The 57,671-nt window shown below is 40.5% G+C and carries 46 protein-coding genes and 1 riboswitch (1 of these 47 running past the window's edge); of the genes, 22 read left to right on the top strand and 24 right to left on the bottom strand.

The annotated features are described in order from the left end of the window. Positions 1-664: the 5' portion of an O-acetylhomoserine aminocarboxypropyltransferase/cysteine synthase family protein gene (locus tag A33Q_RS07755; RefSeq protein WP_009036235.1), read on the bottom strand. 641 nt of this gene lie to the left of the window's left edge; the window shows 664 of its 1,305 coding nt (coding positions 1-664); it begins with the start codon at positions 662-664; its stop codon lies beyond the left edge, outside the window. Between the two features lie 184 nt (positions 665-848). Then, positions 849-958, bottom strand: a riboswitch (SAM riboswitch). A 744-nt stretch (positions 959-1,702) separates the two neighbouring features. On the opposite strand from A33Q_RS07755, the gene A33Q_RS07750 reads away from it, so the two are divergent. From A33Q_RS07750 to A33Q_RS07730, 5 genes are all read left to right on the top strand, one after another. Then, on the top strand, positions 1,703-2,956 hold the full coding sequence (locus A33Q_RS07750; protein WP_016254905.1) for an ATP-binding protein: 1,254 nt from the start codon (positions 1,703-1,705) through the stop codon (positions 2,954-2,956). A 208-nt stretch (positions 2,957-3,164) separates the two neighbouring features. Beyond that, on the top strand, positions 3,165-4,457 hold the full coding sequence (locus A33Q_RS07745; RefSeq protein WP_009036233.1) for an OmpA family protein: 1,293 nt from the start codon (positions 3,165-3,167) through the stop codon (positions 4,455-4,457). Positions 4,458-4,779: 322 nt separating this feature from the next. Further along, complete coding sequence (locus A33Q_RS07740; protein ID WP_009036232.1) at positions 4,780-5,919, top strand: DegT/DnrJ/EryC1/StrS family aminotransferase; 1,140 nt, start codon at positions 4,780-4,782, stop codon at positions 5,917-5,919. A gap of 62 nt (positions 5,920-5,981) precedes the next feature. Continuing rightward, complete coding sequence (locus tag A33Q_RS07735) at positions 5,982-6,566, top strand: acetyltransferase (RefSeq protein ID WP_009036231.1); 585 nt, start codon at positions 5,982-5,984, stop codon at positions 6,564-6,566. A 176-nt stretch (positions 6,567-6,742) separates the two neighbouring features. After that, positions 6,743-8,653: a polysaccharide biosynthesis protein gene (locus tag A33Q_RS07730; RefSeq protein ID WP_009036230.1), complete on the top strand. Its 1,911-nt coding sequence runs from the start codon at positions 6,743-6,745 to the stop codon at positions 8,651-8,653. A 1-nt stretch (position 8,654) separates the two neighbouring features. Here A33Q_RS07730 and A33Q_RS07725 read toward each other — a convergent pair whose 3' ends face one another. From A33Q_RS07725 to A33Q_RS07705, 5 genes are read right to left on the bottom strand one after another with little or no spacing between them, the layout of a single operon-like run. Continuing rightward, the gene (locus A33Q_RS07725; protein ID WP_009036229.1) at positions 8,655-8,975 is read right to left on the bottom strand and encodes a YbjQ family protein; all 321 of its coding nucleotides are present in this window, start codon (positions 8,973-8,975) and stop codon (positions 8,655-8,657) included. Between the two features lie 5 nt (positions 8,976-8,980). After that, a complete protein-coding gene (locus tag A33Q_RS07720) occupies positions 8,981-10,177 on the bottom strand; it encodes a C40 family peptidase (RefSeq protein ID WP_016254904.1) in 1,197 nt (398 codons plus the stop codon). A 60-nt stretch (positions 10,178-10,237) separates the two neighbouring features. Then, the gene (locus A33Q_RS07715) at positions 10,238-11,539 is read right to left on the bottom strand and encodes an amidohydrolase family protein (protein ID WP_009036227.1); all 1,302 of its coding nucleotides are present in this window, start codon (positions 11,537-11,539) and stop codon (positions 10,238-10,240) included. Positions 11,540-11,561: 22 nt separating this feature from the next. Beyond that, entirely contained in the window at positions 11,562-12,944 is a 1,383-nt protein-coding gene (locus A33Q_RS07710) for an amidohydrolase family protein (protein WP_009036226.1), read from the bottom strand. 10 nt (positions 12,945-12,954) lie between these two features. Next, on the bottom strand, positions 12,955-14,646 hold the full coding sequence (locus A33Q_RS07705) for an amidohydrolase family protein (protein ID WP_009036225.1): 1,692 nt from the start codon (positions 14,644-14,646) through the stop codon (positions 12,955-12,957). 247 nt (positions 14,647-14,893) lie between these two features. Here A33Q_RS07705 and A33Q_RS07700 point away from each other — a divergent pair, with 247 nt between their 5' ends. Genes A33Q_RS07700 through A33Q_RS07680 form a run of 5 tightly spaced genes read left to right on the top strand, consistent with a single transcriptional unit; the run spans position 14,894 to position 20,764 of the window. Then, positions 14,894-15,256, top strand: a complete 363-nt coding sequence (locus A33Q_RS07700; RefSeq protein WP_009036224.1) for a response regulator transcription factor — start codon at positions 14,894-14,896, stop codon at positions 15,254-15,256. A 35-nt stretch (positions 15,257-15,291) separates the two neighbouring features. After that, positions 15,292-16,851, top strand: a complete 1,560-nt coding sequence (locus tag A33Q_RS07695) for a hypothetical protein (protein WP_009036223.1) — start codon at positions 15,292-15,294, stop codon at positions 16,849-16,851. Further along, the gene (locus A33Q_RS07690) at positions 16,844-18,307 is read left to right on the top strand and encodes a glycosyltransferase family 2 protein (protein ID WP_009036222.1); all 1,464 of its coding nucleotides are present in this window, start codon (positions 16,844-16,846) and stop codon (positions 18,305-18,307) included. Before A33Q_RS07695 ends, A33Q_RS07690 begins: the two co-directional genes overlap by 8 nt. Positions 18,308-18,311: 4 nt before the next feature. Then, on the top strand, positions 18,312-19,550 hold the full coding sequence (locus tag A33Q_RS07685) for a YaiO family outer membrane beta-barrel protein (RefSeq protein ID WP_016254902.1): 1,239 nt from the start codon (positions 18,312-18,314) through the stop codon (positions 19,548-19,550). Further along, positions 19,550-20,764, top strand: coding sequence for a hypothetical protein (locus A33Q_RS07680; RefSeq protein WP_009036220.1), 1,215 nt, complete (start codon positions 19,550-19,552; stop codon positions 20,762-20,764). Before A33Q_RS07685 ends, A33Q_RS07680 begins: the two co-directional genes overlap by 1 nt. A gap of 157 nt (positions 20,765-20,921) precedes the next feature. On the opposite strand, the gene A33Q_RS07675 is transcribed toward A33Q_RS07680, so the two are convergent. After that, positions 20,922-22,946 carry an LTA synthase family protein gene (locus A33Q_RS07675; protein ID WP_009036219.1) on the bottom strand — a complete coding sequence of 675 codons (2,025 nt, stop codon included), beginning with the start codon at positions 22,944-22,946 and terminating at the stop codon, positions 20,922-20,924. Between the two features lie 90 nt (positions 22,947-23,036). Between A33Q_RS07675 and A33Q_RS07670 the strand changes: the two genes are divergently transcribed. The 6 genes from A33Q_RS07670 to A33Q_RS07645 are packed head-to-tail and all read left to right on the top strand — an operon-like array spanning position 23,037 to position 26,030. Then, entirely contained in the window at positions 23,037-23,582 is a 546-nt protein-coding gene (locus tag A33Q_RS07670) for a class I SAM-dependent methyltransferase (protein WP_009036218.1), read from the top strand. A 30-nt stretch (positions 23,583-23,612) separates the two neighbouring features. Then, positions 23,613-23,888 carry a DUF3253 domain-containing protein gene (locus A33Q_RS07665; RefSeq protein WP_009036217.1) on the top strand — a complete coding sequence of 92 codons (276 nt, stop codon included), beginning with the start codon at positions 23,613-23,615 and terminating at the stop codon, positions 23,886-23,888. A 32-nt stretch (positions 23,889-23,920) separates the two neighbouring features. Continuing rightward, the gene (gene msrA / locus A33Q_RS07660; RefSeq protein WP_016254901.1) at positions 23,921-24,574 is read left to right on the top strand and encodes a peptide-methionine (S)-S-oxide reductase MsrA; all 654 of its coding nucleotides are present in this window, start codon (positions 23,921-23,923) and stop codon (positions 24,572-24,574) included. Positions 24,575-24,632: 58 nt separating this feature from the next. Then, positions 24,633-25,145 carry a DUF4920 domain-containing protein gene (locus A33Q_RS07655; protein WP_009036215.1) on the top strand — a complete coding sequence of 171 codons (513 nt, stop codon included), beginning with the start codon at positions 24,633-24,635 and terminating at the stop codon, positions 25,143-25,145. A gap of 44 nt (positions 25,146-25,189) precedes the next feature. After that, positions 25,190-25,429, top strand: a complete 240-nt coding sequence (locus A33Q_RS07650) for a hypothetical protein (RefSeq protein ID WP_009036214.1) — start codon at positions 25,190-25,192, stop codon at positions 25,427-25,429. A 40-nt stretch (positions 25,430-25,469) separates the two neighbouring features. After that, positions 25,470-26,030 carry a sugar O-acetyltransferase gene (locus A33Q_RS07645; RefSeq protein WP_009036213.1) on the top strand — a complete coding sequence of 187 codons (561 nt, stop codon included), beginning with the start codon at positions 25,470-25,472 and terminating at the stop codon, positions 26,028-26,030. A 145-nt stretch (positions 26,031-26,175) separates the two neighbouring features. On the opposite strand, the gene A33Q_RS07640 is transcribed toward A33Q_RS07645, so the two are convergent. After that, positions 26,176-27,876, bottom strand: a complete 1,701-nt coding sequence (locus tag A33Q_RS07640; RefSeq protein WP_009036212.1) for a potassium channel family protein — start codon at positions 27,874-27,876, stop codon at positions 26,176-26,178. Between the two features lie 163 nt (positions 27,877-28,039). On the opposite strand from A33Q_RS07640, the gene ffh reads away from it, so the two are divergent. Then, entirely contained in the window at positions 28,040-29,377 is a 1,338-nt protein-coding gene (gene ffh / locus A33Q_RS07635) for a signal recognition particle protein (protein WP_009036211.1), read from the top strand. Positions 29,378-29,419: 42 nt separating this feature from the next. Here ffh and dprA read toward each other — a convergent pair whose 3' ends face one another. The 3 genes from dprA to A33Q_RS07620 form a co-directional block, all read right to left on the bottom strand. Further along, positions 29,420-30,550 (bottom strand): DNA-processing protein DprA, encoded by a 1,131-nt coding sequence (gene dprA, locus A33Q_RS07630; RefSeq protein WP_009036350.1) that lies wholly within the window; start codon positions 30,548-30,550, stop codon positions 29,420-29,422. Further along, the gene (locus A33Q_RS07625) at positions 30,531-30,884 is read right to left on the bottom strand and encodes a MerR family transcriptional regulator (RefSeq protein WP_009036351.1); all 354 of its coding nucleotides are present in this window, start codon (positions 30,882-30,884) and stop codon (positions 30,531-30,533) included. Before A33Q_RS07625 ends, dprA begins: the two co-directional genes overlap by 20 nt. 277 nt (positions 30,885-31,161) lie before the next feature. Next, a complete protein-coding gene (locus A33Q_RS07620; RefSeq protein WP_009036352.1) occupies positions 31,162-31,494 on the bottom strand; it encodes an L-rhamnose mutarotase in 333 nt (110 codons plus the stop codon). A gap of 112 nt (positions 31,495-31,606) precedes the next feature. Here A33Q_RS07620 and A33Q_RS07615 point away from each other — a divergent pair, with 112 nt between their 5' ends. Both A33Q_RS07615 and A33Q_RS07610 read left to right on the top strand, forming a co-directional pair. Beyond that, complete coding sequence (locus A33Q_RS07615) at positions 31,607-34,750, top strand: PKD domain-containing protein (RefSeq protein WP_009036353.1); 3,144 nt, start codon at positions 31,607-31,609, stop codon at positions 34,748-34,750. Between the two features lie 131 nt (positions 34,751-34,881). Beyond that, positions 34,882-38,034: a TonB-dependent receptor gene (locus A33Q_RS07610; RefSeq protein ID WP_016254899.1), complete on the top strand. Its 3,153-nt coding sequence runs from the start codon at positions 34,882-34,884 to the stop codon at positions 38,032-38,034. Between the two features lie 335 nt (positions 38,035-38,369). On the opposite strand, the gene A33Q_RS07605 is transcribed toward A33Q_RS07610, so the two are convergent. Then, positions 38,370-39,302 (bottom strand): UDP-glucuronic acid decarboxylase family protein, encoded by a 933-nt coding sequence (locus tag A33Q_RS07605; protein WP_009036355.1) that lies wholly within the window; start codon positions 39,300-39,302, stop codon positions 38,370-38,372. A gap of 166 nt (positions 39,303-39,468) precedes the next feature. Here A33Q_RS07605 and galE point away from each other — a divergent pair, with 166 nt between their 5' ends. Next, the gene (galE, locus tag A33Q_RS07600; RefSeq protein ID WP_009036356.1) at positions 39,469-40,488 is read left to right on the top strand and encodes a UDP-glucose 4-epimerase GalE; all 1,020 of its coding nucleotides are present in this window, start codon (positions 39,469-39,471) and stop codon (positions 40,486-40,488) included. Here the strand turns inward: galE and A33Q_RS07595 are convergent. The 8 genes from A33Q_RS07595 to A33Q_RS07565 all read right to left on the bottom strand — a co-directional run bounded on the left by A33Q_RS07595 (position 40,442) and on the right by A33Q_RS07565 (position 47,978). Further along, entirely contained in the window at positions 40,442-42,109 is a 1,668-nt protein-coding gene (locus A33Q_RS07595; protein ID WP_016254898.1) for a glycoside hydrolase family 99-like domain-containing protein, read from the bottom strand. The two genes, galE and A33Q_RS07595, sit on opposite strands and share 47 nt — an antisense overlap. A gap of 377 nt (positions 42,110-42,486) precedes the next feature. After that, complete coding sequence (locus A33Q_RS07590; RefSeq protein WP_009036358.1) at positions 42,487-43,455, bottom strand: transketolase family protein; 969 nt, start codon at positions 43,453-43,455, stop codon at positions 42,487-42,489. Between the two features lies 1 nt (position 43,456). Next, complete coding sequence (locus tag A33Q_RS07585; RefSeq protein WP_009036359.1) at positions 43,457-44,308, bottom strand: transketolase; 852 nt, start codon at positions 44,306-44,308, stop codon at positions 43,457-43,459. Positions 44,309-44,318: 10 nt separating this feature from the next. Next, complete coding sequence (gene bcp, locus A33Q_RS07580) at positions 44,319-44,768, bottom strand: thioredoxin-dependent thiol peroxidase (RefSeq protein WP_009036360.1); 450 nt, start codon at positions 44,766-44,768, stop codon at positions 44,319-44,321. A gap of 24 nt (positions 44,769-44,792) precedes the next feature. After that, a complete protein-coding gene (locus A33Q_RS07575; RefSeq protein ID WP_262489358.1) occupies positions 44,793-46,307 on the bottom strand; it encodes a peptidoglycan DD-metalloendopeptidase family protein in 1,515 nt (504 codons plus the stop codon). Next, a complete protein-coding gene (locus A33Q_RS22475) occupies positions 46,228-46,653 on the bottom strand; it encodes a M23 family metallopeptidase (protein ID WP_016254895.1) in 426 nt (141 codons plus the stop codon). The genes A33Q_RS07575 and A33Q_RS22475 overlap by 80 nt, the downstream gene beginning before the upstream one ends. Beyond that, entirely contained in the window at positions 46,640-47,251 is a 612-nt protein-coding gene (locus A33Q_RS07570; RefSeq protein WP_009036362.1) for a fumarylacetoacetate hydrolase family protein, read from the bottom strand. The genes A33Q_RS22475 and A33Q_RS07570 overlap by 14 nt, the downstream gene beginning before the upstream one ends. A gap of 88 nt (positions 47,252-47,339) precedes the next feature. Next, on the bottom strand, positions 47,340-47,978 hold the full coding sequence (locus A33Q_RS07565; RefSeq protein WP_016254894.1) for a PH domain-containing protein: 639 nt from the start codon (positions 47,976-47,978) through the stop codon (positions 47,340-47,342). Here A33Q_RS07565 and A33Q_RS21805 point away from each other — a divergent pair. Then, positions 47,959-49,296, top strand: a complete 1,338-nt coding sequence (locus A33Q_RS21805; RefSeq protein WP_009036364.1) for a 3-oxoacid CoA-transferase — start codon at positions 47,959-47,961, stop codon at positions 49,294-49,296. The two genes, A33Q_RS07565 and A33Q_RS21805, sit on opposite strands and share 20 nt — an antisense overlap. Before the next feature lie 375 nt (positions 49,297-49,671). Then, positions 49,672-50,880 carry a 3-oxoadipyl-CoA thiolase gene (gene pcaF / locus A33Q_RS07555; protein WP_009036365.1) on the top strand — a complete coding sequence of 403 codons (1,209 nt, stop codon included), beginning with the start codon at positions 49,672-49,674 and terminating at the stop codon, positions 50,878-50,880. A 180-nt stretch (positions 50,881-51,060) separates the two neighbouring features. Here pcaF and serA read toward each other — a convergent pair whose 3' ends face one another. The 4 genes from serA to A33Q_RS07535 form a co-directional block, all read right to left on the bottom strand. Beyond that, entirely contained in the window at positions 51,061-52,953 is a 1,893-nt protein-coding gene (gene serA, locus A33Q_RS07550; RefSeq protein WP_009036366.1) for a phosphoglycerate dehydrogenase, read from the bottom strand. 303 nt (positions 52,954-53,256) lie between these two features. Further along, positions 53,257-54,456, bottom strand: coding sequence for an esterase (locus A33Q_RS07545; protein ID WP_009036367.1), 1,200 nt, complete (start codon positions 54,454-54,456; stop codon positions 53,257-53,259). 155 nt (positions 54,457-54,611) lie between these two features. Then, positions 54,612-55,592: a glycoside hydrolase family 43 protein gene (locus A33Q_RS07540; RefSeq protein ID WP_009036368.1), complete on the bottom strand. Its 981-nt coding sequence runs from the start codon at positions 55,590-55,592 to the stop codon at positions 54,612-54,614. 137 nt (positions 55,593-55,729) lie between these two features. Continuing rightward, the coding region (locus A33Q_RS07535; protein ID WP_040490238.1) for an FG-GAP-like repeat-containing protein at positions 55,730-57,671 on the bottom strand (1,942 nt) is incomplete at its 5' end.

The following is a 57,671-nucleotide window of genomic DNA, read 5'->3' as shown; positions in this document are numbered from 1 at the left end:
CAATGATTCCTCCAATGGAAGTTCCATGTCCGCCAATCCATTTGGTGGCAGAGGAAGTGACAATATTGGCTCCATGCTTGATGGGCTGAAAGAGGTATCCCCCGGCACCAAAAGTATTGTCTACGATTAAAGGAATGTCATATTTTTTGGCTAAGGCAGCTATTGCTTCAAAGTCAGGAATGTTGAATTCAGGATTTCCTATAGTCTCTAGATAGATGGCTTTGGTTTTGTCATCGATGAGTTTTTCAAATTCCGCAGGTTCGTTGCCTTTGGCAAACCTGGCTTCTATACCTATTCTTTTGAAAGCTACTTTGAACTGATTGTAGGTACCACCATACAGGAATGAGGTGGAAACGAAATTTTCTCCAGTTTGAAGAATGTTATTCAAAGCCAAAAACTGTGCGGCCTGTCCTGAAGCCGTAGCTACAGCTGCAACCCCACCTTCCAGTGCGGCTAATCTCTGCTCAAATACATCCGTGGTAGGATTCATGATTCTGGTGTAGATATTCCCGAATTCTTTGAGTGCAAAAAGGTTGGCTCCGTGTTCGGCGGAATTGAACACATAAGAGGTGGTCTGGTAAATCGGTACAGCCCTGGAGTTGGTAGCAGGATCTGGTGCCTGTCCGGCATGAAGCTGAAGTGTTTCGAATCTGTAATTAGACATGATGATTTTTGTTTTAGGTTTAATGGAAATATAAATATGGGCCAAGCCCAAAAAGGGTTCAAAGAAATCCTCTGATCGTCTAGAAATGCATGCAACAACAAAAACAGCCCATAACATAGATTGGCTTTGAATGTGGATTGCGAAGTGTGTGAAGGTTCCTTTTTTGTAAATTCATTGGTTTAAGAATTTATATGTCCGGGAGACAATATTATCTACCGGCAGGAATTGGCACCTTGGATTTTCCAGGTTGCCAGAGGGTCAATGAGCCTGTCTCTCGCCTCTTCTGTATAAATCCCAGCACAAAAAGTGAAAGGATGTCACAAAGAAATAAGTTGGGCTTGGTATATGCAAGAATTAAGAGGGATATTTTACGACAGGAGAAAAAATAAAAGGCTAAGGTCCGGCGTGAAAACTATTTTTTCTTGTCAGTTTCAATTCCTCATCCATTATTCTGAACGGAACATCAGGGAAAATTCTTGCAGAAGAGCTTAATGGGACTGTTTTTGCCAATATTTCTTCCGGTAAAATTGAGATTGTGAACTAAAATAAGGATAAGGGAGGAAATGGACATTTGGGTACGCTTCGGCGCACTCAAAGGTCAACCCTAAAGGTGGATAATGTGAAGCCCTGTAAGGGTGTTTGATATTATAGCCTAGGGTTTTAACTGGATTTGTTAAAGGTTAAATAGTTACCCGGATTTTGGTCTGCAAGATAGAGGAAGACTTCAACTTGTCATGGTCTGAACCAATTCATCAAACTCCTTTCTTGCTTTTCCGTGCCTCCGGGGTAAAAATTGGCCCCATTTAAAGATTACTTATCCTCTGACCACCCTTCCAAAGCGAAGCTTTATCCGGTTGAATAGGTGAAGATTTTTGTGGGGATTCCGAATCCATCTGCCCTTGCTCCAAAATTATAGATTTTGGAGAATTGAAACATATAATTTGCACAACAATAACTCTATAATTTGCACAATAAAAACTCTATAATTTGCACAAAAATATTTTTAAAGTACTTTTGTCCATCATCAAATTAAATTTTATGGACTACATTAGAAGATTAATTGAGGATGACTTAATGAAAAAAATGTCTGCTTCTGGTGCGGTGCTTTTAAAAGGTCCTAAATCATGCGGAAAGACAGAAACGGCTTCACAATATGCAAAAAGCGTATTGAGAATGGATAGAGACCCACAAGTTTCTGTAGTCATGAAAACCAATCCTCGATTACTGTTGGAAGGTGAAACTCCAAGATTGATTGATGAATGGCAAGAGCAACCAGAAATATGGAATTATGTAAGACATGAAGTTGATGAACTGAAGTCAAAAGGCTTGTTTATACTTACAGGATCTTCTAATCCGCCTGAAAATGTAAGACTCCATAGCGGTGCGGGTCGCTTCACAGTCTTACAAATGGATACCATGACTTGGCAAGAATTAGGATATTCAAGTGGAATTGTAAAATTATCAGATTTACTGCAAGGCACAAGTAACGATTATTACGAACCTGCTATTTCCTTAGATTATATCATTGAAAGAATATGTATAGGCGGTTGGCCTACATTGATCAATGAGGATTACAGAAATGCATTGAGCCTGAATCGAGGCTATATCGATTTGCTTTGCGAAGTAGATATGAGTCAGGTATCTGGAGTGAAGCGGAATCCCCATAAAGTGAGAAGTTTATTAAGTTCTTTATCCAGAAATATTGCGACCATAGTCGATAATAAAACTTTAGAGAAAGATGTAAAAATCAATGAATACAATGAGTTGTCCAGAAACACCATATCAGATTACTTAAATGCGCTATCCAAATTAATGATTTTATTCGAACAGCCTGCTTTTAATGTTCATATTCGGTCAGCTGCATCTTTACGTAAGTCTCCTAAAAGACATTTATGTGATCCTTCATTAGCTGTTGCAGTTTTGGGTTTGGATAAGGAAGCATTGATAAAAGATTTGAAATACACAGGCTTCCTGTTTGAATCCTTGGCTATTCATGAATTAAATGTCTATGCAAAAGCAAATGACGCTACTATTTTTCATTATAACGATTCATACGGTAATGAGGTGGATGCCATTGTGCAGAAACGCAATGGAGATTATGCAGCATTTGAAATTAAATTGGGAGTAGGTTTTATTGACGAAGCTGCAGAGAATCTCAAAAAGTTTGCAGCCAATATTGATACAGAAAAAATGGAAATACCGAAATCATTAAACATTATTACTGGAACAGGCATGTCTTACCGTCGACCGGACGCGATCAATGTAATTTCCTTAGCTTCTTTGGGAGTATAACCAATTCATCAAACTCCTTTCTTGCTTTTCCGTGACTCCGTGGTAAAAATTGGCCCCATTTAAAGATTACTTATCCTCTGACCACCCTTCCAAAGCGAAGCTTTATCCGGTTGAATAGGTGAGGGTTTTTGTGGGGATTCCGAATCCATTTTGTAGGAGCCGATTTTGTGTGTAGATTTGTTTGTCGGTCACTCAAAATCAAATCGTAATGAAAAAAAGTCTTTTGGCATTAATGCTAATGTTGTTGGTGTGTCTTGTTGTTCAGGCCCAAGACGAATATAACAAGTGGTCTATTGAGATCAATGGAGGTTTCAATAAGCCTATGGCTCCTCTTAGCCCCGGTTATTTAAGCCCTACCTTAAATCTAGGGCATGTTGGACTGGGAGCACGGTACATGTTCAATGAAAAGTTTGGCCTGATGGGAGATGCAGGTTTCGGGAGGTTCAGAGAAGCAAGAGGGAACTCCCCAGAGTTTGTAACTGACTATGCAAGGTTTAATGCACAAGGTGTAGTCAACTTTGGAAGGCTTTTTAATTTCGAATCATTTACCCAAAGCCTTGGATTGCTTTTTCATGCCGGACCTGGAATAGGATGGTTTACCAATGATGACAGACCAACACTGGATTTTGACCGGGATTATTTATATCATATCAGTTCTGGTTTTACCGGACAGGTAAAGCTGAGTGATAGATTTGCCTTGCTGGGAGATATCAGCGTTCATTTTAACGGAAGACAACGTTACACCTTTGATGGGAGAAGTTTTATAATACCTCCTTTGGCAGAGCTTGATGATGTAAGACTTGCCCATACTACGGGAACCTGGTGGACGGGTACACTTGGGTTAGCCTATTATATCGGTAAAGCAGACACCCATGCAGACTGGTACATCCCAGGTGAGAAATATGCTACTAAAGAAGAGCTGGCTACCCAGATGGGGGAAATCAGAAATATGCTGAAAGATTCTGATGGAGATGGTGTTCCGGATTATCTGGATCAAGAACCCAATACACCTGCAGGAGCAAGGGTAGATGCCTTGGGAAGGACCCTAGACTCTGATGGAGATGGGATTCCGGATCATTTGGATAAATGTCCTTTTGCCCCCGGACCAGCATCCAATGATGGATGTCCTTTGGAGGAAGTCGAAGAAATTGATTATTTCCGAAAAGCAATCAATGAAGGATATCTTAACGTGTATTTTGCTTTTGATTCTTCCAAGCCTTTGAATTACTCCAGTTCAGCTGCGAATTTTGTTGCTAATTTCCTGAAAAGAAATCCAGGAGTGAACATCCATGTCAAAGGTTATGCGGACGAAATCGGGCCTGAAGACTATAACATGAAGCTTTCTGAAAGGAGGGCAAAGGCCGTAGTTGATTTACTTGTCGCAGCAGGGATAACACAAAATAGAATCAGTCATCAAGGTTATGGAGAGGATACTTCAGTAGATAAGTCTTCCGCCGAGGCTAGACAATTGGCAAGACGGGTTAGTTTTGAAGTGGACTGAATAACAAAAAACTAAAATAAACTTTGTGAAAAGCCCGGAATTCCGGGCTTTTCTATTTTGGAATCTCCCGTAGGTGACAAAATCAGCGGAGTTAAGTTTTTGGTTGAATTTTTTGATTAAATGTAAGACTATTTATTTAATTGTCATGGTTCTGGTATAACTCTTTGGTTATCAGTGATGAAATTGAATTTAAATTTTGTTTGAACACCATTTAGAGATGTTTTAAATACATAAAATTGAATTTGAAAAAAATATTATATTGATAATTATTGATATTAATTTTCTTTCTGTAGATTACAAGCAGTTTAATCACTAGACTCCCATGAATACCCCAATTTTATTATCATCTCCTATTTTTGATGGGAAAGAGCAAACAAATATTCAAAAAGCTCTTGAAAAGGGTTTTATTGCTACCAATGGATCTTTTATTTCAAAGTTTGAACAAAAGTTTTCTCAAAGATTAAAGACACATCAAATCACGGCGGTAAATTCAGGTACTTCAGCATTACACTTGGCATTGATTCATTTGGGTGTTGGCTTAGGGGATGAAGTGATTTGCCAATCTTTCACATTTTGTGCCTCAGCCAATCCAATTACCTACTTGGGTGCGGTACCTGTTTTTGTGGACTCTGAAAAAGATACCTGGAATATCAGTCCTGAGATTTTGGAGGATACTATACTAAGTAGAATTTCCAAAGGCAAGAAGCCCAAAGCAATTATTACCGTGGATTTGTTTGGCATGCCGGCCAAGCATCATGAAATTTTAGAGATTTCGAAAAAATACAAAATTCCAGTCATTGAAGATGCTGCTGAAGCAGTAGGCTCTTTGTATCACGGCCAACCATGTGGTATTTTTGGAGAATTGGGTGTCTTTTCATTCAATGGTAACAAAATCATTACTACGGGAGGCGGAGGGGCTGTAGTTTCCGCAAATGTGGAGGCTATCAATAATGCCAGGTATTTATCTATGCAAGCCCGGGAAAATACCCATTATTATGAACATTTTAAAGTTGGTTACAATTACAGAATGAACAATATCTCGGCTGGAATAGGCTTGGCACAGTTTGAAAATCTGGATAAAAAAGTCAAGAAAAGAAGGGCAGTGTTTGACAACTATAAAGAGATGTTGAAAAATTTTGAAGGGATCTCTTTATTGGAGGAACCTTCAGGTGTTTATTGCAACAGGTGGCTCACAACAATCTTAATTGATCCCAAAGTAACAGGTTTCAGCAATGAGGATCTTAGGTTGGCATTTCAAAAACATAACATTGAAAGCAGATTTCTTTGGAAGCCATTGCACATGCAGCCAGTATTTTTAGATTATCCTTACTATGGAGGAAATACGTCATCCTCCTTATTTTATAAAGGAATTTGTTTGCCATCTTCGGAGAACTTATCAATTGAGGATTTGGAAAGAATAGTAACGATAATCTCCAAACAATTTAAGTATGTTTTCAAATAAAGGATGTTCATCCATTTATTGAGCTGGATCTTGAATGAGAATTTATTGAAGTAAAAAATCCCATGAATATATTTGGTGCTTCAGGCCACGCCAAAGCTGTAATTGATATTTTGCCCGACATCAAGGCAGTCAAAGCTATTTATGATGATTTCCCAAAAACGAATGAACTCATGGGCATTCCTGTCATGAGTTCAGAGGAAATGAACTGGAATAAGCCCAGAGCCGGTATCATAGCTGTCGGCAATAATAAGCAAAGAATGGATTTGGCTGCAAGATTAAAAAGCCAATTAGAATTTGTCAATATTTTTCATAAGACTGCTATTATTTCAAATTTTGTAGAAGTCTCCCATGGGATTGTGGTCATGGAAGGAGCCATAATAAAAGTTCATACTTTCTTAGGTGCACATGTGATTGTAAACACAGCAGCAACTGTAGACCATGACTGTTGGATAGGCGATTACGTGCACCTTGCTCCCAGGGTCACATTGTGTGGAAATGTTCATATAGGTAAAGGAAGTTTGATTGGTGCAGGCTCTGTGGTACTACCGGGGATTAAAATAGGAGAATGGGCGATCGTAGGTGCGGGATCTACAGTTCATAAAGATGTACCAAGTGGTTCAAAATGGATAGGAAAAAAGTTGGTTTAATTTTATAAGTAATTCAAATCAAAAATTACTTTTATTCTCCATAAAATCCATTTTTCTAGCCAAATGCTTAAATAAAAGGGGCAAAGTGTAGCATTTGACAGAATAGTTTTTAATTTTGTTTTCTGATAAAAAGTGTTTGATTACAATAAAAGCAATACTATAGAAAAATTTTTACTATGGATTTTTTGAAAAAACTAAAAATTCTTCCTCGGTGGATTATAGCCACTTTGGACTCCATAATTTTATATCAAGCAGCTTTCTTTGGTTATCTTGTCAGGTTTAACTTTGAACTTGAGGCAGTAGAGGAAAATTCAGCATTTACCGGGAGTATGGTTTTTATGCTCGGAGGTGTATTGGTCATGCTAAATACGAAGAGTTATGAAGGAATAGTCAGGCATACCGGGTTCAGAGATGGCTCCATTATTTTTAAAACAATAATTTTAAACTTTCTTCTTTTCACGATAATAAACCTGTTTAGTGAAAGTTTCTTGAGCAATAGGTTTCTGCTTCCAACATCCGTTTTGATCATTGCATCCTTATCTTCCTTGTTTTTACTGATTTTTTACAGACTATTGGTCAAAGAGCTTTTTGTATATGTTAAGAATAGTGTGGCCGCTAAAGATGTAAAAATGGGGATCATTTTCGGGGCAGGAGAAGCCGGTATTATCGCTCAGGATGTCATAAAAAGAGACAGTAAATCCTATTTTGATACCATTGCATTTTTTGATGATGATCCGAAAAAAGAAGGCAAAATAATAGATGGGAAGAAAATATACAAAGGTCTGAAAGAGCTTGAAAATTTTGTTCAGCATCACGGGGTTACTGAAATGATTATTGCTGTTAGAGATATTTCAGTTCAAAGAAAAAGAGAGATCATCGATGAATGCCTTCGATTGAAAGTTCATGTTAGTATTATTCCTCCAATCAATCAATGGATTAATGGTGGCTTACAGGCAGGAGCGATCAGGGAAGTGAAAATTGAAGATTTGCTGAGTAGGGATCAAATATCTCTGGATAACCCCAAGATAGAGGAGGATATCAAGGATAAAGTTGTTTTGGTGACCGGAGCCGCTGGCTCGATAGGGAGCGAGCTTTGCAGGCAGATTGTCCATTACGGGCCAAAACTTCTTGTGATGCTTGATCAGGCAGAATCTCCATTGTATGATATTGAGCAAGAGCTTAAAGAACAGAGTACGCTCACGCCCCGAAAGATTATTCTTGCCGATATCAGAAACAGGAGGAAAATGAAAGCGGTATTCAGGGATGTAAAGCCTCAGGTGGTGTTTCATGCTGCAGCTTACAAGCATGTGCCGATGATGGAGAATTACCCTGAAGAATCCATCAAAACAAATATTCTTGGAACAAAAATACTTGCAGACCTATCCGTACTTACCAATGTGGAAAGGTTTGTTTTTGTCAGCACAGATAAAGCTGTCAATCCCACAAATGTGATGGGTGCTACAAAAAGAGCTGCAGAAATGTATGTTCAGGCCTTAAATAACTTCTTGAATACACATCACCGTAAGTTCCATACAAAGTTTATAACAACAAGATTTGGAAATGTTTTGGGATCCAATGGGTCTGTTATTCCTCTATTTAAGAAACAAATTTTGAAAGGAGGTCCGATTACAGTAACACACCCTGAAATCACTAGATACTTTATGACCATTCCTGAAGCGTGTCAACTGGTCCTGGAAGCCGGCGTGATGGGTAATGGAGGTGAAATCTACGTCTTCGATATGGGTCAGCCTGTGAAGATTGTGGATCTGGCTAGAAAAATGATCCAACTCAGTGGAAAAAAAGTAGATGAGGATATCAAAATTGTGTACTCCGGATTGAGAGAAGGGGAGAAATTGTATGAGGAATTGCTGAATGATTCAGAAACTGTCAAAATCACTCACCATCCCAAAATAAAAATAGCACAAGTTTGTTCATCCAATTATTACAAATTGGATGGGCAGATAGAACTTTTTAATGAGCTTATTGAGAAAAATTCCGAAAATGAATTTGTTGCTCACTTAAAGACTTTAGTACCTGAATTTATCAGTAACGCCTCTAGGTTTGAGGTGTTGGACAGGTTAAATTGATTTATATCTTCTCCACTTTCACTGCTGTTCCGGCGGCGGTAACCATCAACATGCCATCCCTGATGGTCTCATAATCCAGGTCAATACCCACCACAGCATTGGCGCCGAAAGCTCTGGCCTGTACCTCCATCTCTGCCATTGCTGTTGCCTTTGCCTCTCTCAAAACCCTTTCATAAGCTCCTGCGCGTCCTCCTACAATATCTGTGATGCTGGCAAAAAAATCTTTGAATACATTGGCTCCAATGATGGTTTCTCCGGAAACAATTCCTAAATAACCCGTGATCCTGTAACCTTCAAGTTGTGGTGTTGTGCTGACAATCATTTGATTTAATTTTTAATGGTTGGGAAATTTAATGCTTTTTCTACAGAACTGATGTTTGGATTATCTTTTCCTATGATTCTTTTTGTTCTCAAATATCTGTTCAATTCGTACTCGTCATAATTTGGGCTGTTTTTATCAAAACTGCTGATCCTTACCATTCCCCTTGCATGAATAAAGGAATTGTCTCCAATCCACATCCCAACGTGGACAATCCTTTCTTTTTTGTCAGCGGTAGCTTTTTCTCCAAAGAATAAAAGGTCTCCTACCTCCAGTTGGGACCAATTCATGGAATCGTCCACCAACTCACCTTCATGAATCTGCTGGGAAGCATCCCGAGGAATAACTTGCCCATGTAGAAAAAAGATAGTTTTGGTGAATCCACTACAATCCATCCCTTTGATAGATGTCCCTCCCCAGAGATAAGGACTTCCCATCATGGATTTGGCAGTTTGAATCAGTTTTTCCGGTTGAAGTTCCCTGGTATTTTTCCAGGTATGGAAATCCATAACCTCGGCTTTTTCTACCAAGCCTTGCCTGCCATCAGGAAGTGAAACCTTAAGGAATGCCCCATTTTCCTCCAATACTTCCAAAATATTCCCCGCAACCAGGTCACTTATCCAAGTTTGTTTGGAAGGATCTTCAAAGACAAAACCATGAAGTCCAGTGAAAACAATTTTATCTGCTGCTTGCCATTTTTCCAACTCATCTTTTTCCATGAGATGTATTCCCGCAGCATCAACCCAGGAAATATAACCGTCTGGGGTTTGAATCAGATACCAGGATCCATCTTGCTTGAGCACTTTTATAGGTGTGCCCATCAAGGCCTGTGTAGCAAGTTCGGCGGAGTGCTTTGGTGCGCTCCTGATATTGGCCACTGAAATGGTCACCAAAGCCTGCTCCTTCCCTTCAAGATCTTTACGAGGCAATAGTTGTATGTTGGATACTATATTCTGGTGGTTTTTGGCCAGCGCCTCCCTTAATTTTTCCAAGGCATCCGGTTGATCTGTTTCACCGACCAGCTTGTTATCTTCCAATTGGACATTCCAGAGGGCTACTCTTTGATCCGGAGCATAGCTTTCTTTGATATCTGCTAAGAGTTGCTCCAATTCCTTGTTGTTCTCTTCAGTCCCGCAGGCGAAAAAGACTATCCCAATGAGTATGAGGTAAGGAATAAATGATTTTGATGTTTGAAATGCAGGCATAAGTATGTGTATAAAAAGAAAAACCTCAGCCATTCGGCTGAGGTCAAACTTAAGAGAGTTTTAATTTTTTTCCAAGCCCGGAGACCTTTCCAGAAATTCCTGATAGAGTTTGATATGTCTATTGCTCATCGGAACTCTATACCCGTCTATGAACACATGCCTGATCTGTGTCTTGGTTTCGAAAGGATCTCCAGTAGAGACTAATAGGGTAGCGTCTTTGCCCACTTCGATGGAACCCATTCTGTCAGCTACACCAAAGACCTCTGCAGCATTGATGGTCACTGCTTTCAAGGCTTCTTCCTTACCCAGTCCATAAGCTGCTGCAAAGCCTGCATTGAAAGGCAGGTTTCTGGTATTTTCAGCATCATTGCTTCTGATTACGACTTTTACCCCTGCTTTGGCCATTTTGCCCGGATTGGTATAGGCTGCGTCAAATCTGTCTGACTGACGTGTAGGAATGGACAACATAGGGCCCACAATTACCGGTAGTCCTGCTTCAGCGATTTTATCTGCTACTCTCCAACCCTCAGCTACGCCTGTCAAGATTGCATTCACTTCTTTTTCTTTAATCCACTTGAGTGATGCTTCAATATCTGCAGCGGCATTGACCTCAACAAGGAGCGGTAATTCTCCTGAAATCACTTTGGACAATTGCTCCATTTCCGGATAGAACTGCAGTTCCGCTCCTGATGACTGAAGTTTGTGGTAAGTAATTGCCCTTTCCCAGATTTCGTTTAGGGTTTTCTGGGCGGTTTCAGCCTCTTTCTTGATGTCCTCATCGCTTCTTCTGTCCCAGGTACTTCTTCTGGCAGAAGAAGGGAAGTTCAATACTACTCCTTTGAACCCTGCATACATTTGGTCTGGAGTGTACCCGTTAAGGTTGATCAGTGCAGCAGTGCCGGGAAAAAGTCCTCCTGAAGGTACAGCCAGGGTTGTGGTTACTCCGGAAACACGTGTTACAGGAATGGCTACTGAATTTGGGTTGACCGCAACCAAGGCCTGCATATTGGGTGTAACCTGACCGATTTCTGCGAAATCCTGAGTTTCTGCCAGTGAATTTACTTCAACCAAGCCCAGGCGGCTTCCTCCGTCAAACATTCCCGGGTAGATGTAATGCCCACTGCAATCAATGACCTCTGCATCACCAGCAGGGATATTGTTGCCTACAGCTTTGATTTTTCCCTGTTCTATCAATACACTTCCATTTTCTATGGTTCCATTGGTCACTGTCACAATGGTTGCTCCTTGCAGCAGGAAGTTACCGTTTCTGGGTTTGATAAATTCCCCATCAAATTGAGCCTGCGCAAAAAGCGGGAACAGGAGTAGGGCCAGGGTATAATAGATGTTTTGTATCTTCTTCATTTTATTCCTTCTTTTTCAATGATTAATGAGAATGGTCAAAAAGGTTTCTTCCAAAATTGGTAAAGAAGAAATCCACACCGTGCATACATTTGTGGTCATGTTCTTTAAGGAAAATTGGTTCCACAGTCTCGGATGCACTTACTCTTAAACGCATGTCATCAGGATCACTGTTGATGTCAAAGTATTTGACTCCATCCACAAAGGTCATTTGAGGCACTGCATAGACAGAAAGCGGGTGTTCATTGAAGAGTACAAGGTCTGCTTGTTTTCCTTCTTCAATAGAACCTACTTTATCAGCAATGCCCAATTGTTTGGCCGGATTGATTGTGATCAGGGCCAGTGTCTGCTCGTCATTCAATTCGCCATAGCGCTGTGCTTTACCCGCTTCATGATAAAGGTGACGGATCAATTCTCCCGAATCAGAATTGATGGAAGTGATTACTCCGTTTTCTGTCAGGATGGCTGCATTGTAGGCCGTAGAATAGTAGACCTCAAACTTGTACGCCCACCAATCTGCGAAAACAGAGGCACCCATGGTGTACTCAGCCAATTCGGGAGCAACCTTGAAGCCTTCATTGACATGGGAGAAAACAATATTGGTTATACCGAAATCCCTACAGGTATTGATCAGGGCATAAATTTCATCAGCTCTGTAGGAATGGCAGTGAATGATCACTTTCCCATCGAGGATATCTGCCAGGGTCTGTAGCCTGGTGTCATACTTTGGAGGAACCGGTGTAGCTCCTTTTACCTTTTTGGCCTCATTGTAAGCCTCCCAGGTTTTTTTGTATTGAATGGCTTCATTGAAACCGTTTCTGATAACAGCTTCTACTCCCATTCTGGTCCTTGGCTGATTTCCGTTACCTCGCCCATGAACCCTTGTAGGGTTTTCTCCCAGGGCAAATTTGATGGTCCGGGGAGCATCCTTCATAAATAAATCCTCAGGGTTCCCGGAACCGTAACGGTGCTTCAGCGTGATGTTTTCACCTCCTATTGCATTGGCTGAGCCGTGCATGGCATGGGAGACAGTCACGCCTCCTGCCAGGGCTCTGTAAAGGCCTACATCATAGGGGTTGACTACATCGGCCATTTTGACCTCTGAGGTAATCGGAGAGGTGGCTTCGTTTACAGCGTCCAAAGCTACATGCGAATGTGCATCGATGATTCCTGGCATCAGGTATTGACCGGAGGCATCAATGGTTTCAACATTTGAAGCACTGAGGTTGCTTCCTATTCTTCTAATGACTCCGTTTTCCACCAATACATCAGTGTTTTCAAGGGTGCCGTTAGTGACTGTAAGTACCGTTGCGTTTTTGATCAAAACCGAACCTTTTTGTGTCTGTGCCTGAGAAAGGAAACAAATCATTGAAAAAAGCCCAGCTAGTATATAATGTGTCTTGTTCATAACCTATGTCTTATTTATTGAATTGATTAGGCACCTTGGAAGCATTGAGCGGAAAGCTTCCAAAGTCTGCAAGATTCATGTTACCGGAGAATTCTTCTCCAACAATATCTCCACTTACATTTACATCTATGTTCATACCGCCTGCTGACACACTAAAAGAGAAAGACAGATAGTTGCCGGAGACATTGATATCTTTCATTTCAGAGCTTGCCTTTCCTCCGCCTGCCGGATTATCATAAGTGATGCTTCCGGTGTAGCGGTCTCCTTCTTTTTTGATTTCCATCTTACCTCCAGAGCTTCCTGCCGGGGTGTCCGAGGTGTATTCCCAGATTCCTTGCACGGCTACGCTTGCTTCTCCATTTCCTCCATTTTTCTTTTTGCTGGTATCATAATTGAAAATGTAACCATCTGCTACTACATGCTTAATTTGGGCATCTTCAGAAAAGATTGGCGCTGTCATGATGACCATGTTGGCCAATTTTCCCTTTTCTAGGCTTCCTGCAAATTTCTGGATTCCGAGGATATTGGCCGGATTGGTAGTTAAAGCTGCAAGTGCTGCATCTTCGCTCAATCCATTTTCAATCATCACCTTTAAGTTTTTGTGCAAATCTGCACTTCTAGCTCCCATAGAGGTAAAAGCAAATGCAATTCCTGCTTCTTCCAAAAGAGCTGCCTGCTTCAGGGCTAGTTCATAGGCCTCTTTGACCCTTTTGGTTCTGGCCTGAACTTCTTCTGATTTGTTTGCTACATCTGCTTTGGCAACCTTGTCATCAGGCAATTTTAAACTCAGCAATACTTTTGCATTGGCAGCTTTGATCACATCAATGACAGGATCTGCTTCTGTCACTCCCGAAAGGATGATGTTGAAGCCATTTTCTTTTTGCAGCGTGAGAGCTCTTCTTATTTCAAGGTCGTTACTGACTTCAAAAATCACAGGGATGTTTTTGTCTAAAACAGGGTAAAAAGCCTCCAAGGTTTTATTGATTTCAGGCCTGTTGAGACCAGTATTGGATGCGAAAAGCCTGCTATGTTGGGAGGACAGTTCTGCATTTTTATAAAGATCTCTGAATTTGGCCATGACCCCCAGCTGGGTGCCAGGGTACATTCCTCTGCCCATCCCTCTGAATTTTGCAGCCATAGCAGTCTGGTTGGCCAGGACATTGCTGGATGCATTGCCGCCGTAGATCACAATGGCTGCTTTCCCGGGCAGCATGCCTCCATCGGGAAGGATCTGTGCAAGAGTGAAACCTACTTTTCTCCAATCGCTGATTTGTGTGCTTTTCGGATCATAATAATCCAAAACAGATCTCCAGGGCGTGATGCCTGCTACCTCATCAGGAGGGTTGGAAGGATTGAAGTCCGAAGGTCTTTCAGCCTCTGCCGGTTTTCCTACTCCTGCATTGCCTGCCGCATCGATAAAACCAGGGTAAATGAAAAGAGAATCGGCTTCTATGACCTGCGCTTCTTTGGGAATGTTTATATTTGATCCTACGGCCTGGACCAACCCATCCTTGATCAGGATGTTTGCATTTGATGCAGTCTTACCGGGTGAGGTGGTGATGGTTGCGTTTTTGATGACATATGTCCCCGTCACTCTTCTTTCCCCTGTAGGATCACTTTGACCAAAAGCAGTAGAAAAATTGAGTAAAACCAAGAGAACAAAAGCTCCTAAATGCAACTTGAATCTAAAGTACAAATTCATACGTTGAGGTGGTTTTTTGTAAATGTTAAGACCTGTAAGCTAGTAAAAGATTTTTTTTTCAAAAAAGTTATTTTTTTTACGGTGTCTAAAATGAGTAAGAACGGCAAATTAAATTATTCGTAATGCATTTTAAATATTTTATATTTTAAGGGGGCTTTATTAAAATATTTTTAGCGGTTTTAGGGATTTTTTTTTGATATTTTAATAATTATCTTTCGTTTCGTAATCACCCTAAATAAGGAATACCATGAAAAATGTACTTTTGATAGAAGATGATAAGTTGATCTCCAGCTTGGTCAGATTCAGGCTCAACAAGGACGGTTATAATGTAACCACCGTGGATGATGGTCAAAAAGGAATGGATGCCATAGACTCTAGTAGTCCTGACCTCATCATTACAGATGTAATGATTCCTTTCAAAAATGGAATAGAAATAATCAATTATTCTAAGAAAGTTAATCCAAATGTTCCTATTATTGTCCTAAGTTCATTGGGAGAAGAAGAAAGTACCGTCATGGAGGCTTTCAATCTTGGTGCTTCGGATTTCGTTCCCAAGCCATTTAACCCAAATGAACTGGCAATTAGGGTCCAAAGGTTAATCAATAATTGATTTATATAAGAGAAATTAGACTAAAAGCAAAGTACATGGCAGGTTTGATTAGCTGCTTGTCTTTGCTTTTATTTTTTACTGCCAATGCGCAGGAATCAGATTTTGTTTCAATTCCATTTACAGAGGTTTTGGAGGAAGGAAATGAAATTCCAGGCCTGAGTTTTATTTACAATGCAGAATTGCCGAGAGGGATAGATGGCACTGCTTATGGGCTTGTTTTTAAAAGGTCCGATGGTGTTTGGGCTTCAGATACTTTAGGCTTTTACAATGAGGTCAAAGCCCTCCAGGATACCATTTTCAATAAGCTTCAAGTGAAAGGAGAAATCAAAAAATTGCTTTTTGAGGATGAAATTTCTGATGAGGGTGTTCAGGAGTATTTGGATAATCTTATCAGAAATGAATTGATCGTTTTAAACGCTTCCGGATCCGCTGATAATGCGGATGTAGGAGAGCTGATTATCCTAGGTAACAAGGTTCCCTTTAAGCCATATTATAAGTTGAAAATTCAGATCCTTTCGGATATCAGGATGCTTTTTCTTATTGGTTTTCTTGTGTTTTTTGTTTTTGCAGCAATTCTTTTAGTGGTCGCTATTTTTATTATCAAAACTCAAAAAAAGAATAGGGATATTCTTGTCAAAAGGTTTACGAGCCTGTCATATGAGCCTTTGAACAATCTTCTTTTTGAAAAATCTTTAGATGAAATAAAACAGATGGATCAGAGGGAATTGACCAATACATTCCCCAAAAAACTGATTCAAAAGTCACTTTTCAAGGATGTGTTGATTCAGGAAATCATCAGCCTGAATAAAAACATGAAGGGGGATTTTAAAGTAAAACTCAAATTGATCTACAGGAAACTCGACTTGGATAAGCATACTATACAAAAACTCAGCTCCAAGCGCTGGGATATTGTCACTACGGGAATTGTAGAAATCAACGAAATGGATATTTTGGAAGCGGAGCCTTTGGTCAGTAAATTTATCAACCACAAAAACTTTTATCTCAGATCCAATGCGGTGGCCACTCTCCTTAATATTTCTGATGATGCAGATCTGAAGGTTCTGGCCAATCAGGAGTACCCATTATCCAAATGGCAACAAATGATTTATTACAGGATTATCAGGTATTCTAAGGACAAGAGAAATATTGCCTATCTGCTAGAGTCCAAAAATGAGTCTGTGAGGGTTTTTGGGATTAAACTGATCAGGTATTTAGGTTTGGTTGATCAATTGGAATTTCTGGTAGGAGTATATCCAGATGCTTCAGACACCGAAAAAATTGAGATCATTCAATGCTTTGACATGTTTGGTTTTGGAATTGGCTTAGAGCAGATTTATGCTGACCTCAAGTCCGAAAACAAACAATTGGTCTTGGCCGCAATCAAACTGATTCAGAATGTGGGGGATAAATTTTCGCTTACCACTTTGATAGAATTAAGCAGAATTTCTGAGGATTTTGACATCACAAAAGCCGCTATGAAAGGCGTGATGATCTTGGATAAAACTGTCTTTGATGAAGTCTATCAAGACTCCCAAAAAGAGTTGGAAATTAAAATCAGTAAACACCTCAAAGATCCTGTATTGAATCATGTATAGCCTGCTATTTGACATATTGGTAGAAGTACTTGGGATCATGTTTCTTTTATACAGTTTCTGTATCATCATTTCCTACCTTATCATAACAGTACTCTCAGCGCTTGAGATGAGGGATCATCTGCGAAAAAATAAATTTGCAGATTATCTGGATGTGGTAACCAGCCCGGTATCTCCCAGTATTTCCATCATCGCTCCAGCATACAATGAAGGCCTGAATATTGTCCAGAATGCCAAGAGTCTGATGACACTACATTACTCCAAGTTTGAGGTAATAATCGTCAATGACGGCTCCAAAGATGATTCTGTAGAAAAGATGATAGAGGCTTTTGACTTGGTGAAAACTGACTTTGCTTACAATTCCAGTATTTCAACTAAGCCTGTAAGGGCTGTTTATAAATCTACCAACAGGTCTTTTGCGAAGCTGACATTTATTGACAAGGAAAATGGGGGTAAAGCAGATGCACTCAATGCAGGAATCAATGTATCCACAATGGACATTATAGCTTGCATAGATGTGGACTGTATACTTTCTTCCAGCTCACTGACAAGAATGGCAAGGCCATTTATGGAAGAGACGAATAGAAAAGTCATAGCTGTGGGAGGAGTAATTGGAGTAGCCAATAATTGTGAGGTGAAAGATGGCACTGTGGTAGATTATAGGGTTCCTGAATCGTTTATAGGAAAGTTTCAGGTAATTGAGTATTTCAGGTCCTTCCTGATGGGAAGAATGGCATGGACGAGAATCAACGGGTTGATGTTGATTTCCGGTGCATTCGGATTTTTCAATAGGGAGATTGTGCAAAAGGTTGGAGGATATTTCCCCCAGACAGTAGGGGAGGATATGGAATTGATCGTTCGTATGCGCAGGTATATGGAGGAAGAAAAAATTCCATATAAGGTAGGCTTTGTTCCGGATCCCTTATGCTGGACGGAAGTGCCTGAATCGGAAGATATATTGTCCCGTCAAAGAAACAGGTGGATGCGGGGAACAATAGAAACGCTGCAATTGCATAAAAAAATAGGCTACAACCCAAAGTATGGGGTTTTGGGTATGATATCTTACCCTTTTTGGAGTGTGTATGAAAAATCAGCTCCGATCATGGAGACCATAGGTGTTTTGTACACCCTGGCCATGATTATTACGGGTGATTTTTCAGCGATTTATCTGGTTGCATTATTTGTGCTGATTTACTTTTTCTCAGTTTTGATTTCATCATTCAGCATTTTATATGAACAATTGGCTTATAATAACTATAAAAATAAAAAAGACTTAAGAAGCTTGTTGAAAGTAGTGCTTTTGGAACCCTTCCTGATCCATCCCAGGGTGGTATGGTGGGGCCTCAAGGGTCATTGGGACTTCCTTAAAGGAAAAGGAGGCTGGGGAGTGATGATACGCTCCGGTTTCAAGAAAGCGGTTGATAAACAAGAAGTACCTGTTTCTCAAAGCAATGGATAAGATTATGAAAAAGTGGCAGCATAAAAGTCTTTTGATTCTGGTTTTGCTAAGCCTTGTTGGCGTGGAGGCGAAGGCTCAGGAAAGTTACGACCCTGATGCAAAATTTTTTGAGGCCAGAAAACTTATTCTGGATGGAAAAAGGGATGAGGGAAGAAAAATCGCAAAAATGGTTTTGGAGAAGTATCCAAATTACAGTGATTTTCATATTCTAATCGGTAGATCTTATTCATGGGATGGGAAGTATGATTCTGCTTCATATTACCTAGATCAGGCAATTACAATATCCCCTCAGTATGAGGATGCTTATTTGGCTTATATAGACAATTTGTTTTATGCAGAAGATTATGATAAAGCCAGGGAAATCATCGACTTGGGGCTGGAAAAAATCGGACCTGTTTCAAACAACCTCAGCTACAGGCTTTCCAGGTATCATTATTACACGGAAGATTATAAAGAGGCTTTGAAAATTGCCAATGAACTGTTTAGCAAAAATGCAAAAATTGACGGCCTGCTCAACTATATCCGTGCCGTGCAGCGCTGGACAAGAATCAATGCCGTTGGCGCTACCTATGATTTTGATTCATTCAGGGGAGCTTTGACTCCTTGGAATACTTATTCTGTCTATGGGAGAACAAGAACGAATCTGACCGGGTCCATTATAGGGAGGATTACCCATTCCAATAGATTTGACGGTTCGGGTACACAATATGAAGTAGATGCATTTCCATCTCTGGGAGAAAATTCTTACGGTTACATCAATTTAGGTGTGTCCAATGCATTTTTCTTTCCTAGTTTTAGGTTTGGTGGCTCTGTTTTTTGGAATCTGAAAAAGGCTTGGGAAATAGAGGGAGGTTACAGACTATTGATGTTTACTGAAAACACACATATTTATACAGGTTCGCTTGGCAAGTACACAGGCAATTGGTGGATCAATTTAAGGTTGAATTATATTCCCGGTCAAGATGGCTCATCTACTTCCGGTAATTTGCAGGCAAGGTATTATTTCAAAGGACCCGAAGACTTTTTCAGTGCTCAGTTTTCTACGGGAGTATCGCCTGATGAAGAAAACAGGGATTTCCAGTCTCAATTGCTCAATTCCTACCGATTGAGACTGGGCTATCAGCATCTTTGGACTGATCGTTGGATGGGCTTTGGATTTGTGGGTTATTCTCAGGATCAGATTTCTTCGAATGTGTTTAGGAATAACCTGAATGTATCAATAGGAACTGAATTTAGATTCTGATGGCAAAGAAATCAAGCAAGACTATACCGCAGGAAACATTACTTTTAGTCAAGTCCATTGCTTTTGTGGTATTTGTTTTCGGTATTATTCCGCTGACAAGTTTTTTGATCTGGACATTTATGCCTGATTCTACCTTGGGCGTTGTTGTGCTGGATAAAACTGTCCCCAATGAAGAAGCCATGGAGCATGCTGCAATTCATTGGACTTTGAATCACCTCAAATACCTCAAGCCAGACGGGAAAGCTTATGACGAAATGGCCGATTACTTCGGGTTTTTTCCTGGTGAAACTCCCGGGGAGAGCAAAATTGCAGATTTTACCAGTCTTTCTTCCAGTGAAAAAAGCAGATTGATAGACTCAAGTAGTCTTGTATATTTTGCGGATACTTATGGGGTCTATGAGAATGATTTTATTGAAAATCCACAAGATGCCCGCTCCGGAAAAATATATGGAGGGCTGGAGCAGCAAGATGTAGATTTTATGGAGGAAGCACTTGAAAAAGAGCGGTACGTCATAGCTGAGTTTAACACGATGGCCAGCCCTACTCCAGTAGATATCAGAATGCAAGTGGAGGAATTGGTTGGGATTCGTTGGACAGGTTGGATTACCCGCTATTTTGATGAATTGGATACCTTGATCAATGATGAATTGCCCAGGTGGATGGTTGAGGCTTATATGCAGCAACATGAAGGAAACTGGGATTTCAAAGGTTCTGGCTTGGTTTTTCTACATGAAAGAGGGAGAATTGAAATTCTTCGGTCTGGAGAAGAGATTTCAAGGGAAGTTCCCAGAATCATGACTGATCTGAAAAATCAAAAAGGATTTGGATTGCCTGAATCTGTGAGTTACCCCTATTGGATTGACATTGTTTTGGTAAGCAGGGAATTTGACGTCATTTCTTATTATGAAATAGCGCCTACTGAGTCAGGAATTGATAAACTGAGGGATATGGGATTACCGAGGTTTTTTCCTGCAGCCATCAGTAAGAAAGTTGGTGAAAACGGTAAGTTTTTCTATTTCAGCGGGGATTTTGCTGACAATAGAATGAGAGGGACCTCTTACAGGTTTTATGCGATTGCAAGGCTCTGGAGACTATTTTTGCATGCCGAGGATTATTCTCAACCCAGTAGTTTTTATTGGAATTATTACTACCCTCTTTTTAAAACAATCCTTGCTGATGCCAAGAAAAATGTAATCATTCCAGAGTCAATGTAATTCAGAACTTTGGAAAAGTTATCCCATGCCTAAGTGCAAGTAGATATTGACCTTTTCCAAAGTTGGGTTAAGGTTTAAAACACACATTTTATGTAATTCAGAACTTTGGAAAAGTTATATTAAACCAAACGACCTTGAGTCAGGAAGATTAAAATTATTATTGTGGTAGATAGACCTTCAAACTGTCCGGAATAATATAATTATTCTCTGTAGCAAAACTATTGGAGGATTTGTAATTTTCGAATGCTGCCTGAACTTTATCTTTGATGGCATTATCGTAAATGGGGTCCAGATTCATGTTGTCCGACAATTTATAGAGTTGATCTCCAGAGAGCACAAACTCCTCCGAGATGTAATCAATAAGCTGGTTTTTATTACGCATCAGAGGATTCGATATTTTTGATTGAAACACTGAAGAGGTATCCATTACAAAGCCTTTCCAGGATACCAGAGAGGGTAGGTTGAGCTCGTATCGCTTGTTCATCATGGCCAGTAGAGTAGGGGTGATTTCGAAATGTGTACTGACTCCATGAAACCTTCTCGCCTCTTTGAGCTTAGTAGAATAGATCATGATGGGGACATGGAATCTGTCGATAGAAGTAGCCATAGGAACTTCAGGCAGTCTGTGGTCTCCTGTGATTATGAATAGGGTATTTTCATATTTAGGCATGGCTTTATACGCTTCAAAAAACTCTTTGATCGCTTCATCAACATAAAGAATACTTGCATACATACTCCTGTATTTCATGTAATTCTCCACCTGATTGGGCTGTACCTTTAGGGTTTTGGACAGGTATTCAGAGAGCATGTTGAAATACTTTTCCTCGTTGGGAATAATAAAAGGGTCATGGGAAGTTTGGGTTTGGAAAATACTTACCTGAGGCTGCTCTGGATTTCTGGGTAATTTCCTCATGCCATTCTGGAACATGGCCTTATCAGGATAGCCCCAGGAAAAACCAGATTTAGAAGGAGTTTCTTCAAAATCATCATCGAATGAAGTAAGGTCCAGGATTCTATCTACTTTTTGGTAATTGAGGAAAGCCCCTACATTGTCAAAATTCTTATCAGCACCAATGTGATAATTGGTGAAATAGCCATTCTGCTTCATCAATGATAAAAAGGTAAAATGTTGCGGAAAATTTGGGGAGAGTTCCATAAAGCCATTTCTGGCATAAGGTAAGGAGCCGAAGATTCCTGTCAGTACTCCGAAAGTCCTGCCTGTTGTGGACATGCCATTTTTCCAATAGAGACTATGATTGCTGAGACTATCCAGAAAGGGTGTAAAACTTCCCAAATAAGCATCTTCACCGGAATAGGCCTTTCCCAAGCCTTCCACGATGACGAATACAATGTCAGGGATTTCTTCAAAATCTTCGAAAAACGGACCCAATACATCCGGGTAGTCATTTTCATGAAGGAATGGATAAGCCGCATCTACAAATTTTTTCTGAATGATCAATTCGTCGCTTCCCCGATCTGCCAAAAAGAAATCAAAGTACATGGAGTTTTGGGTAGCAAAGTAATCATAAGACTGATTGTAGAAGTAGTAAGATTTGTTAACTGCCAGGTAGCTATCCAGTTCACTGCTAAACTTCTTGTTGTCCATATCTGAAACATAATACACAAGAATGTATAGGTAACAGATAGCGGCAAAGTATTTGGCTACTTTAAAGGACACTGGAATCCATTTGCCAAATCCTGTAATCACATAAGCAATTGGAAGTCCTATAATTATGATCAGGATGTTGAAAAAGTTAAGCTCGCCGGAAGCCTTGAGGGTGGCAACAATATCCTTGAAAGAGTAAGCATACAAATCCTGTCCTAAGGGAAGCAGCATCTTGGTGAAATAAAAGAAAAGTCCAGCCTGAAGCAAAACTAAAACTGTCAAACATGCTTGAACGAATGCATTGGCAAAGGTTGGCTTGAAAAGAGATATTAAAACATGAAATATGAACAACAGCCCCAAAGCATAAAACGCCCATCCCAAGTCATAGACCAAGCCTTGGGCTAAAATAAAGGTCTTATTTTTATCCAAATCATGGATGTTGAAGATCGTTAAAACCTCGGCAAACCTTAAAACTACCATCAACAAAATAAAGGAAAGTCCTAATTGCCAAAATTTTACAAATGCAAACCTGATATTCTCCAGTAAGTTAGAACCTAGGGGTGATTGGGTGGACATAAACTGCGTTACTCTTTATCTATTTTTGGAGTTGATTGGAAAGTCAATTCTTTTTCGAAAATACCTATATTGCATAATTAAACAATTATTATGGGAAATAAAGGTACATTATTAAAGGAGTTGTACACCAATATCTCCACCACGGGAGCAGTTACTTTCAGTTCCAAGCCACTTGTTGATAAAATGCTTTCTTATGCAGAGTTTAAGGGAGCGAAGACCATTGTTGAATTGGGAGGTGGAGACGGGAGCATCACTACAGGAATTATTGAAAGAATGGATCAAGATGCTGTCCTGTTTGTTTTTGAAGTCAATAAATATTTCTGTGACGTCCTAGAGAAAGTGTATCCCCAGGATAATATTAAAATTATCAATGATTCTGCTGCGAACCTGGACAAGTATCTTGATGGAGGGAAGGCAGACCTTATTTTTTCTTCTCTACCCTTCAGTCTTATAGATAAGCCCACAAGAAAAGAAATCTGCGAAAAAAGCAGAGACCATCTTTTGACCGAGGGTAAGTTTATTCAGATTTGCTACTCTTACTTGTTGAAGTACCAATTCAAAAACTATTTTCATAAAATTGATACTCATTTCACACTTAAAAATTTTCCTCCGGCTTTTATTATGGTCTGTGATTAAGTTAGCGAACAGGTATCAGGTCAAGCAGTCTTGAAATTTCGTAAGAATTATATTGAATCCAATATCCTACAATTGGCGATTTTGGAAATGCTCAGAATGAGAAACGGGAAATCATTCTGTCCCTCCGAGGTGGTCAGGTGGATATATCCCTGCTCTTGGAAATATTTTATGTCAGATGTGCAGATTGAAATGATGAAGCTCTACAGAGAAGATAAAATAGCCGTGACCCAAAAAGGTGAGCTGGTAAGCAAGGATGAAATACCTTCGGGGCCTGTAAGGATTTCAAAAGCAGGTGAAACTCTTTGAGTCTTTCTTTGTTCTAAAAAGAAAAACAGAAAATGAAAAATACAGCATTGATCATACCCTTTATGCTTATGTGTTTTTTGGCGTGTGGGCAATCTAATTTACAAAAAGCAAAGAATATGCAGGAATTACCCAAAACTCAAGTAAATGTGCCGGAAGGAATGGAAGTAGCTACATTGGGCTCAGGTTGTTTTTGGTGTATTGAAGCCATCTACCAAGATTTAAAAGGAGTGACAGACGTGCGTTCAGGATACAGCGGAGGTCATGTAGAAAAACCGGCATACAGACAGGTGACATCAGGTACCACCGGGCATGCGGAGGTTATCCAATTTTACTATGACCCAAAGGTGATCAGTTTTCAGGATGTTCTTGAGATTTTCTGGTCTACCCATGACCCTACGACACTCAACAGGCAAGGTGCAGATGTAGGCCCGCAATACAGATCCGCAGTCTTTTATCACAGCGAAGAGCAAAAGCAACAAGCAGAGTTTTTTATGAAAAAGCTTGATGAATCCAAAGCTTTTGATAGACCCATTGTGACTGAAATTACCGCGTTTAGTAATTTTTATGTTGCGGAGGATTACCATCAAAATTACTTCAACGACAATGGTATGCAACCTTACTGTCAGGTGGTGATCAGACCCAAGGTTGAGAAATTTAAAAAGGTTTTTGCTGATAAATTGAAGTAATTCAGTGTATTTGAGGTTTGCTTCTTTTAGTAGTTGTCTTTAGTTTTGAAGAAAAAAGATGAAAAAATCCATATTAATTATCGGGATGCTTGCAGTAGGCTTTTTCTCCTGCCAAGAAAAAAAATCCAACGAATCAGAAGCTTTAGTAGGAGAGGAATTGATTTCCAATACCCCTGTTGGCGTTTTTGGTGCTGTAATCAGTGAAGAGGAAATCACACCACTTTCCAATTTGGTGGCTCAATTGGAGGAAGGGGAAGAATTCCATGGCAAAGTCATGGGTGAGATCAGGGAAGTTTGTGCACACAAAGGTTGTTGGATGACAATGGATCTGCCAAATGGTGAAACCATGCGGGTGACATTCAAAGATTATGGCTTTTTTGTACCTAAAAATTCGCAAGGATATCCTGTGATTATAGAAGGTGTTGCAAGCAAAAAGATCACAGATGTGGAGACATTGAGGCATTATGCAGAAGATGCAGGTAAATCCAAGGAAGAAATTGAGGCGATTACCGAGCCTAAAAATGAGTATGCATTTGAGGCGGTGGGCGTGATTATTCAAGAGAATGCCTAGAACTTCAATCTCCTGTCAAAAGAATAGAAAATCTATAATAGACTATGGCTATAGCGCTTGATAATCTTCGGGTTGGAAGAATTTATGATTTCAGGAACAATGGAGAAAACAGAAGGCTGGAAATTCTCGCACGACTTTCAGGAGAAAACTTCAAAGTGAAAGATATGGATACTACTGAGATCTATACCATGGAGGAACTGTTGATGTGGGGAAAGGGGAAAGACTATGAATTGGATGAGGTAATCGATAGTTCCGGCAATGGCATTGTTCCAAAAAGATTTTAATTTTTATCCCTCTTTTATCCGGCCCTGAATATTTTAATCTATGAAAACAGAAAAACAAAAAATGATTGCCGGGGAGCCATATTTGGCTTCTGATAAAACCCTTACCCAAGAAAGACTCGTTGCCAGAAAAATTTTAAAATCTTTCAATGAGAGCGAGCCTGATGAGGCCGAAAAAAGAAAAGGTTTGCTTGATCAGTTGGTCGGGAAAGCAGGGAAAAACTTCCACATTGAGCCTCCTTTTTATTGTGATTATGGATACAATATAGAAGTGGGGGAAGATGTTTTTTTTAATTTTAATTGCATTGTTTTAGATGTAACTCCGGTTAAGCTGGGCAGCAGGGTGCTCTGTGGGCCCAATGTGCAATTTTACGCTGCGACTCATCCCATGGATGCAGATCTGAGAGGAACAATGATAGAGTCAGGCAAGCCAATTACAGTAGGTGACGATGTTTGGATTGGTGGTTCTGTAGTGATTTGTCCTGGAGTCAAAATTGGTTCAAGGTCGGTAATAGGAGCAGGATCAGTTGTGACCAGGGATATTCCTGATGACGTTTTTGCAGCAGGCAATCCATGCAAAGTTATCAAAAAATTAAATCTCTGATTCCGGGTTTTATCCTATGTTGATTTTTAGAAAAACATATCCTTTTGTTTCCTTTATATTTCTGTTTGTTAGTTTCTTTTCTTATCCCTTCAGAGAAAGGCCAGAACTGAAAAAAAGGATTGTGGAGGGAAGATAAGTAAAGGTCTTATTTCTCGTCTACTTTATACAATTTAAAAAACTCGTTTTCCGCATCTACTGTCCCGATAAGGATAATTTCGGCACCTTCCTCAAGCTTGAGGCTGGGTTCAGGATTGATCATTATTTCCCCTCCTTCTGGTTTTACGGCAATAATGGTACACCCTGTTTCTTTACGTATTTCTGAATCTGCGATTGATTTGTCGATAAGAGCTTCCGGTACTTTTATTCGGATCAGATCAAGCCCTTCTGCTACCATAAGAACATCATTTCTTCTCAATAAATTTAGGATGGCATTTGCGCCCATTGAAGCGTAGGAGAGAACGAAGTCTGCCCCAGCTCTGTGGATTGAAGCAAGGTTCCTTTCATGGGTGGTTCTGGTAATGATTTGTATGTCTGGTCTTAATGATCTACAATAGATAGTCAGGTACACGTTGACATCATCATCGTGAGTAGTAATGATCACACATGGGGAATCCATAATGCCGGCCTCTTTCAAGACCTCCAGATCGGCGGCATCTCCTATGATGGTTTTTGCCATACTTTTTACACGGAAGGGATCTTTTTCTACAATTCTATAATCTAAATTTCTTGCTGCAAGTGCCCTCCCCGTGGCCCTTCCCACTCTTCCTCCGCCTACTATTACTATAGGTGCAGAGTGATTGTATTTGAGTTGGTACGTTTTGTTGTAAGCATCCATCTGTCTTGCCGATCCTGCCAAAACCAAGACCGTACTTTCATTGATCAGAATATCAGGTTGGGCAGGCATAAACTTGCCCCTTTCCCAAACCCCGACCACGCTTACTCCAATCGTTTGACGGAGTTGTGTTTCTTTGAGCGTCTTATCCACCAAAGAGCACCCCGTTACACTTGCTTCAGCAATAATCAATTCCCCAAATCTGCCGATTACATGGGCGTTTGCGTCGCCTCCATTCGCCCTTCTGGAAAGGATTTTTCCCATGTCCTCCCCTAATTGTAAAACGTGATTGCATCCGGCCAAATTGAGGATATCCAAAGAAGCACTTGCATTGCAGGTTCCAATAATAGGTACATTTTTATTGATACCCCGAACTGTAAATGCAACATTGGTATTTAAAACATCAGATTCAGTTGTTACTACAAGTGCAGCATTTTCCACTCGGCCTTTTTTGTAGGTTTCAGGGTCTCCCAAGTCACCCAAAAGAACTTTTATGCCTAATTCTCTTAACTCCAAACCTTCGGGCAGGGTAGAGACAATAACAGCATATTTATAATTATATCTTTTGAGTTTTTTGATCAGAGCTTCTGTCACCGGACCAAATCTGGTAATGAGGACATGGTTTTTGATATCTTCTGGCAAATCTCTTGGGACTTTTGCCTGTTCCTGTGCCTTCATCCATGGGGAATAGAAAAAGTTAATGAAAGTAAATGGAAATAAAATAAGCAGAAAAAGGGTGCCTGAGGAAAGTACAATGATAGAGAAAAGTCTCCCAGCATCTGTTTCAAAGGTAATATCCCCGAAACCTAATGTTGACATCACTGTCAAAGTCCAATAAATCCCGGTAAGAAAGCTGAATTCCCTTCCTTCCTGAAGCATCAAAAACTGGAAGATAAGGGAAAAAATAATGATCAGGGAAAATAAAACCAGAATGAACCTCACTAGGGTTTTGAAATTTTTCCGGTCAGGTCGGTTTTTGAGAAAAAGCACCACCTGGGTTGCAAGGGTTTTCATAAGTTTATGTATAATAATAAAATTCAAACTAGGAATAAATATCCCAAATTCAAATGAAGTTAAAAAGAGTAGACATAATAATGGAATAATCCGGCATAGAAGCTCTTGGGAATTCCCCTTAAACGAAATAAATTCCTATTTTTGCCACAAAGAAATAATAAGCATGTTTGATAATCTGAGTTATAAATTAGACAGGGCCTTCAAGACGCTGAAAGGTACTGGGAAAATTACTGAAATCAACGTGGCGACCACAGTCAAGGAAATCAGAAGAGCCTTGATAGATGCTGACGTGAACTATAAAGTGGCCAAAGATGTCACCGACACCATCAAGGAAGAAGCTTTGGGTAGGGATGTCCTGATTGCGGTTTCACCAGGTCAGTTATTGGTCAAAATCACCCAAGAGGAGCTTACTAAATTGATGGGTGGTACCAAGGTGGACGTCAGCCTTCAAGGTGATCCAGCAGTCGTTTTGATCTCGGGATTGCAAGGTTCCGGTAAGACTACTTTTACAGGTAAGTTTGCCAATCTATTGAAAAAGCAGGGCAAACAAGTACTTTTGGCTGCCTGTGACATATATAGACCTGCTGCGATTGATCAATTGAAAGTATTGGGAGAGCAAGTAGGAGTGGAGGTTTATGCCGAACCAGAAAATAAGAATGCACTAGAAATCGCTAATAATGCCATTGCGCATGCCAAGAAATCAGGGAAAAAGATTGTAATCGTCGATACAGCTGGGCGACTTGCTGTGGACGAGCAGATGATGCAGGAAATAGAAGGCTTGAAAAATGCATTGAATCCATCTGAAACTCTTTTTGTCGTGGATTCTATGACAGGTCAGGATGCGGTCAATACAGCAAAGACCTTTGATGAAAGATTGAATTTTGATGGAGTGGTCCTGACCAAGTTGGACGGTGATACGCGTGGGGGTGCAGCTATTTCAATCAGACATGTAGTCAACAAGCCTATTAAGTATATCTCTACGGGAGAAAAGATGGAGAACATCGATGTGTTCCATCCGGACCGTATGGCCCAGAGAATACTCGGTATGGGAGATGTCATTTCTCTGGTGGAAAGGGCACAGCAGACTTTCGATGAGGATGAAGCCAAACGCATCAATTCCAAAATCAGAAAGAACCAATTTAATTTTGATGATTTCCTTTCTCAGTTGGAGCAAATCAAAAAAATGGGGAATATCAAAGATCTCATGGGAATGATTCCTGGTATGGGTAAAGCCATGAAAGGTTTGGATATTGATGATGACTCCTTTAGACCAATAGAGGCTATCATCAGAAGTATGACCCCAATGGAAAGAGAAAATCCGGATGTTATCGATGGAAGCCGAAGAAAGCGTATAGCAGATGGTAGCGGTAGAAGTATTCAGGAAGTCAATAACCTGATGAAGCAGTTTGCTGATATGAGAAAGCTGATGAAGCAAATGAATAAAATGGGAGGAGCACAAAAAGCCCTGGGTGGGATGCTGCCTAAAATGGGAAAACGATAAAAAAAACCGGCCTGATTTCAGGCNGNTTTTTTTATTCTCAATTCAATATGCCTGCAAGCGGTATTTTTTTCCGGGTAAGGATTTGATAATTCCCTCAAATTCAAGTGTTAGCAGCTTAGATGCTAAGGTTGACAATGAAAGGTCTGTAAGGAGTGCCAAACGATCTATTTCAACCTCTTTTTTATCCTTGAGAATTTTAAGTATTGCCTGTTCTTCTTTACCATATTTTTCCAAATCTACAAAGCCAGGGGAAACTTGGTTGTTGGATGAACCATCTTCTCTAGTCCAGGAAAGCGCCTCCTCCAAATCTTTTGGGCCAGTATAAATGGATGCTTTCATTTGCTTGATCAATTGATTGCAACCTTCACTGTAGGTAGCTTGAAGATTTCCAGGGACTGCAAAAATCTCTTTATTGTAACTATACCCAATCTCAGCGGTAATTAAAGCACCGCCTTTTTGCGCAGCCTCTACGACAATGAGCGCATCTGAAAGGCCTGCGATTATCCGGTTGCGTCTTGGGAAATTGCTGGGATGCATTACTGTGCCAGGAGGATATTCACTGACCAATCCTCCTGACTCCATCATTTCTAAAGCTGTGTTTTTGTGGAGAGAAGGATAGATTTGGTCCACTGAAGATCCCAGTACAGCGATGGTTGGATTTTGATTGAACAGGGATGCTCTGTGTGCCTCTATATCAATTCCATAGGCTAAACCACTGATAAGTGTTGGGGTATAGGGGCTTAAGTCATCGATGATTTTTTTTGTAATGTTTCTGCCATATTCTGTAGCATTTCTGGTGCCTACCACCCCTACAGTCCTCAATGGATTGAGGTTGAGATTTCCTTTGACAAAGAGTATCATAGGACAATCGTCCATAGGTTTTAGGCGAGCAGGAAACGCAGGACTTGAAAAGCTGACAATTGTAATTTTTTTCTTCAGACAATTTTCAATAATATCCTCTGCATTTTTCAAAAAAATGTCCTTGCTTTTTCTAAGCTCCAATAGCCCTTTGCTTACTTTCGGGATTTTGCCTGCCTTACCAGCCGGCATTTCAAAAAAGTTTCTGGCAGAGCCTGTATAGGCCATGATATTCCTAAAGATAGCAGGACCTATCTTGGGAATAAAATTCAGCGCCAGCTCAAAATGTAATTCTTCATTGATCGCTGTTGACATGCATGGTATCTCTGATTTCTATTAAAAAACGTTTGATCTGATGCAGACGGTCTACCATTACGGCTTTGTCATAGACTTTTTCCTTACTTCCTTTGATGACTTCCTGAGCGCCTTGAAGCGTGTAGCCTTTGATTTTGACCAATTGGTAGATATACCTGATTTTTTCTATATCATCCTTGGTAAACCTTCTGTTTCCTTTCTTATCCTTTTTGGGTCGGATAATGTCAAATTCTCCCTCCCAATACCTGATCAAGGATGGAGCTACTTTGAACATACTTGCAACTTCACCTATAGAGTAATATTTTTTCTCGATTTCTTTTTCTTTGTATGGCACGACTTTGAATTTTTAAAATTTCAACAAAATCAAGTACCTATAAAAGGTACAATCAGTTTTAGAAAATCAGCATTTTACTTTACCACTCCTGATTAATGTCCTGCATCAAATTAGCAAGAGCCTGAATTCCAACTGAGCAATTAACCTGCCAAGTGGGGTTTTGAATTTGGCTGAGTAGATATTCCAAACTTCTTCCTTAAAGTTAATTCTTATCTTTTTAAAATGAATTGGTTTTTAAGTAAAATAATATAGATAACTGATAATCAATATTATAAATTTATTTATTAAAGTTAAATATCAAGTCCATTAATTTCCATTTTTCACCCGGCTTACTTCCGGGAAGGGCTTTTTGATAATCCCACATCAAATTTTCCCATTCTTGTACCCGTGGGTTTTCACTGTCCAATTTTGCTTTTTTATCGAATGAAAAGTTTTGCTCTGTTTCCATGATCATAAAAAGCCTGTTTTCCCAACGGTAAATTTCCATTGCCAAAATGCCCGATTCTTTGAGGCTTTTCAGGATTTCAGGCCAGACATTTTTATGATGTTCTTCATAAGCCTGGATCAGCTTGGGGTCATTTTGAAGATCTAGTGTGAGACAGTATTTCATTTTTTGACGTTTTTAACTTATATCCTTCAATCAAGATATCTGAATATTCTTGACTTGGATAAACTTTTTACAATTTAGAATGATATATTGAAAGTCAAACTTCTGATTTGTAATGTGCAGCGGTGATTTTAAGAAATTCTTCTTCTTTTTTTTAGGCCTGATGGCAATTTTTTCTTTTTCAGCAAAAGCACAGTTAAGTACTGTGGGGAAAGAGTTTTGGTTTGGTTACATGGATAATTTTAGGGTGGAAGGAAATACTCCGGAAAATACAGCTTTCGATTATGGCATTGTGATCATTACTGCCAGTGAAGCAGCTACAGGAATTTTACAATATGGAAACACGACTATCGATTTCAATTTGAATGAAGGTCAACAGTTTGTTCATAGGATTGAGGATTTTGACATTCTTCATAGATTGGCAGGTGTAGTTGAAAGTAAAGGCGTTTATATTAATTCCACAGGGAACATTGCTGTGCATGCTTTCAATGAGAGAAGGAGGTCTGCTGACGGAACGGTTATTTTACCTCTTTCAGCATTGGGAAAGGATTATTATGTCACTTCACATTATGAGGTAATGACGACAAATGTGAATTACAATGCAAATTTCAACGATGAAAGCACGCTATTGGTCGTGGCAGTGGAGAACGACACCCGTGTGGAAATAACACCTAGTGTTAATACGCTTACCGGAAATATTGCTAGTAATCCCTTTACCATTGAGTTGAATACAGGTCAATCCTATCAGTTGAAAGCTAGGGGAGATCTTACGGGTACGCGGATTAGGGTCATAGGTGACAATGCAGGAGATTGTAAGAATCTTGCCGTGTTTGGAGGTAATAAATGGACCAGTGTAGGGGACTGCGGAGCAGCCAACGACCACCTTTATCAACAGATGTACCCTACGAATACGTGGGGAACTGAGTATATACATATTTCCTATGATGGAAGATCATCGGGAGAATTGGTAAAAGTCCTTGCCTCTGAAGATAACACTACAGTTTTTGTAAATGGGGTTGAGGAAGGCAGCATCAATGCCGGTCAGTATTTGACATTTGATTTTCCGGCAAACTATACTGCAAGAATTAGAAGCTCAAAACCCACAGCTGTCACTGGGTTTTCCAAAAGCCAGGAATGCAATGACCCTTCGGAACCTTTTTATCTTGACGGTGATCCCTTTATGATCACTTACAGCCCCAACGAGCAATTATTGACCTCTATTACCTTTAATGCCATCCAACTTCCTTCCATCAACAGGCATTATGTCAACGTCATAGTTAAAGCGGAAGCAGTAAATCAGACCTTTTTGGATGGGCAAAATATTGGAAATAGTTTTCAGGTAGTTCCTGAAAATACCGAGTTTTCCTATGCAAGGATTTTTATCAATCAAGGTGTTCACAGGCTCAGTAATCCTGAGGGTTTTATAGCATACGTTTACGGTTTTGGAGAAATTGAGTCTTATGGTTATGTGACAGGTGCAAGTCTCAACAATCTCAACTTTGAAGTTGAACCCAATTATTCTTTTGAAGTAGATGGAGAGACAGTCGCCTGTTTAAACCAAGAGGCCAATTGGGAGATTTATCCGGAAAATGAAGTTTTCACCTATTTCGTCTGGGAATTTGGCGATGGTTCAGAACAGAAAATAGGAAAATCGGTAGATCATATTTATTCGGAACCTGGAACCTATGAGGTAAAAATTACTGCGTCAATCAGTGAATTTAGTTGTGATTTGCAAGAAGAAGTAATTTTTGAAGTTACAGTATTGGAGTCGGGTGGTGAAATTGTTGGACTCAGTTCCGTCTGTCCGGTAGTAGAAGAAGTAAATTATGCGTTTTTTAGTGATGATCTATTTTCCAAAATCGAATGGAAAGCAGAAGGTGGCGAAATTCTTGAAATTAGTCAGAATGATACCAGAGTTAATGTCAATTGGGGAGAGGCTAACCCCAATGCAGCATTGATAGCTATTCCCTATACCCTAGAAGGATGCCCCGGAGAAGAAATTCGATTCCCGGTAACCATTTCTGAAACAATCATTTCTCAAGATATAATAGGAGCCTCAGAAGTATGTTTTGACCCCGGGTCAGTTTTTGAATATAGCGTGCCAAATGCAAGTGGTGGAAGAACTTATGAGTGGGAAGTAGTCAATGGCCAAATCCAAGGAGATAATACAGGATCTACCATTCGGGTGAACTGGGATCAGGAGAATACAAGTGGCACTGTGAGCTATAGAGAGTTTTCCAATGAAAATGCCAATTGCTTTGGCGAATCTCCTGTGCTTACTGTTCAGGTTTCAAGCCTTTTTGAAGTATCAATAGAAGAAATCAATGATTTAATCTGCTTCGGGGACGAGACAGGAAGTATTACCATCGATGTAAGGGGAGGCGTAGCGCCCTATACTTATGAATGGTCACATGATCCTACACTGAAAGGTCCACAAGCAGTTAATTTACTTGCAGGCTTATACCAAGTAAAAGTTAAAGATTCCTTAGGGTGTGAACGTATTTTGGAAAGCTTGGAAGTGAATCAGCCTGAGGTATTGAATCTGATTCAATCCCATATTGAAGCCCCAAGTTGTTTTGGAAAGGATGATGCAAGGGTATCGATCAACCTTTCAGGAGGAACTTTACCTTACAGTATAGATATGGAAAATGCTTTGGTAAATGGGAGTGAAATTACGATCAATAATTTACCGGCTGGAGTTTATGAATGGGTAGTCACTGATGCCAACTCCTGCTCATTACCTGTAAATATTGAAATAATTGATCCCACACCTGAGACTTTTGAGGTCAGGGTTCAGAAACCAAGCTGTCCAGGTGAATCTAATGGTGAACTTTTGGCACTACCCGATACAAGGTTTGGTCCTGTGAGTTACTCCTGGGATTTTGATTCTTCTGAAGATGCTTTGATCACAGGTTTACCCTCAGGGTCTTATTCAGTAGAAGTTCATGATAGTAGAGGTTGTATCAGTGTAGGTGAAGGAGTTCTGCTTGAGGAAGGGCCCATGGTCAGAATGCCAACTGGTTTCCGTCCATCTGATGGATGGTACACGGCGGTTTCGAATTGTGAGCTGTCTTTAAGGATCTCAATTTTTAACAGATGGGGAGAATTGATTTTCTCAGGAACAGGTGGATGGGATGGCAATATTAATGGAAGGGAAGCGCCTTTAGGATCCTACTCTTACTTAATTCAGTATGAATATATCCTTGATGGGGAATCCAAACTGGAGGAACAGCGGGGAATTTTTACACTTTTAAGGTGATAGGGATTTATTTATAGCATTCTACAACAATTTCCTTTAAAAATTGATTTTACCACTAATGAATTTATATTTCTGCAGAATCCATAATATTTGATAAATTATGCTGTGTTTGAGGGTTTGGGCTTTATAAAATGCGAAGTAGGTTAAATATTTTATTTCAGATTGTCTTGTTGTCAGGCTTACTCTTGACCTTCGGTTTCCCTGCTTTTGCTCAAGTGACAAGTATAGGAAGGGAGTTTTATCTTGGCTTTATGGAGAACAACCGGACTTTTACTCCAATCCAAAGATTAGATGAGGCGTCAATTATTATTTCTGCAGAAGAAGATGCCAATGGTGTGATTCAGTATGTAGGAAATTCTATACCATTTTCTATTGAGGCAGGGGAACAGTTTGTATATCGGTTTCCTGAAGGGGAAATGGATATCATCCACCGAAGTTCCAGGCAAATTGAAAATAAGGGAGTTTATATTTCCTCTGACGGTAACATTTCTGTTCATGCATTTAATTTTCGGGCCAGAAGTGCGGATGGGACAGTGGTACTTCCTTTGCCATCTTTAGGTAAGGATTATTTTGTTACAGCCCATCATGAAAACTTCAATCCTGGCGTTGATCCCGGTTCCAATGTTAATTATGAAAGTACGCTTTTGGTAGTAGCAGTGGAGGATGATACGAGAGTAGAGATCACCTTAGCAGCTCAGTCTGTAGACCCGGTCCCCATCCCTCCCGGTTCGACCATCTCAGTGGTGTTGGACGTAGGAGAAAGCTACCAAGTCAAAGCAGTAGGTGATTTGACAGGATCTCGGGTAAGGGTGGTAAACAGTTCCGGTGATGACTGTAAAAATGTAGCGGTTTTTGGAGGAAATAAAATGACTTCTGTGGCCCAAGACTGTGATGGATCCACAGGAGATCATTTATTTCAACAGACATACCCCATTTTTGCTTGGGGAAAAGAGTATGTCCATATTCCCTTGGCAGGCAGAACCTCGGGCGAGATGGTTAAAATCCTGGCCTCCGAGAACAATACAAGGGTTTTTGTGAACGGGCAGCAAAGGGCCACATTAAATTCAGGTAGGCATGTTTCTTTTTCTTTTGAAAGGGATGAGCTTGCTAATATTTCAGCGGATAAGCCCATTTCAGTAACTACTTTTGCGAAAAGTTATTTTTGTAATATTCAGTCTGGGATTGGAGCTAGCGATGGAGATCCCACCATGATTACCCTAAGTCCAAATAACCAATTGATTAAAAGCACGGTTTTTTCAGCACTTCAGGTCGAAGGTATTGTCACCCACTTTGTCAATATTTTATCCAAAACAGAAAGTGTTGGGCAAACTATTCTTGACGGGCAAAATATTGGTGGGGCATTTCAGCCAGTCCCTGGAAACCCTGCTTTTTCTTATGCAAGAGTGCAGGTTGCTGAAGGAAGTCATACAATGAGTAATCCGGAGGGAATCATTGGCTATGTTTATGGATCAGGTTTTATAGAATCGTATGGTTACTCAGCAGGAGCAAGCATCAATAATCTGAATTTTGAAACGGAGGTGGAGTATGATTTTGAAGTAGATGGTGATAAAGTTGCCTGCTTGGGTGAGGAAGGGTCTTGGACGGTTATCCCGAAGGATGATAAATTTGTTCTTTTCGAGTGGTTTTTTGAAAATGAAGAAAATCCAAAAGAAGGTGCTACTGTAAATCACGTTTTCGATGAACCTGGAACCTATCAAATCAGGATTGTGGCAATGACGGGCGACCGTTCTTGCGATCAGATGGAAGAGGCCTCCTTCGAGGTAACTGTGGTAGAGAGTAAAGGTGAGTTGGAAGGGCCAAATAATGTTTGTCCCAATATAGATGAAGCTACCTATTCATTTGAAAAACCTGAAAACACACAATCTGTATTGTGGGAAGTGATCGGGGGAGAAGTCGTATCAGAAAATGATTTTTCTATTTCTGTTCTTTGGGGAGAGTATGACCCTGAAGCAAAGGTCATAGCCATTCCTCTGACAAATGAAGGTTGCGAGGGAGAAGCTCAGGTTATTGATGTTTTTATCAATGACTCAATTGTTCCTGGAAAACCCAGAGGAATTGCAGCAGTTTGTTTTGTTGATGGAGTCTCCCAGGTTTATACAGTGAGGGATAAAATTCCTGGAAGATTGTATCAATGGTATGTAACGGGCGGAACCATACTTTCAGATTCGAATAGCGATGAAGTAGAGGTAGAGTGGCCAGGACCAGGTTCTACTGGAGAGATTTGGTATGAAGAAGTCAGTGAATTCAACCCAACTTGTGGAGGTGAATCTGAGCGGCTTAGGATCACAGTCAACCCTCCACTACAGGCTTCAGTTGGAGAAATTTCAGAGTTCATTTGTGCGGGTACCTCCGCTGGACGTATTGAACTTGAAGTGAGTGGAGGATCTGGAGCATATTCTTTTCTATGGTCCCACGATGAAGGCCTTAATTCAGCTTCGATCAATAACTTGAGTGCGGGCCTTTACTCAGTAATCGTCAGAGATGCAGGTGGCTGTGAAATACTACTTGAAGATATGTTGATAGAAGATGCTGAACCTATGGAATTGATAGATGAAGTACAGGAGACGAATGCTGTTTGCTTTGATTCTGAGGATGGTCAGGCGACTTTTTCAATTTCCGGTGGTGTGGCGCCGTTTACAGTAGATTGGTCTGATGCATTGATTTTGGAAAGAGATTTTCAACTTTTCGGTTTGGAAAGAGGAGTATATCAAATTGCAGTACAGGACGCAAATGGTTGTGATTTGACTATTGCATTTGAAATAGATTCACCTGAACCTTTGGAAACAGAGTTCATACTTGAAAATGTAGCGTGTCCTGGAAGTGCGTCGGGATCCCTCTTAGCAATCAGCAAGGGCGGGGTCGGGCCTTATGCTTACGTATGGGAATTTGATGGGAGTACAGGACCTAGACTTTCTGAGGTTCCCGGTGGAAATTATGTCCTTAGGGTTTCAGATTCAAACGGTTGTGAGGCAAGTTTTATAGGGCAAATCGAAGAGAGTAGTCCTTTATTGAGAATGCCAACGGGTTATGATCCGCAAGATGGATTGTATGAAGGTGTAAGCAACTGTAATGTAACTTTTACCCTAATGGTTTACAGCAAATGGGGAGAACTGCTTTTTGTTGGAAATACAGGATGGGATGGAACAATTAAAGGAGTAGAAGCCCCAATGGGAACTTATTCCTATATGGTGGAGTATAGTTATACTATTGATGGAACACCTAAAACAGAGCGGAAAACAGGAGTATTTACTCTGATTAGGTAAAATTTGTGTCGATTTTTGAATTATTAAATAAGATTTACGACGCCTTTTCAGGTTCATCGATTAGTAAAAAATCAGTAAGTTAAGCGTTAAAGGTTAATTGTTAAAATTTGTCCTAACAGCTTAACCTTTAACTCTAAACAACATTAAGTTCGTCAATCCGGTTACATATTACGATTTAGGACTCAATGTCGTTTAAGTAAGACTACAAGTTGAATTTAAATTTTTCCAAAGTTGGGTTAAAAGTAAAAACAAAATTTTGTTTACAAACCTGAACTTTGGAAAAGTTACCCTAAACTAAACGACATTGATTTACTACGGCTAATTCAGCACCTCAATCAAATCACTTTCTCGAAATAAGCAATGGTTTTTTTCAAGCCCTCGGTCAAAGGAACTTTAGGTTCCCATCCCAATTCTTTTTGCGCTATGTCAATGATCGGTTTCCGCTGCAAGGGATCATCCTGTGGAAGTGGTCGGAAAACCAATTTACTTTTGCTGCCAGTGAGGTCTATGATTTTTTCAGCAAGCTCAAGCATGGTGAATTCTCCTGGGTTGCCGATATTGACTGGTCCTGTAAAGCCATCATGGCTATTCATCAATCGATACATCCCATCGATCAAGTCATCAACATAGCAAAAACTTCGGGTTTGCTTTCCATCTCCATAAATGGTGATGTCTTGCCCCTTGAGAGCTTGCACGATGAAATTGCTGACCACCCTTCCGTCATTTTGATTCATCCTTGGGCCATAAGTGTTGAAAATCCTCATAACCTTTATTTTTACATTGTGCTGTCTATGGTAATCAAAGAACAAAGTTTCTGCACAGCGCTTTCCTTCGTCATAACAAGCTCTTGGTCCTATTGGATTTACGTTTCCCCTATAGCTTTCTGGTTGTGGATGGATTTCCGGATCCCCATATACCTCTGAAGTTGAAGCTTGTAGGATTTTTATCTTCAATCTTTTGGCCAGTCCTAGCATATTGATCGCTCCTATTACCGAAGTCTTCGTCGTCTGAACAGGATCAAACTGGTAATGGACGGGACTGGCTGGACACGCCAAGTTATAGATTTCATCTACTTCAACGTAGGTGGGGAAAGTGACATCATGCCTGATTAATTCAAAGTTTTTGTTGTCAAGCAAATGGTGGATGTTCATTCTACTTCCGGTAAAAAAGTTGTCCATACAGAGTACTTCATTTCCTTCTGTGATTAATCTATCAGCAAGATGGCTCCCCAAAAATCCGCCACCTCCTGTTATTAAAATTCTTTTCATAAAAAGGTTTATTTTTATTCTGCTACGAAATAAATTAAAATATTCTAAAAACCGGTGTTTTTTTTAAAATAGAAAAAAACTATTGAATAGATAATTTATGAAGCAGACTTCCCTTCTTCAGATTATCCTATTAATATTGTGTTTTAGGAATTATTTAAACTAAGTCATGAAGAAAATTTTAATTACAGGAGGAGCAGGCTACATAGGCTCTCACACAGCAGTAGAATTGGTGAATGCAGGTTTTGAACCTATCATCTTAGATAATTTTTCGAATTCAGAAAAATCAACTCTCGCAGGCCTTGAAGAAATTCTAGGCAGAAGTATAAGATGCTATGAAGAAGACTGCAATGATAAATCAGCTGTGGAGCAAATATTCAAGGAAAACCAGCTTGAAGGTGTTATTCATTTTGCAGCTTACAAAGCAGTAGGAGAGAGCACGCAGGTTCCATTGAACTATTATAAAAATAATATTGGCTCGCTCTTGGTGATATTAGAATGTATGGCAAAATATGGGGTCAAAGATCTTGTCTTTTCTTCTTCCTGTACGGTTTATGGTCAACCTGATGTCTTACCTGTTACAGAATCTACACCCCGTAAAGAGGCTGAAAGCCCTTATGGAAATACCAAAAAAATCTGTGAAGACATACTTCATGATTATGTAAAAAGTAAGGCGGGGGTACGGATTATCTCCTTGAGGTATTTCAACCCTGTTGGAGCACATCCAAGTTCAGTTTTGGGAGAATTGCCTTTGGGAACTCCTAATAATTTGGTTCCTTTCATTACCCAAACTGCAGCAGGTATCAGGGAAAAGTTAACTGTTTTTGGGGATGATTATGATACAGCAGACGGAAGCTGTGTAAGGGATTATATTCATGTGATGGATCTCGCAGACGCCCATGTCAAATCTTTGGAATACCTTTCTAATCAAAAGGATGATTTTTACGATATCTTCAATGTAGGAACTGGAAATGGCAATACAGTTCTTGAAGTGGTTCATACTTTTGAAAAGGTATCCGGCAAATCGCTCAACTACATCATAGGACCTAGAAGGCCAGGTGATGTTGTAAAGGTTTGGGCAGATACTTCCAAAATCAACACGGTATTGGGCTGGAAGGCCCAATACAGCCTGGAGGATTCGCTCAGGGACTCGTGGAATTGGCAGCTGAAGCTGGGGGAGAAGGTATAAATCCTGTTCTTCTGTCTGTGAAGACCTCTTTGATGGCTTCCAAATAATCAAACCCATGTCCTTCGGTAGGTTCGATGTAGTTTCCTTCCAAATATTCATTCCAGCAACAGATCATGATGGTGTTCCCGTTGCTGGATTTATATTTTTCAGACTGTTTTTTGGCATCTTCAAGTTTTGCTTTGAAAGTTGATTTGGTGCTGTGAACCCGGTCTTTGATAGGCTCGCTGGGAAAGCCAGTTTGTTGCGGCCATGTACCACCTGCCGGTCTCATATCCCAACCCATAGCTACAGGAACCTGATATTCAAAGGCTGGGTCGTTTTTAAACAATTCACTCCATTCTTGCCAATGGCCATTGTAAGTTTTTCTCATATCCGCATAACTTTTGTTGTCCTGCTGGTAATGGTTGTGGTAAACGTATCCCGTCAGGCCTTCAAAGCCCATCCCTTTCAGCCTTGGCACATAATCCTGGAACAAAAGCCTATCGGTATACCTGCCTCCTCTCCATGGTTCCTGTCTATTGTTGGGAACCCATTTGGTAGGCATACCATATTGTCTTTCATTTGGCATCATGGCCCCTGAGGCTACGGCTATGAATTTTATGCCGGGCAACCCGTTTTTTCTGGCCAAGTCTTTAGACCTGTCCAATAGCTCCTTCATGGTGATTCCATAAAATGAAGCCCTAGATTCCGTGTCTTGAGGAAAATAGAAGTAAACAATTGGCCTTCCATCCTCTGACCTAAGATAGTCTTTTCTTTTGAAATACTTGTCAATCCAAAGCTGGGTGATTTTGTCATGCACTTGTAGATAAAGTGCCTTATCAGGCTTTTCTCCTCTGTAGTTACGCCCTACAGCCATACTTTCAGGCGAGCCAATATCCAGCCAGGCTCTCCAGCGTTCATCAGAATCATCGCACCAATTGATGGCCCATTTCATTTGCTTATCAGCAGGAAGCTTGGCATTTTCTCTCAAAAGCACCTCTAACTGATCATTCCATTCTTCCAATCCGGGAACAGCCACCCTTCCATCTCTGTTGGGATCGATTTTCCAACCTTCAGGATAATAAATCTTTGCCTGAGGCCCAAAATACAGATGATAGTAGTAGTGTCTGCCAAAAAACCAATCATAGGCAAAAAAATCAATGCCATAGCTTTTCATATATTCCAGTTGCTTTCTGATGACTGCCGGATCGTCTCTTTTATAAAAACCCTTGAGGGCAGCGATAGGCTTTCTGTCCAGATAAGGGCCTTCGTAAGGATATTGCCTGTTGTAGATTCTGCCCCTCGGGCCCCAAATGGCCGTATTCTGTAGACTGGCACAATCTTCTCTTCCGGTGATACAAGACCAAAAGCTGTCCCGGTCAATATTGGGATCAGAAGAAGTATTCCAAGATGGCATATAGTAAACCCCTACCATTTGCTGGGTACTGTTTTGCGTGTCCATCGTTCTTAACAGGGAGCTATCTCCTAATGCCTCCTCAGTTGTTAAGCTTTCAGAACTTGTCTCTGCTTCAGCAAGCTGTTCGGAAGATTTATCTGATGTTTCGGAATCAGCATGCTCACAACCTTCTGGATCAATGACTACAATACCTAGAATCAGTAGAAAAGGCCAAAATATTTTCATTTTCAAAAGTGTTAGGTAATCAAATGGTTTACTTTTCTAAAATAGGAAATGCATAACGGAAATACATCTTGGAGTTAGAAATACTTTACGATTACTCTCTTTTTAGTTGTTATAAAAAATTTTGAATTCAGATATTGGTAAAGACATTTTACCTTTTATTTATTTTCAACAAATATCTTATGATAGCGACTTTATTATACCTTTTATTGATGGTTGGACTCGTAATAATATTGGGATTTATCCTTCTGATAATTATCAGAGAGGGAGTTAAATCCTGGAAATTTATTTTCCGAAAGAGAAGGCTATAAAATCTCCTAAATAAAAAACCGTGCTGAAATTCAATTCAACACGGTTTTTCTATGGTATAAATCTCAATTTTACTTTCTGGCCAATGCTTTTTTGGCGGCCTTCACAATATTCTCTGCATTCAGTCCATATTTTTCCAGGAGCTGTGTCGGCGTACCTGATTCTCCAAAGGAATCGTTGACCCCCACATACTCCAGCGGAGCAGGATGGTTTCTGATCAGTGTCTGGGCGATACTGTCCCCCAAACCTCCGTTGAGCTGATGCTCTTCGGCAGATACCGCACAGCCTGTCTTGGCTACAGAATCCAATATAGCTTCGGTATCCAATGGTTTGATGGTGTGGATGTTGATCACTTCGGCGGAAATGCCTTCCTCTCTCAACATGGCTTCCGCTACCACTGCTTCCCATACCAGGTGGCCTGTGGCGAAGATGGTCACGTCCTTGCCATCGATCATTTTCCAGGCCTTGCCGATCTCAAACTTCTGGTCTGCAGGGGTGAATATCGGCCAGCTTGGTCTGCCGAACCTGAGGTAGGCAGGACCTACATGGTCCACCAATGCCAGTGTCGCGGCCTTGGTCTGATTGTAGTCACAGGGATTGATCACTGTCATGTGCGGCAGCATTCTCATCATGCCCAGGTCTTCCAGAATCTGGTGCGTGGCCCCGTCCTCGCCCAGCGTAAGGCCGGCATGTGAGGCGCAGATTTTCACATTCTTGTCCGAATAGGCCACAGACTGTCTGATCTGGTCATAAACACGTCCTGTGGAGAAATTGGCAAAGGTGCCCGTGAAAGGGATTTTGCCCCCTATGGTCATACCGGCGGCAAGACCTATCATGTTGGCTTCCGCGATACCTACCTGGAAAAACCTCTCGGGAAATTCCTTCTGAAAGGCCCCCATTTTCAGTGAACCTATCAGGTCGGCACAGAGGCCTACCACATTGGGGTTGTTTCTTCCTGCTTCCAGCAGTCCGTCACCGAAGCCGGAGCGTGTATCCTTCTTTTCGGTATAGGTGTATTTTAAGTCAAGTGTCTTTTCCATTTCAGTAGTCTCCTAATGTTTCTTCCAATTGTCCCAGGGCATTTTCAAGCTGTTCGTCATTCGGTGCCACGCCGTGCCATTTGTGCGTGCCGACCATAAAGTCCACCCCGTAGCCCATTTCTGTGTGGAGCAGGATCATCACTGGCCTGCCCTGTCCGGTCAGGGACTTCGCCCTGGCCAGGCCTTCCAGTACGGAAGCCATGTCGTTTCCTTTTTCGATATTGACGATCTGCCAGCCAAAGGCTTCCCACTTGGCTCCGAGGTCTATCAGGTCCATGACCTTTTCGGTAGGGCCGTCGATCTGCTGTCTGTTCAGGTCAATGGCAGCGATCAGGTTGTCCACCTTGTGGTGGGCCGCATACATGGCAGCTTCCCATACCTGCCCTTCCTGCTGCTCACCGTCACCCATCATCACATAGACCAGCTTGTCATCCTGGTTGAGTTTTTTGGTCTGTGCCGCACCGATTCCTACAGAAAGTCCCTGTCCTAGAGAACCCGAGGCAATCCTGATCCCGGGAAGGCCTTCTTCTGTGGCCGGATGGCCCTGAAGCCTGGAATTGATTTTACGGAAGGTGCCCAGTTCGGGAACACCGAAGTAACCTGATCTGGCCAACACACTGTACCAGAGTGCAGACACGTGTCCGTTGGAAAGGAAGAAAAGGTCTTCGCCTTTTCCGTCCATTTTGAAGTCGGAGTCATGCTCCATTTCATTGAAAAAGAGTGCGACAACATATTCGCACATGCCAAGGGCAGCTCCCGGGTGGCCTGACTGAACGGCATGTACCATGCGCAGACAGTCCCTTCTGACCTGGGAACAGATTCCTTCGAGATGATCGATTGAGTGTTTTTCCATTGTATTGGAATTATTTGAGTATTTGATTGGTGTGTTCTTTTGTTTTGACTTTGTCTATGATTTCTTCAACCTTGCCCTCTTCGTCTATGATAAAGGTAGTACGTGCTGTGCCCATATATTTTCTGCCATACATGGATTTTTCTACCCAGGTACCATAAGCTTCATGGACTGTTTTGTCTTCATCAGCGATCAAGGTGAAAGGCAATTCTTGCTTTTCTATAAATTTTTTGTGGGATTTTTCTGAATCAGAACTTACACCCAAGACTACATATCCTGCTTTTTGCAAAGCTTCATAATTGTCTCTCAGGTTACAGGCCTGGGCTGTACAACCAGGCGTATTGTCTTTTGGATAAAAATAAAGCACTACTTTTTTTCCCTTGAAGTCAGAGAGTTTGATGGTATTTCCATCTTGATCTTTTGCTTCAAAATTCGGTGCTGCTTTTCCTACTTCTACTGACATAATGTTTTCGTTTTAAGGTTATGATTAATTTAAAGTCGTGGAGTAGCTGGCTTCATTGCCGGCCATATCCCGTACTTTTAATAAAACCTCTCCTTTGAAAGGTTGTTTGTCCAACTTTTCGGACCAAATGACATTTTGCTTGTGCTCATAGCGCATCAGGATCCAATTTCCGTTCACCAAAGCCTCAAAATCCCTGATTCCTGATTTGTCATCCCTGATGATAAAGCGAAGTTCATCGGCATTGACTTTTACCGGCCGTATTACCGGGGCTACTTTATCCTCATCTATGACAAAAGTACCAAAATTTCTGGTTTTGAAACGGATATCCTCTGATTCCCATGTGCCACCAACAAAGCTTTTCCATCCATTCGGAGACTGATGGTACACATGTGCGCGGCTTTTGTCCCCTTCAAACCCAGTATCCTTAAAAAGGACTTCCATGCTACTTTGCAGATATTCCTGGGGCGAATTGATTTTGAGAGTGGTGTTTTTTCCTCGACCGCTTTTATTTATGCGCAGGAAAAGATCATCCAATAAAGTGTTTTCTTCAAAAATTAAATCGGCCTGTTCATGGTAATAAGCCAGCTCTTCTTTAAAAGGAACCTTATATTGCACTTCTGGAAAAATGGTTTCTGTACAAAGATTGATCTCTTCAGGAACACCATAATTCATATCCCACAAATAAACCCGCTTTCCATTTGATATATAAGAGGGCATTAATTCCATGATATGTCCATTTACTTTTACCTCAGCCATTTCTCCCCATTCAGAATACCCTGTTTCAATTTTCATGACTTCCCTATGATAGCTGACCACAGTTGGACTGACACTGATCTTTCTGTTTTCTATTTGATCAAAATCACTCTCTTCCCCTTCAATATCCAATCCCACAAAGCGCGTATTTCCAAAATAGTCTTTAAGTGCCAATTCAACTTTCTTCCGCACTCCTGGGTCGGCTGTCAATGCTCCTGAGCCACTTCCTTCAGGAGAATAGAGCTGCATCTGATTGTTGGGGTGATGGTAAACTCTGGTAAAGCGATTCTGATGGGTATGACTCAGGAGAAATCTGCTTTTATAAAAGTCAATGTGGTCTACATTGATTCTAAAAAGAGGGCTGTCATTTTCGGTGAGTTCGAAAATGGGTATTCCAAAAGTATTTCCCACACCGTCCATTTTATCAATTGCATAGACCTCCAGCCCGACTCTTCCGCTGATTTTGACAGTTTGTGGAATAATGTACCTGCCCCCTTCTATCAGAGGTGTAAATTCTTTTCTGGAAAATTCTCCATCTACTCGGGAAAGGTAATCCAAAGGAGTCAGGGCTATTCTATAGACAATAGGAGGGGTGTTGTCCACGATTTCTGTGAAATGATACCGAAAAGGATCAATAGCATGGTCCAGTGTATCTCTGATTTCAAAGTGCAGGTGCGGTCCACCCGAACTCCCCGTATTTCCGCCGTTACCGATGATTTCTCCCTTTTCCACGGGCAGTTCCTGTGGTTCCAAAAAAAACTTCAAGGTCATTTTTCTTTTCGGCATACATTTTATCTCTCATAAAATCCATGATCTTCGGAGAGAAGTTTCTTAAATGGGCATAAACAGAAGATTGTCCATCATTGTGACGGATGTAAAGTACGTTTCCATAGCCATAGGAAGAAACCTTCATGCGGTACACGTAGCCGTCTGTGATGGAGAGAATGGGCTCTCCATCCACACCGCCGATTTTCACATCGATTCCTGAGTGAAAATGATTGGGGCGGATTTCAGAGAAATTTCCGGCGAGCAAGGCCCTTTGGCCGGGTTTTACAGGAAAAAGGTAGTCTTGGCCCAAGACACTTAAGGAAAGCAAAAAGAAGAAAAGAAGGGGGAATTTATTTAACTTCAAAATCGAGCAACTTTTGGTCTTCTATAAATGCTTCCAGGCGGTCACCTACATTGATTTTACTTACTCCGGCAGGGGTCCCGGTAAAGATAAGATCTCCTTTTTTCAGAGTAAAAAATTTGGATACGTAAGCAATGATATCTGCAAAGTCAAACAACATCATGGAAGTTTTTCCTTTTTGTCTGAGTTCACCATTGATATTCAGGTGAAAATTAATGTCATCTAGTTGGGAAAATTGTGCAAGGGGCAAAAAACCACCGATAGGCGCAGAGCCATTGAAGGCTTTGGCGATTTCCCAAGGCAAACCTTTGGATTTGCACTTTTCCTGAAGGTCGCGCGCAGTAAAATCTATTCCTATTCCGATTTCTTCAAAATACCTGTGTGCAAATTCCTTTTGAATATACTTACCTTCCTTAGAGACTTTTAAAACCAACTCCACCTCATGATGGATATTTTGTGAAAAATCAGGATGGAAAAAAGGAGCATTGTTCTTTAAAACAGCGGTGTCCGGTTTGAGGAAAACCACAGGTTCTGTAGGTTTTTCATTTTTGAGTTCCTCTATGTGTTCAGCGTAATTCCTGCCTATGGCAATGACTTTCATGGATGAGATATTCAGTGTTGGGAAACAAAATAAAGGATTTTTTCCCAGTCCTTCATGCAGTTTTTTATAAAGCCTTACAATAAGATGTTTACTCGGCTTTCAATACTTTTATTGAAGGATTTAGACTAAGGATTGAATTTATAAATTCCTGATTGTTTTTAGGTGCAATATAAATTTCATCAAATTTATTGTATCGGATAAGAATGCCTTTAGAAGCCAATGCGGGTTTCAATCCGGTCCAGTTATTTATGTTCGGTTCAATTGATTTAATTTCCCTAAAAGGAATTTCCCCATTGATAAATCCTGATCTGTAGTAAAACTTTGTGGAGTCAAGAGCATAGGAAGTTGTCAAGTAAAGGTGAACAAGGTGGGTTAATACAATGAGCATTGAAAAAACAAAGACAATTGAAAATTTGTCTGAGAAAAATGAATAGATCAACAAGCCCAATAAAATTCCTGAAAGGGAGATGAAAAGTTTACCTTTTCTGGCTTTGAATTTTTTAAGTGTCATTTGTTCGATTTCTATTTTAAGTTTTGAAAATATCTCTCCGTCTAGTAATGAAAAAAGAGATAAATACTTGAAACACCTATTGTAGACATAATTTAATAAAAATCCCTTAGAAACTGAACATATGGATTTATTGAGTTGTTTACGTGTATATACATTTAATATTGTTACATCAATTTGAATTTTAAAACCCGAAATAATGAAACAAGTTCCTACCATTTCTCTCCAAGATGCCGCCAAATTGGTCAAGGATGGAGATGTTTTACTGCAAGGTGGATTTGGGATGACCGGAAATCCGGTTCACTTGATGCATGCATTGGCAGAGACAGCAACGAAAGACCTGACCTTCATTGGAAACAATGTCGGTGAACCTGGAATAGGAGGGGGAAGGCTGTTGAGAAATGGGCAGATCAAAAAGATGATCGGTTCATTCTTTACTTCCAATCCAGAAGCAGTCAAAGCTGCGCAAGAGGGTAAAGTAGAATTTGAATTGATTCCTCAAGGTTCCTTGGCTGAGGCCATCAGGGCTGGCGGGGCTGGAATTGGTGGTTTTTATACGCCGACTTCCGAAGGAACTGTGATTGCTGAGGGAAAAGAGGTGAAAGAAATTGATGGGGTAAAGCAGGTTTTTGTCAAGGGGATAAAAGGCGATGTAGCCTTTATCCGTGCCTGGAAAGCAGATACTGCCGGCAACTTACAATATCGCCTGACTGAGCAAAACTTCAATCCGGCTATGGCGACAGCAGCTAAGATAGTCATTGCGGAAGTGGAAGAAATTGTACCTGTTGGAGCGCTTGATCCCAATTTTATCCATACTCCAAGCTGCTTTGTGGATTATTTGGTAGAAGTGAAATTGACAGAAGAGGATTTAGGTTCTTCAGCAAAAGTGGGCAGTTCGGAAGATATTCCTGCTGACCGTATGCTGATTGCCAAAAGAGCCTTGCAAGAATTACAGAAAGGTGATGTGGTCAACCTAGGGATAGGAATACCTACCTTAATTGCCAATTTGATCAGTCCTGAGGATGGGATCATCATGCATTCAGAAAATGGCATGTTGGGAATTGGTCCATCTCCTAAGGAAGGGGGAGCCATGGATTACCCGGTCAATGCAGGTAAGATCCCTGTAACGGCTTTGCCTGGTTCTTCCTATTTTGACTCTGCCGCTTCTTTTGGCATGATCAGAGGCAAGCATGTGGATGTAGCCGTGATGGGAGGCTTGGAAGTGGATGAAGCAGGAAATCTGGCCAACTGGGCTGTGCCCGGTAGACCGCTATTGGGAGTTGGTGGGGCCATGGATTTGGCTTCTGGAGCAAGGAAGTTGATCGTGACGATGAACCACACCTCACCCAAGGGGTCAAAAATCGTAAAATCCTGTAACTTGCCTTTGACAGCTAAGGCTTCGGTGGATATGGTGATTACAGAGTTGGCTGTGTTTGAATTTATCAAAGGCAAACTGACCCTAACGGAACTGATGCCGGGCGTGAGCCTAGAAGAGGTGAAGGAGAATACTGAGGCTGAGTTTGAAGTTGGATTGTAGATTGTAGATTTAAGATTGTAGATATAAGATTTAAGATTCAAGACATAAGAAACTGGAAAAGAGGGGCGAAAAGCGAGACACAACCTTTAAGGTCTTTTTTTGACCTCGAAGATTTTATTATAGCTCTCTAATATGAAAAAAATGATACCGCACTTTCAATTTTGATAATGGATTGAAAATATATCAACATTAATACTGGATCAATATCCAAAAGTATCTTATCCGCTTGTAGCGGATTAAATATCCATTATTATTTGAATCATAAAAAACTAGGTATAAATAGATTGCCAGTTTCTTTCCATAGATTCATATCAAAAAATTACTTAGTAAACCCATTCTCTTTAAAATTCATTTTAACCATAGAATAATAAATTCATGAACTACAACGCATATATTATAGATGGCATCAGGACGCCAATCGGGAATTTTGGTGGGGGATTGTCTGCTGTAAGGGCTGATGATCTTGCGGCCATGGTTATCAGCGAATTAGTCAAGAGAAACCCTGTTATTCTTACTGATCAGATTGATGATGTGATTTTGGGCTGCCACAATCAGGCAGGAGAGGACAATCGAAATGTAGCTAGAATGTCCGCACTTCTGGCTGGACTTCCAGTGACTGTGCCGGGAGAAACGGTCAATAGACTTTGTGCCTCAGGTATGTCTGCCATCATTCATGGCGCTAGGGCTATTGCAGCAGGAGATGGAGATGTTTTCATTGCGGGTGGAGTAGAGCAGATGACCCGTGGACCTTTGGTGATCTCCAAAGCAAGCAGGGCTTTTGGCAATGATGCTAAAATGGAAGACTCCAGCTTTGGCTGGCGCTTTGTCAATCCCAAGATGGAGGAAATGTATGGCACAGATCCCATGGGAATCACAGCTGAAAACCTCGTGGATCAGTATCAAATCAATAGAGCAGACCAAGATTTGTTTGCCTACCATTCTCAAATGAAAGCTGCCGAAGCACAACAAAAAGGAATCTTGGCTGAGGAAATTATGCCAGTTACTATTCCCCAGAGAAAATCCGAACCTATAGTTTTTGATCAGGATGAATTCATCAAGCCTCAGACTACTGTTGAGGCATTGAACAAGCTCAGGGCTGTTTTTAAAAAAGATGGAACCGTGACAGCTGGCAATGCTTCAGGCTTAAATGACGGGGCCGCGGCTACCTTGATCGTATCTGAGAAAATTGTCAATGAATATGGACTAAAGCCTTTGGCTAAAATCGTGAGTTCAGCAGTAGTGGGAGTGGAGCCTAGAGTCATGGGCATTGGTCCAGTTCCGGCTACAAAGAAAGCTTTGGGAAAAGCAGGCTTGACCCTAGAAGATATGGATGTGATAGAGCTGAATGAGGCTTTTGCAGCTCAAAGTTTGGCTTGTACACGTGCGCTTGGATTATCTGACGATGATCCTAGGGTGAATATCAATGGGGGAGCGATTGCGCTAGGCCATCCATTGGGTATGTCCGGAACTAGGATTACATTGACTGCTGCCAAATCATTGGAGAGATTGAATAAGAGATATGCCTTGGCTACCATGTGTATTGGGGTAGGTCAGGGCTATGCCGTGGTGTTGGAAAGGGTTTAAATTTTTAATTCAATTTTGTCCTTTGTAACTCTCACTAGTAAAAAGATAGGGTTTCAGGGGGCATGCTTAAGGAATCTATAGATTAAAGTCAAAATCAATATAAACAAAGGTTCAAGCCATATGACTTGAACCTTTGTTTTTGGAGTAGTTGATTAAAAAAAATGATATCTAATTTAGTAATCAATATAGAACCCTAAACCTGATTGTGCCAGGGATTTGCTTCATGGCATCTATGACTTCAGGGGAATAGGCTTTGTCTATGTCAGTAATCACATAACCGATTTTTTCATTTGTTTTGAGGTATTGCCCCACTATGTTGATCTCAAAATCTGCCAATACTTTATTGATTTTGGCCAGAATTCCCGGTTCATTTTGGTGAATATGTATCAACCTGTGCGCATCCTGAAGGAATGGGAGTTGGATGTTAGGGAAGTTGACAGAGTTGTAAGTGTTTCCGGTATTGATGTATTCCATGATCTTGCCCGGAACAAATCTGGCAATGTTGACCTGAGCTTCAGAAGTGGAGCCTCCTATATGTGGGGTCAGCACCACGTTTTTACAGCCGATCAGTTCAGATACAAATGGTTCTTCATTGTTCTTGGGTTCTTCAGGAAAAACATCTATGGCAGCACCTGCAATATGCCCGCTGTCCAAAGCTACCTTTAAAGCAGGGATATCTACCACATGCCCACGGCTTAAGTTAAGCAGATAACTTCCTTTTTTCATCAACTTGATTTTATCTGCGTCAATGAGGTTATGATTTTCTTTTCTTCCATCCACGTGAAGGGTAAGCACATCTACGGTCTTTAGCAATTCCTCCAAAGATTCTACTTTAGTCGCATTTCCCAAGGCCAGTTTTTCAATGACATCATAATAATAGACATCCAGTCCCATGCTTTCAGCCAAGACTGAAAGTTGAGCACCAATGTTTCCATACCCTATGATGCCCAGTTTTTTTCCCCGGATTTCAAAACTGCCACTTGCAGATTTGTCCCAAATGCCCTTGTGCATGCCAAGACTCTTATCATGGAAATTCCTCATCAGGAATATGATCTCCGCAATGGCCATTTCTACCACAGATCTGGTATTGCTGAAAGGGGCATTGAATACTGCAATACCTTTTTCTGTACAAGTATCCAGATCAATCTGATTGGTTCCTATGCAAAAAGCTCCAATTGAAATCAGACGATTGGCGTTTTCAAGTACTTTTTTAGTTACATTGGTTTTGGACCTTATACCAAGAATGGAGACTTTTTTGATTTTTTCAGCCAATTCCTCTTCAGATAGAGCAGAGGCGATAATTTCTACATTGTAACCTTCCTGCTTCATCAATTCCACCCCTATAGGATGGACATTTTCTAGCAGAAGTACATTGATTCGGCTTTTTGGGTAGGAGAATTTTTTGTTCATTTTGTTGACATAAAGAATTTCATCAAGGCTAGGTGCGATATGGTCTGCTTTTGAGGTGACTTTTGGTCGCTCCACATTTTCGGTAAAGGCATAGAACTTATTGGCCAATCCGGATGCTTTGATCTCATAATCAGTATATCCGTCACCGATCACATAAATATCTCCTTCTAAGTTAAGGTTTTTGATGGTTTCCGGCTTGCCCCCATTCTTGGAAAGGATATTTTCGCGGTTAAAATCTACAATTTTTCCATTTTCATCGTAGACAAACTCGTTGGCAAAGACATTTTCCGCCTTGATTCCATATTCACCTACTATGGGGGTGATAAAATCCTTGAAACCATTGGAAATGATGATGATGTCTTCCGCATTTTCTTCAAAAAACTCTTTATTACGCTGAAAGGATTTGGACACCTTCGTTTTCAAAGCTTCAACTAAGGTGGAGATTTGGGGCTGTGTGGCTTCAAGAATTTCCAACCTTTTTTCCAGACTTTCCCTAAAGTTCAAACTTCCTTCCATTCCCTGATCTGTGATGTCTTTGATGGCTTTGAGCTTTTCAGTTTTTTTCGGATCTTTTTCCAAGCTTATTTCTCCTAGGACATCAAGTGCTTCTACTTGGGTGAAAGTACTGTCAAAATCAATGATGAATTTTTTGTTACTGGGCATTACTGTTGTAAAGTTTTTGTTAATGGCTGTTCAAAATTATAATATTATTAAAAAAATATCCGATCTATTGAATAAAATACTTTTTAAAATTTGAATTTTTTTCACGTAATCGATTGTATTTCAAAACAGCTACTTACTGAATACCCGGATTTGATTTTTCATTTGCTTTCTATCCCTTTAGGTAAATAAAAACATAAAAAATACCCTGCCCGTCATAATAAAATGCGTGCAGGGTAAATTTTTTAGCAGGCCTACTTGGTCAGGTTTATCTTAACCAATATTTTGACAAAATAGGGGAAGCTATTATTGGAATAATTGAGGTGCAAATTCACTCAAATAAACCCTCCAGTTTCTCCAGGTGTGTCCTCCTTCGCTTTCCACATACTCATAAGGCATTTCTAAGTCATCCAGTTTTTTCCTGTATTCAGTGTTGGCATCGTAGAGGAAATCGGTTTTTCCTATTGCGATCCAGTAAAGCTTATACCCGTTTTCTTTTTGGGTTTTGAGTCCCTCATCCATGTTTTTGTACACATCCTTGCCGGAAGCATCTTCTCTGGGCATTATGGCTGCAGAGAACGGACCAATGTAGTCAAAAGTGTTTGGATGGTAGCGGGAAATGTGAATGGTATGAAACCCACCCATCGATAATCCGGCAATGGCTCTGCCTGCCTTTTCGGCTTTGACTCTGTAATTGCTTTCAATAAAGTTGATGATGTCTTTAAAATTGGCCTCATAGTCCCCGTCCATGGTTCTTGGTTGCATAAATTGCGGCTTATAAAACCCTTTATTCCCTTCTCCAGGTGCCGCATCTTGAGCTACATTTCCATTTGGCATCACTACTATCATGGGTTTTGCCTTTCCTTTTGCAATAAGGTTATCCATAATCTGAGCTGTTCTTCCAAGAGAAATCCAAGCTTCTTCATCTCCGCCAGCACCATGAAGAAGATATAATACAGGTAATTTTTCCTGTGAATTCTCATATCCAGGAGGAGTGTAGACAGTCAGCCTTCTTTTAATTCCAAGACCGGGAGAGTCATACCACCTTCTGGATACAGTCCCATGAGGGACATCATTTACTTTATACAAGTCGGCATGCCCACCTCCAATGATGAAAATATTGGTTACAGATGCCACATCTCTGATCAGAAACGGGTTGTTGGGGTCTGTGGTCTTAAATCCGTCTATGATAAATGAGTAATTGTACAACTCAGGGCTTAACTTCTCAGAAGTAAATTCCCATACACCGTTTTCTACTTTATTCATCGGTACTTTTCCTGGGCCATCTACTTGGCCCATAGGAGAGTCGATTTTTTGGGTTGGAAGAAAATCTCCTGTGATTTCCACTTCTTTTGCATTGGGCGCTAAAACCCTGAAAGTTACAGTCTGATCACCTTTTATTTCAGGTGAGGTGATTTGTTGGGAGCCAAATAAGGCTTCCTGTGCCTGTGCTGTGAATGTTAAAGTCACAAACAATGCGATTAGGTAAGATAGGTTTTTGTTCATAATTTTTTTCTATTGTCTCATTTTGTGAAAATAGATGTTTGAATCTTCAAATAAAAATTTGGAACAAAAAAAATCCATTTTTTTGGAAATGGATTTTCTGCAAGACAGGCTTGCAATTTCAAAATAGCTAGGATAAAACTGATTTTCAGGATGTCTTATTTTAGAGGTTTTGCAGGTACGCCTTCAAAAGTCATTGTTACAGGAAGAATTTTCCCGTTTTGATCAAATTCCATTTTATCTATACAGGTGACCCGATGATTTCGGTCGCTTTCTTCCAAAGGTCTTCTATGATAGACAATGTAGAAGTCATCCGTCTCAGGGATTTTCAATACAGAATGATGTCCAGCACCACGCCCTATTTTGTCATCCTGCTCTAATATCACTCCTTCTCTTTCAAAAGGCCCAAACGGACTGTCTGAAACGGCATAGGCAACCCTGTAATCAGGTCCTGTCCATCCACCCTCAGACCACATGAAGTAGTATTTTCCGTCTCGGATAAACATAAACGGACCTTCTACATAATCATCAGGAGTCACTTCTTTATAAATTTCTCCATCTTCAAATGGATCTAATCCAGTAAAGTCTTCATTCAGCTTAACCACATTGCAATGGCCCCAGCCTCCATAATACATGTAGTAAGTTTCATCTTTGTCTTTAAAAATATATTGATCTATTGGCTGAGCTCCATTGATAATTTCATTGATCAAAGGTTCTCCAAGTAAATCCTCAAAAGGTCCTTCCGGTTGGTCTGCCACTCCAACTCCGATTCCTCCAATTTCTCCTTCGTGTACATCGTTGGCTGCAAAAAAGAGGTAATACTTCCCAGATTTTGAAATGACTCCCGGTGCCCACATGGCACGTTTAGCCCATTTTACTTCTGCTGTATCAATGATGCGCTCATGCTTGGTCCAGTTGACCAAATCAGGAGAGGAGAAGGCATCCATAAAGACCTGCTTGTCAAACTCATCAGAATAGGTGGGATAGATCCAGTAAGTATCTCCATAAATGATTGCCTCTGGATCTGCATACCAACCGTCAAAAACAGGGTTTCCTGAATATTCTGTTGATTCCTCATTTTTCCCACTGGGATTGGAACAAGCGGCTAGCAACAACAGGATTGGGAAAATAAATCTCATGGCGATTGGTATAAAGGCATTGTGAGTAAAAGGTTAAACTCAAAATTAGAATCTCTTTCTTCTTTTCAAAAAGCTTTTGAACAAATGGCCAAGAAACCTTTCGAACGAATGCATTAGAATAGATTCTTAAAGAATTTCTATGATTGGATTTGATCTGGGGTAACTAGCCTTGATGTTCCATCAAATTCCGTAATTTGAATTGTTTTGCAATTGGAAGGAATAGGGATTTTTCTAGAAGATTGTGATAGGTAGCCAGCTCCATAAGGAAATTCCAAGGATTTAAAGGTGCCATCAATCAATTCAAAGCTTACTTTAAAGTCAGTTCGTGCCAGCTTTAGGTATTTTTGATTTGGATATGGGGCTGATTTTTTAAAGGCCTTGATTGGTCCCTGGTGCTGACTGGCAAGGATAAGCGATTGATTATTTGCCAAAGTCAAGTTGACCAATGCTCTGCCTTCTCCCTCTACCAAAAAGCCTGTGTTTTGGATATTGGTGTTGAATTTACCCTCTGAATTTGCTTCCAAAACATTTCCGATAGAAGCATCGTAACGACCGGTCTCCGTTTCATTTCCATAAAAATTCCCAATTAGGAACAATTTGTCGTCAACGTAATCAAAGTTTATTCCAAAAGTTGGAGCAAATTGGGCTTCCATGGCTAAGGGGCTTAAACTGAAGCGACCCGTACTATCTATTTTTAGAAGCGCACTTTCAAAAGTCTCAGTTTTGAGTGTAAGTGCTTCTCTTTGTTGTTCTGGGGTGAAAAAGCTTTCTAGGTCGTATTTTGCATATTCTGAATAAGCCAAGAACCGATTTTTCCAAGAAGGAACCTGGCTTACCATTTTGTCCCTCCCTGCTGCGGGGTACATTCCATCGGTAAATTGGGTAAAAAGGATTGGGTCAATGCTTTTATTTTGATCAAAGTCATCAGCAATCATTATCAATGGCGTATTTGAGTTCACTTGCCACCTGGTGTTTATTCCAGCGTTTCCTAAAATGTATTGTGGATTGCCATTCTCATCGGTACCTATAGGATATAGGCTATTCCACCATCCAGTTGATCCTTCTGGTCCTCTTTCATGACTTATGTTTTCAAATTTCGGTTGACCATCTGTTTTGTATTGCTTAAAAAAAGTGATGGGCATCCATTCTCCGACCACAATCAAATCCAAAAGTCCATCTTGGTCAAAATCTGTCCACAGTGCCGCAGAAACCATTCCTAGTTCTTGCAAATCAGGAATCATTTGATCTGTCAGGTCATGAAAAGAACCATTGCTAAAGCCGAGTAAAAGCGATTTCTGAGGCAAGGGATATTGACCTGGCTTCACTCTGCCACCAATAAAAAATTCAAAATTTCCATCTCCAGTAATATCTGCAGCAGTGACTACTGATCCGCTAAAGTCAGTATAAGGAATTCCTTCACCGTACTTATCAAAATTTCCTTTACCGTCATTCAGGTAAAGTCTATCCTGATAAGGTTTGTCACCTTCTGCTGACCTGCTTCCTCCGCTTACAACATATAAATCCAAATCCCCATCACCGTCAATGTCTAAGAGTAAGCAACCCATATCATCAATTTCCGATTCAGTAAATATTTCCTTTTTGGTGAACATGCCCTGATTGTTCTGGATATAAGCAAATCTTGGGAAACCCGCAGAAGCACTTACAAAAAAGTCATCCAAACCATCACCATTGATGTCTCCAACAGCTATTCCGGGACCGTTTTCAGAATGCTTGTGTGGAAGGAGGACTTGCCGGTTGAAGTCATTGTATATTAGGTGCTCATGATTGTGTGAAATCCCTAGAGACTCGGCTACTTCTTGGTAACTAAAAGTGTTTATCTCACCTTCTTCCTCTTCTTGGATTAAGGCATCCTTGTAATTGAGTTCGATTAATGAATTTAACTTTTCAACTTTAAGAAATTGTTTTTTTCCATCAGGCCAAGTGATGCTTAATTGAATATCAGAAGCTTTGGAACCCATCCCGAAGTGGGCAATGGGCTCTACAAAAGACTTATATCCTCTTACTGGATAGTGTTCATGAAATTGATTCACTTTTCCTTTGGATTTGCAACAAAAAACT

The organism is Indibacter alkaliphilus LW1 (genome assembly GCF_000295935.2).
In the GTDB taxonomy this organism is placed as follows: Bacteria; Bacteroidota; Bacteroidia; order Cytophagales; family Cyclobacteriaceae; genus Indibacter; species Indibacter alkaliphilus.
The sequence above is the reverse complement of the archived record's forward strand: the minus strand, read 5'-3'. Positions and strand labels throughout refer to the sequence as shown.

Excerpts from the sequence above, each read along its gene's own strand:
- A33Q_RS07750 (WP_016254905.1), top strand. The coding sequence starts at position 1,703 with ATGGACTACATTAGAAGATTAATTGAGGATGACTTAATGAAAAAAATG.
- ffh (WP_009036211.1), top strand. The coding sequence starts at position 28,040 with ATGTTTGATAATCTGAGTTATAAATTAGACAGGGCCTTCAAGACGCTG.
- A33Q_RS07680 (WP_009036220.1), top strand. The coding sequence starts at position 19,550 with ATGGCAAAGAAATCAAGCAAGACTATACCGCAGGAAACATTACTTTTA.
- A33Q_RS07700 (WP_009036224.1), top strand. The coding sequence starts at position 14,894 with ATGAAAAATGTACTTTTGATAGAAGATGATAAGTTGATCTCCAGCTTG.
- A33Q_RS07540 (WP_009036368.1), bottom strand. The coding sequence starts at position 55,592 with ATGAGATTTATTTTCCCAATCCTGTTGTTGCTAGCCGCTTGTTCCAAT.
- A33Q_RS07585 (WP_009036359.1), bottom strand. The coding sequence starts at position 44,308 with ATGGAAAAACACTCAATCGATCATCTCGAAGGAATCTGTTCCCAGGTC.
- A33Q_RS07705 (WP_009036225.1), bottom strand. The coding sequence starts at position 14,646 with ATGAATTTGTACTTTAGATTCAAGTTGCATTTAGGAGCTTTTGTTCTC.
- A33Q_RS07605 (WP_009036355.1), bottom strand. The coding sequence starts at position 39,302 with ATGAAAAGAATTTTAATAACAGGAGGTGGCGGATTTTTGGGGAGCCAT.
- A33Q_RS07610 (WP_016254899.1), top strand. The coding sequence starts at position 34,882 with ATGCGAAGTAGGTTAAATATTTTATTTCAGATTGTCTTGTTGTCAGGC.
- A33Q_RS07650 (WP_009036214.1), top strand. The coding sequence starts at position 25,190 with ATGGCTATAGCGCTTGATAATCTTCGGGTTGGAAGAATTTATGATTTC.
- A33Q_RS07720 (WP_016254904.1), bottom strand. The coding sequence starts at position 10,177 with ATGCCTGCATTTCAAACATCAAAATCATTTATTCCTTACCTCATACTC.
- A33Q_RS07565 (WP_016254894.1), bottom strand. The coding sequence starts at position 47,978 with ATGGTAGGAACTTGTTTCATTATTTCGGGTTTTAAAATTCAAATTGAT.
- A33Q_RS07675 (WP_009036219.1), bottom strand. The coding sequence starts at position 22,946 with ATGTCCACCCAATCACCCCTAGGTTCTAACTTACTGGAGAATATCAGG.
- A33Q_RS07570 (WP_009036362.1), bottom strand. The coding sequence starts at position 47,251 with ATGAAAGTCATTGCCATAGGCAGGAATTACGCTGAACACATAGAGGAA.
- A33Q_RS07740 (WP_009036232.1), top strand. The coding sequence starts at position 4,780 with ATGAATACCCCAATTTTATTATCATCTCCTATTTTTGATGGGAAAGAG.
- msrA (WP_016254901.1), top strand. The coding sequence starts at position 23,921 with ATGAAAAATACAGCATTGATCATACCCTTTATGCTTATGTGTTTTTTG.
- A33Q_RS07590 (WP_009036358.1), bottom strand. The coding sequence starts at position 43,455 with ATGGAAAAGACACTTGACTTAAAATACACCTATACCGAAAAGAAGGAT.
- A33Q_RS07575 (WP_262489358.1), bottom strand. The coding sequence starts at position 46,307 with ATGCCGAAAAGAAAAATGACCTTGAAGTTTTTTTTGGAACCACAGGAA.
- A33Q_RS07745 (WP_009036233.1), top strand. The coding sequence starts at position 3,165 with ATGAAAAAAAGTCTTTTGGCATTAATGCTAATGTTGTTGGTGTGTCTT.
- A33Q_RS07670 (WP_009036218.1), top strand. The coding sequence starts at position 23,037 with ATGGGAAATAAAGGTACATTATTAAAGGAGTTGTACACCAATATCTCC.
- bcp (WP_009036360.1), bottom strand. The coding sequence starts at position 44,768 with ATGTCAGTAGAAGTAGGAAAAGCAGCACCGAATTTTGAAGCAAAAGAT.
- A33Q_RS07655 (WP_009036215.1), top strand. The coding sequence starts at position 24,633 with ATGAAAAAATCCATATTAATTATCGGGATGCTTGCAGTAGGCTTTTTC.
- A33Q_RS07640 (WP_009036212.1), bottom strand. The coding sequence starts at position 27,876 with ATGAAAACCCTTGCAACCCAGGTGGTGCTTTTTCTCAAAAACCGACCT.
- serA (WP_009036366.1), bottom strand. The coding sequence starts at position 52,953 with ATGCCCAGTAACAAAAAATTCATCATTGATTTTGACAGTACTTTCACC.
- A33Q_RS07710 (WP_009036226.1), bottom strand. The coding sequence starts at position 12,944 with ATGAACAAGACACATTATATACTAGCTGGGCTTTTTTCAATGATTTGT.
- A33Q_RS07690 (WP_009036222.1), top strand. The coding sequence starts at position 16,844 with ATGTATAGCCTGCTATTTGACATATTGGTAGAAGTACTTGGGATCATG.
- pcaF (WP_009036365.1), top strand. The coding sequence starts at position 49,672 with ATGAACTACAACGCATATATTATAGATGGCATCAGGACGCCAATCGGG.
- A33Q_RS07730 (WP_009036230.1), top strand. The coding sequence starts at position 6,743 with ATGGATTTTTTGAAAAAACTAAAAATTCTTCCTCGGTGGATTATAGCC.
- A33Q_RS21805 (WP_009036364.1), top strand. The coding sequence starts at position 47,959 with ATGAAACAAGTTCCTACCATTTCTCTCCAAGATGCCGCCAAATTGGTC.
- A33Q_RS07685 (WP_016254902.1), top strand. The coding sequence starts at position 18,312 with ATGAAAAAGTGGCAGCATAAAAGTCTTTTGATTCTGGTTTTGCTAAGC.
- A33Q_RS07735 (WP_009036231.1), top strand. The coding sequence starts at position 5,982 with ATGAATATATTTGGTGCTTCAGGCCACGCCAAAGCTGTAATTGATATT.
- A33Q_RS07615 (WP_009036353.1), top strand. The coding sequence starts at position 31,607 with ATGTGCAGCGGTGATTTTAAGAAATTCTTCTTCTTTTTTTTAGGCCTG.
- A33Q_RS07725 (WP_009036229.1), bottom strand. The coding sequence starts at position 8,975 with ATGATTGTCAGCACAACACCACAACTTGAAGGTTACAGGATCACGGGT.
- A33Q_RS07715 (WP_009036227.1), bottom strand. The coding sequence starts at position 11,539 with ATGAAGAAGATACAAAACATCTATTATACCCTGGCCCTACTCCTGTTC.
- A33Q_RS07620 (WP_009036352.1), bottom strand. The coding sequence starts at position 31,494 with ATGAAATACTGTCTCACACTAGATCTTCAAAATGACCCCAAGCTGATC.
- dprA (WP_009036350.1), bottom strand. The coding sequence starts at position 30,550 with ATGTCAACAGCGATCAATGAAGAATTACATTTTGAGCTGGCGCTGAAT.
- A33Q_RS07545 (WP_009036367.1), bottom strand. The coding sequence starts at position 54,456 with ATGAACAAAAACCTATCTTACCTAATCGCATTGTTTGTGACTTTAACA.
- A33Q_RS07595 (WP_016254898.1), bottom strand. The coding sequence starts at position 42,109 with ATGAAAATATTTTGGCCTTTTCTACTGATTCTAGGTATTGTAGTCATT.
- A33Q_RS07645 (WP_009036213.1), top strand. The coding sequence starts at position 25,470 with ATGAAAACAGAAAAACAAAAAATGATTGCCGGGGAGCCATATTTGGCT.
- A33Q_RS07695 (WP_009036223.1), top strand. The coding sequence starts at position 15,292 with ATGGCAGGTTTGATTAGCTGCTTGTCTTTGCTTTTATTTTTTACTGCC.
- galE (WP_009036356.1), top strand. The coding sequence starts at position 39,469 with ATGAAGAAAATTTTAATTACAGGAGGAGCAGGCTACATAGGCTCTCAC.